General features: G+C 54.4%; 54 protein-coding genes (2 of these 54 cut by a window edge). 18 read left to right on the forward strand and 36 right to left on the reverse strand.

Annotated features, from left to right (window positions below; genetic code table 11):
* The 20 genes from wecB to ACTRWH_RS15490 all read right to left on the reverse strand — a co-directional run.
* A protein-coding gene (gene wecB, locus ACTRWH_RS15395) for a non-hydrolyzing UDP-N-acetylglucosamine 2-epimerase (protein WP_462826571.1) crosses the window boundary here: on the reverse strand, positions 1-232 show its start. The gene continues 839 nt to the left of window position 1, outside the view; the window shows 232 of its 1071 coding nt (coding positions 1-232); it begins with the start codon at positions 230-232; its stop codon lies beyond the left edge, outside the window.
* 17 nt (positions 233-249) lie between these two features.
* Positions 250-1599, reverse strand: coding sequence for a polysaccharide deacetylase family protein (locus tag ACTRWH_RS15400; RefSeq protein WP_041332451.1), 1350 nt, complete (start codon positions 1597-1599; stop codon positions 250-252).
* Between the two features lie 136 nt (positions 1600-1735).
* A complete protein-coding gene (locus ACTRWH_RS15405) occupies positions 1736-2716 on the reverse strand; it encodes a GNAT family N-acetyltransferase (RefSeq protein WP_041332450.1) in 981 nt (326 codons plus the stop codon).
* A gap of 112 nt (positions 2717-2828) precedes the next feature.
* A complete protein-coding gene (locus tag ACTRWH_RS15410) occupies positions 2829-4001 on the reverse strand; it encodes a DegT/DnrJ/EryC1/StrS family aminotransferase (RefSeq protein ID WP_462826572.1) in 1173 nt (390 codons plus the stop codon).
* Positions 3985-4950 carry a sulfotransferase gene (locus ACTRWH_RS15415; RefSeq protein ID WP_462826573.1) on the reverse strand — a complete coding sequence of 322 codons (966 nt, stop codon included), beginning with the start codon at positions 4948-4950 and terminating at the stop codon, positions 3985-3987. Before ACTRWH_RS15415 ends, ACTRWH_RS15410 begins: the two co-directional genes overlap by 17 nt.
* A 10-nt stretch (positions 4951-4960) precedes the next feature.
* Positions 4961-6196 carry a polysaccharide pyruvyl transferase family protein gene (locus tag ACTRWH_RS15420; protein ID WP_462826574.1) on the reverse strand — a complete coding sequence of 412 codons (1236 nt, stop codon included), beginning with the start codon at positions 6194-6196 and terminating at the stop codon, positions 4961-4963.
* A gap of 86 nt (positions 6197-6282) precedes the next feature.
* Complete coding sequence (locus ACTRWH_RS15425; RefSeq protein ID WP_082040478.1) at positions 6283-6822, reverse strand: acyltransferase; 540 nt, start codon at positions 6820-6822, stop codon at positions 6283-6285.
* A 12-nt stretch (positions 6823-6834) separates the two neighbouring features.
* On the reverse strand, positions 6835-8301 hold the full coding sequence (locus tag ACTRWH_RS15430; protein ID WP_462826575.1) for an oligosaccharide flippase family protein: 1467 nt from the start codon (positions 8299-8301) through the stop codon (positions 6835-6837).
* 25 nt (positions 8302-8326) lie between these two features.
* Positions 8327-9475, reverse strand: coding sequence for an aminotransferase class V-fold PLP-dependent enzyme (locus ACTRWH_RS15435; RefSeq protein WP_462826576.1), 1149 nt, complete (start codon positions 9473-9475; stop codon positions 8327-8329).
* Positions 9463-10044 (reverse strand): acyltransferase, encoded by a 582-nt coding sequence (locus ACTRWH_RS15440; protein ID WP_041332447.1) that lies wholly within the window; start codon positions 10042-10044, stop codon positions 9463-9465. Before ACTRWH_RS15440 ends, ACTRWH_RS15435 begins: the two co-directional genes overlap by 13 nt.
* Positions 10045-10046: 2 nt before the next feature.
* The gene (locus ACTRWH_RS15445) at positions 10047-10994 is read right to left on the reverse strand and encodes a Gfo/Idh/MocA family protein (RefSeq protein WP_041332446.1); all 948 of its coding nucleotides are present in this window, start codon (positions 10992-10994) and stop codon (positions 10047-10049) included.
* Between the two features lie 10 nt (positions 10995-11004).
* The gene (locus tag ACTRWH_RS15450) at positions 11005-11979 is read right to left on the reverse strand and encodes a Wzz/FepE/Etk N-terminal domain-containing protein (RefSeq protein WP_462826577.1); all 975 of its coding nucleotides are present in this window, start codon (positions 11977-11979) and stop codon (positions 11005-11007) included.
* On the reverse strand, positions 11979-14582 hold the full coding sequence (locus tag ACTRWH_RS15455; RefSeq protein WP_462826578.1) for an SLBB domain-containing protein: 2604 nt from the start codon (positions 14580-14582) through the stop codon (positions 11979-11981). The genes ACTRWH_RS15450 and ACTRWH_RS15455 overlap by 1 nt, the downstream gene beginning before the upstream one ends.
* Positions 14583-14599: 17 nt before the next feature.
* Positions 14600-16093 carry a capsule assembly Wzi family protein gene (locus ACTRWH_RS15460; protein WP_462826579.1) on the reverse strand — a complete coding sequence of 498 codons (1494 nt, stop codon included), beginning with the start codon at positions 16091-16093 and terminating at the stop codon, positions 14600-14602.
* A gap of 212 nt (positions 16094-16305) precedes the next feature.
* A complete protein-coding gene (locus ACTRWH_RS15465; protein ID WP_462826580.1) occupies positions 16306-17067 on the reverse strand; it encodes a Wzz/FepE/Etk N-terminal domain-containing protein in 762 nt (253 codons plus the stop codon).
* Positions 17068-17180: 113 nt separating this feature from the next.
* On the reverse strand, positions 17181-17672 hold the full coding sequence (rfaH, locus tag ACTRWH_RS15470) for a transcription/translation regulatory transformer protein RfaH (protein WP_462826581.1): 492 nt from the start codon (positions 17670-17672) through the stop codon (positions 17181-17183).
* Positions 17669-18436 (reverse strand): 3'(2'),5'-bisphosphate nucleotidase CysQ, encoded by a 768-nt coding sequence (cysQ, locus tag ACTRWH_RS15475; RefSeq protein ID WP_041332443.1) that lies wholly within the window; start codon positions 18434-18436, stop codon positions 17669-17671. The genes rfaH and cysQ overlap by 4 nt, the downstream gene beginning before the upstream one ends.
* A gap of 281 nt (positions 18437-18717) precedes the next feature.
* Positions 18718-19161: a pilin gene (locus ACTRWH_RS15480; protein ID WP_041332442.1), complete on the reverse strand. Its 444-nt coding sequence runs from the start codon at positions 19159-19161 to the stop codon at positions 18718-18720.
* A gap of 30 nt (positions 19162-19191) precedes the next feature.
* Entirely contained in the window at positions 19192-20745 is a 1554-nt protein-coding gene (locus ACTRWH_RS15485) for an O-antigen ligase family protein (RefSeq protein WP_462826582.1), read from the reverse strand.
* A gap of 113 nt (positions 20746-20858) precedes the next feature.
* Positions 20859-21362: a pilin gene (locus ACTRWH_RS15490; protein ID WP_041332440.1), complete on the reverse strand. Its 504-nt coding sequence runs from the start codon at positions 21360-21362 to the stop codon at positions 20859-20861.
* Positions 21363-21745: 383 nt separating this feature from the next.
* Between ACTRWH_RS15490 and pilB the strand changes: the two genes are divergently transcribed.
* The 11 genes from pilB (at position 21746) to ACTRWH_RS15545 (ending at position 34565) form a co-directional block, all read left to right on the forward strand.
* A complete protein-coding gene (pilB, locus tag ACTRWH_RS15495; protein ID WP_075196489.1) occupies positions 21746-23461 on the forward strand; it encodes a type IV-A pilus assembly ATPase PilB in 1716 nt (571 codons plus the stop codon).
* A gap of 2 nt (positions 23462-23463) precedes the next feature.
* Positions 23464-24684 (forward strand): type II secretion system F family protein, encoded by a 1221-nt coding sequence (locus ACTRWH_RS15500; RefSeq protein WP_075196490.1) that lies wholly within the window; start codon positions 23464-23466, stop codon positions 24682-24684.
* A gap of 85 nt (positions 24685-24769) precedes the next feature.
* The gene (locus tag ACTRWH_RS15505; RefSeq protein ID WP_462826583.1) at positions 24770-25645 is read left to right on the forward strand and encodes a prepilin peptidase; all 876 of its coding nucleotides are present in this window, start codon (positions 24770-24772) and stop codon (positions 25643-25645) included.
* Positions 25646-26248, forward strand: a complete 603-nt coding sequence (gene coaE / locus ACTRWH_RS15510) for a dephospho-CoA kinase (protein ID WP_075196492.1) — start codon at positions 25646-25648, stop codon at positions 26246-26248.
* 5 nt (positions 26249-26253) lie between these two features.
* Complete coding sequence (tsaA, locus tag ACTRWH_RS15515) at positions 26254-27000, forward strand: tRNA (N6-threonylcarbamoyladenosine(37)-N6)-methyltransferase TrmO (protein ID WP_036209925.1); 747 nt, start codon at positions 26254-26256, stop codon at positions 26998-27000.
* A 32-nt stretch (positions 27001-27032) separates the two neighbouring features.
* Positions 27033-29393: a hybrid sensor histidine kinase/response regulator gene (locus ACTRWH_RS15520; RefSeq protein WP_227544155.1), complete on the forward strand. Its 2361-nt coding sequence runs from the start codon at positions 27033-27035 to the stop codon at positions 29391-29393.
* Positions 29394-29413: 20 nt separating this feature from the next.
* Positions 29414-29602, forward strand: coding sequence for a DNA gyrase inhibitor YacG (yacG, locus tag ACTRWH_RS15525; RefSeq protein ID WP_036209919.1), 189 nt, complete (start codon positions 29414-29416; stop codon positions 29600-29602).
* 101 nt (positions 29603-29703) lie between these two features.
* On the forward strand, positions 29704-30258 hold the full coding sequence (locus tag ACTRWH_RS15530; protein ID WP_036209917.1) for a YfaZ family outer membrane protein: 555 nt from the start codon (positions 29704-29706) through the stop codon (positions 30256-30258).
* Between the two features lie 154 nt (positions 30259-30412).
* Positions 30413-32614, forward strand: coding sequence for a hypothetical protein (locus ACTRWH_RS15535; protein ID WP_228209852.1), 2202 nt, complete (start codon positions 30413-30415; stop codon positions 32612-32614).
* 78 nt (positions 32615-32692) lie between these two features.
* The gene (locus ACTRWH_RS15540) at positions 32693-33619 is read left to right on the forward strand and encodes a glucosaminidase domain-containing protein (RefSeq protein WP_036209916.1); all 927 of its coding nucleotides are present in this window, start codon (positions 32693-32695) and stop codon (positions 33617-33619) included.
* 49 nt (positions 33620-33668) lie between these two features.
* Positions 33669-34565 carry an acyltransferase gene (locus ACTRWH_RS15545; protein ID WP_036209915.1) on the forward strand — a complete coding sequence of 299 codons (897 nt, stop codon included), beginning with the start codon at positions 33669-33671 and terminating at the stop codon, positions 34563-34565.
* A gap of 17 nt (positions 34566-34582) precedes the next feature.
* On the opposite strand, the gene ACTRWH_RS15550 is transcribed toward ACTRWH_RS15545, so the two are convergent.
* From ACTRWH_RS15550 to zapE, 5 genes are all read right to left on the reverse strand, one after another.
* The gene (locus ACTRWH_RS15550) at positions 34583-37279 is read right to left on the reverse strand and encodes a LuxR C-terminal-related transcriptional regulator (protein ID WP_462826584.1); all 2697 of its coding nucleotides are present in this window, start codon (positions 37277-37279) and stop codon (positions 34583-34585) included.
* Between the two features lie 289 nt (positions 37280-37568).
* Entirely contained in the window at positions 37569-38930 is a 1362-nt protein-coding gene (locus ACTRWH_RS15555; protein WP_462826585.1) for a DUF1329 domain-containing protein, read from the reverse strand.
* A 33-nt stretch (positions 38931-38963) separates the two neighbouring features.
* Positions 38964-40853 carry a DUF1302 domain-containing protein gene (locus ACTRWH_RS15560; protein ID WP_151982653.1) on the reverse strand — a complete coding sequence of 630 codons (1890 nt, stop codon included), beginning with the start codon at positions 40851-40853 and terminating at the stop codon, positions 38964-38966.
* Between the two features lie 227 nt (positions 40854-41080).
* Positions 41081-42265, reverse strand: coding sequence for a thiolase family protein (locus ACTRWH_RS15565; RefSeq protein ID WP_136633035.1), 1185 nt, complete (start codon positions 42263-42265; stop codon positions 41081-41083).
* Positions 42266-42330: 65 nt separating this feature from the next.
* Positions 42331-43428 (reverse strand): cell division protein ZapE, encoded by a 1098-nt coding sequence (gene zapE / locus ACTRWH_RS15570; RefSeq protein ID WP_164732151.1) that lies wholly within the window; start codon positions 43426-43428, stop codon positions 42331-42333.
* A 264-nt stretch (positions 43429-43692) separates the two neighbouring features.
* Between zapE and ACTRWH_RS15575 the strand changes: the two genes are divergently transcribed.
* Positions 43693-44130 (forward strand): Z-ring associated ZapG family protein, encoded by a 438-nt coding sequence (locus ACTRWH_RS15575; RefSeq protein ID WP_007155665.1) that lies wholly within the window; start codon positions 43693-43695, stop codon positions 44128-44130.
* Positions 44131-44133: 3 nt separating this feature from the next.
* Here the strand turns inward: ACTRWH_RS15575 and ACTRWH_RS15580 are convergent, their stop codons facing one another.
* From ACTRWH_RS15580 to ACTRWH_RS15630, 11 genes are all read right to left on the reverse strand, one after another.
* On the reverse strand, positions 44134-44877 hold the full coding sequence (locus ACTRWH_RS15580; protein ID WP_036209901.1) for a Nif3-like dinuclear metal center hexameric protein: 744 nt from the start codon (positions 44875-44877) through the stop codon (positions 44134-44136).
* Between the two features lie 34 nt (positions 44878-44911).
* Positions 44912-45967: a histidinol-phosphate transaminase gene (hisC, locus tag ACTRWH_RS15585; RefSeq protein WP_075196501.1), complete on the reverse strand. Its 1056-nt coding sequence runs from the start codon at positions 45965-45967 to the stop codon at positions 44912-44914.
* Entirely contained in the window at positions 45960-47282 is a 1323-nt protein-coding gene (gene hisD, locus ACTRWH_RS15590; protein ID WP_213479559.1) for a histidinol dehydrogenase, read from the reverse strand. Before hisD ends, hisC begins: the two co-directional genes overlap by 8 nt.
* 171 nt (positions 47283-47453) lie before the next feature.
* Positions 47454-48101, reverse strand: coding sequence for an ATP phosphoribosyltransferase (gene hisG / locus ACTRWH_RS15595; RefSeq protein ID WP_091641007.1), 648 nt, complete (start codon positions 48099-48101; stop codon positions 47454-47456).
* 22 nt (positions 48102-48123) lie between these two features.
* Positions 48124-49386 (reverse strand): UDP-N-acetylglucosamine 1-carboxyvinyltransferase, encoded by a 1263-nt coding sequence (murA, locus tag ACTRWH_RS15600; protein WP_036209888.1) that lies wholly within the window; start codon positions 49384-49386, stop codon positions 48124-48126.
* A 27-nt stretch (positions 49387-49413) separates the two neighbouring features.
* Positions 49414-49656, reverse strand: a complete 243-nt coding sequence (locus tag ACTRWH_RS15605; RefSeq protein ID WP_036209886.1) for a BolA family protein — start codon at positions 49654-49656, stop codon at positions 49414-49416.
* Between the two features lie 60 nt (positions 49657-49716).
* The gene (locus ACTRWH_RS15610) at positions 49717-50058 is read right to left on the reverse strand and encodes an STAS domain-containing protein (protein ID WP_036209883.1); all 342 of its coding nucleotides are present in this window, start codon (positions 50056-50058) and stop codon (positions 49717-49719) included.
* Positions 50055-50708 carry an MlaC/ttg2D family ABC transporter substrate-binding protein gene (locus ACTRWH_RS15615; RefSeq protein ID WP_036210348.1) on the reverse strand — a complete coding sequence of 218 codons (654 nt, stop codon included), beginning with the start codon at positions 50706-50708 and terminating at the stop codon, positions 50055-50057. The genes ACTRWH_RS15610 and ACTRWH_RS15615 overlap by 4 nt, the downstream gene beginning before the upstream one ends.
* A 26-nt stretch (positions 50709-50734) precedes the next feature.
* Positions 50735-51190: an outer membrane lipid asymmetry maintenance protein MlaD gene (gene mlaD, locus ACTRWH_RS15620; protein ID WP_007155310.1), complete on the reverse strand. Its 456-nt coding sequence runs from the start codon at positions 51188-51190 to the stop codon at positions 50735-50737.
* 38 nt (positions 51191-51228) lie between these two features.
* Positions 51229-52008, reverse strand: a complete 780-nt coding sequence (gene mlaE / locus ACTRWH_RS15625; RefSeq protein WP_178380808.1) for a lipid asymmetry maintenance ABC transporter permease subunit MlaE — start codon at positions 52006-52008, stop codon at positions 51229-51231.
* Positions 52008-52820 (reverse strand): ATP-binding cassette domain-containing protein, encoded by an 813-nt coding sequence (locus ACTRWH_RS15630; protein ID WP_036209875.1) that lies wholly within the window; start codon positions 52818-52820, stop codon positions 52008-52010. Before ACTRWH_RS15630 ends, mlaE begins: the two co-directional genes overlap by 1 nt.
* 226 nt (positions 52821-53046) lie before the next feature.
* Between ACTRWH_RS15630 and ACTRWH_RS15635 the strand changes: the two genes are divergently transcribed.
* The 6 genes from ACTRWH_RS15635 to ACTRWH_RS15660 form a co-directional block, all read left to right on the forward strand.
* The gene (locus ACTRWH_RS15635) at positions 53047-54027 is read left to right on the forward strand and encodes a KpsF/GutQ family sugar-phosphate isomerase (RefSeq protein ID WP_036209873.1); all 981 of its coding nucleotides are present in this window, start codon (positions 53047-53049) and stop codon (positions 54025-54027) included.
* Positions 54027-54584 (forward strand): KdsC family phosphatase, encoded by a 558-nt coding sequence (locus ACTRWH_RS15640; protein ID WP_036209871.1) that lies wholly within the window; start codon positions 54027-54029, stop codon positions 54582-54584. Before ACTRWH_RS15635 ends, ACTRWH_RS15640 begins: the two co-directional genes overlap by 1 nt.
* The gene (gene lptC, locus ACTRWH_RS15645) at positions 54585-55175 is read left to right on the forward strand and encodes an LPS export ABC transporter periplasmic protein LptC (protein ID WP_075196505.1); all 591 of its coding nucleotides are present in this window, start codon (positions 54585-54587) and stop codon (positions 55173-55175) included.
* Between the two features lie 82 nt (positions 55176-55257).
* Positions 55258-55791 (forward strand): lipopolysaccharide transport periplasmic protein LptA, encoded by a 534-nt coding sequence (gene lptA, locus ACTRWH_RS15650; protein ID WP_075196506.1) that lies wholly within the window; start codon positions 55258-55260, stop codon positions 55789-55791.
* On the forward strand, positions 55769-56494 hold the full coding sequence (gene lptB, locus ACTRWH_RS15655; protein WP_075196507.1) for an LPS export ABC transporter ATP-binding protein: 726 nt from the start codon (positions 55769-55771) through the stop codon (positions 56492-56494). The genes lptA and lptB overlap by 23 nt, the downstream gene beginning before the upstream one ends.
* A gap of 152 nt (positions 56495-56646) precedes the next feature.
* On the forward strand, positions 56647-57671 hold the 5' portion of the coding sequence (locus ACTRWH_RS15660) for an RNA polymerase factor sigma-54 (protein WP_075196569.1). Its footprint extends 502 nt past the window's final position; 1025 of the gene's 1527 nt are visible here — the first part of the coding sequence; it begins with the start codon at positions 56647-56649; the stop codon falls past the right edge of the window.

Below are 57671 nucleotides of genomic sequence, written 5' to 3' on the forward strand. Positions count from 1 at the left end.
CGATCATACGCCCGGTATTTTGCCCGTGTGTACCCCCGCCAACACCTAGGTTGTAATCGGGCTTGGGAATATTCAACTCTTCAAAAAAGACATCGGACATATTGGAATCGTAGTGCTGACCTGTGTGTACTATGGTTTCATGCACGCCTGGACAATGCTCACTGAAAGCACGGGACACAACTGCAGCTTTTATAAACTGAGGGCGAGCGCCGATAATGGTCATTACTTTCATAGGACCTTTATTCCTCATCAATTGTTACTTATCAAACGGCGATAGATATTGAAATCTTCCGTTGTGTTGAAAAAGGAGTTGTGCCACAAAAGGGTGAATAGCCCACCCACCGCCCTGCATTTGTTCTTAAGTTCATTGAATTTGAGAAATGCTGCTTCTGTTGAACCCAGCCCAAGATATCGTTCCGCAATCACGGTGCAATCCATTGCCACTAATGGGCGAATTCGCAAAGGAAGAGCTTGGTCGGTTGTGACGTCAAACGCGGGATACTCAAAGCAGGTTCCACAGCGAAAGCCAGGTCGGTCCGCATAGCTAAGTGTACTGTCGTAAGACAATCCAGCGTCAGCCCAAGCTTTAGGTGTTATAGCCTGATCCCAGCGTAAAAAATGCATGCGCCCCCCCCATACACGTTGATCGATACCTTCTTCGTCACAGACTCTTTTCAACCTCTGTGCCTCCTTTCGGATTTCATCAGGGCAATTGAAGGTGTTGTAACTGGGATGGAGCCCAATCTCATGTCCACGTGAGTGAATCTGCCTCATCAGAGCCCGTATTTGAGGCATTTCAGGGTCGTACTGTGCATCTTTAGCAGTTTCTGTGCGGCCACAGATGAAATAGAAGGCACTGGTGAGTCCATTCTTTTCGGACTGCCTCATTAGCCAGTCGAAAGTGTTGACTGGGTCACATGGATGGATTTCCCGCCGGCTGTTCAACCACATCCAAGATCCCATCAGAGCGGACCTGAGATCCTTTCTGACAATTATATCGCCACCTACAGTACGAAGCAGGCGCCGTGGCTTCTGAAATGCATAACGGGCCGGGCTATCTACATCATGGGAAACCTTCACCTCAAAGTTATGCTTTTTGAGTTCGAGTTGTGGCCACACACGCTGAATGATCTGTCCCAGTATATTTAGCCATTCATCAACTATTGGACGCTCGAGATAGTCATGCTGGAAGGCGTGGGATGAGGTCGCCGGGAAACGGTAGTGGTTGTCGAGATCTTTTCTCCCTATTTCTTCTTTGCGGGTGAGCATCCAGTAGGTCAGGCCAATTATGTCAAAGTGAACCCTTGCTTCCCTATGGGAATAGTCTACTAGCGGCAAAGAGAGCTTATGACTGCCTGGTGCAGGAATCTTCGAATCAATGCATACAACAAAGCCCTCGGATTCTGCATCCCAGTGATCAACTGGAAAACCTGAACTAGACTGATGAAACATCGGCTCAAGTCGATCAAAAATTACTCGCCCCAAACGTTCTGGCATATTTAAAACCAATGAATCTTCTGCCTCTTTTAGAGAAAATTGGGCACCAAAGCGCTCGAAAAATAATGTCTCTAACCAAAGGAGTGCGTTTTCCGTATACATTAGTAGACTAACCTACGCTGCTTTGAATGCTTACTCTTGTGGGGCATCGGAGTCCAATTGAAATGCTTAGTTTTCACAGACGACGTAAAAACCTGAACCATTGAATTTGATTATGCACTAAGGACCAACATTGGATTTACGGCGCTTTGCGAAGAATCTCGCGCATACAAAACCCGGCCTGGAGAAATCTAGAATCTGTGCGCTCTACGCTAAAGTAAGGTACCTGCATAGCGCCAAATGCCCTAAAGAAGCGCTCAACAGGCTCTAACATGGAACCTTCAAAGTCATAACGTATTGCGTACTTTGATGCTTCTTGAATCGCCGACCAGACACAAAGACTACCTGCACCGCTTTGTCGAAGGTCGGGATCATATCCATTCAGCAATTGATACGCAGTGTCGCCCTCCCAAACAATGTAAGTTCCGGCATGAAGCTTTCCCTCTGCATCCTCGCCTAAGATAATCGCTCTTTTATTTACTGCGGCGGCAGACTGATCAAGGCTGTGAAGAAACTGCTCGGAATACGGAAGTGGTTTACCCTGTCGTTCAAAGGTCTTGCGCAATACTGGAATGAGTTCCCCAATATCTTCACTAATTCGAGTGCGAACCCCGAACCTTGTTTCGGCTTTTCGAATATTCCCGCGAATATCCCTCTGCAACCCAGACCAAAGCTCCTCACTATTTGAGATGTCGGGCAAAACATAGGTGTACCGCGTACTCTGCTTATATCCACGCCAATGAAAGGGCAACCAGTTCGAACGCGCACTATCCCAGCTCTGTCGATACCAGTCGAACGGCGGTAACCCGTCGGCGAGAGCACCGAGAATATCTTTCTCCATCGCCAGTGCATTGGCATATTTGGCGTTACTCGGGCGCACCCAGGGACCAAGGGTCTGAGTCAATCGTGGTTGAGTTAGTAATTTTTTACCCCAGAACTTAGACCAAACATAAGGAAGCGAGCCGACGATCTCATCATTTTTCAGTGCTAACACGGCACTCCAATTCTGTGGGCCGGCAACTGCATCAAGCCACCATGCCTGAGAAAACAGGGGAATCGTTAAACACTCTGAACACAGAGCTCGGTACCGGTCGCTGGAATCCAAAACATTTAGATCCATGGACCACCCCTCCTATATTTCTCTGCGGTGGGAGTTTCGCTATAAAGCATCCGATACAATGATGCCAATAATCGATTCCTAGCAACCCGTTCTTCGCTTATAACCAACCTGCTCACAAATGCTCCCTAATGACCGAAATTATGTTCTCAATTTCGCTAACTTTCATTTTCTGGTGAATAGGTATATCCATCCAGCAACTCGTTACCTGATTTGCGTTTGGGGCCGACTGAGGCGTATTACCGGTGATCAATTCGGGCCAGTTAAAATTACCAGCTCGAATCCCCCTTTTACACAATGCAATTGAAATCGAATTTAGCTGTGCAGGTCCACCGACAAATACTTTTTGTTTCAACCAAGCTGGTTGGATATCTTGCTGCATAACTGGCCAGCTAACAAGCGAGCATTTCGAAGAAAAAATCTCAGCATTTGCATTCCGTATAGAACGGATTTTAGGATATCTCTCGAGACATAGGATGCCAAGTTCGGCTCGTATCGAACCAATTGATGTGCTCACATCATAAGTAGGCGCGCGACTAAATCTGTAATAAGCCCGTCGAAAAATCGATGACATACCTTTCTTGGTTTTATTTATTCTTGATCGACGTAAATTCATCGATTTCATAAAATTAATAAGCAAATCATATTCATATGAAGGATCTATAGTTGGTAAGGCCTGAGGAGCATTTCCATTTTCTTGAAACATGTCCTGAGAATTAATAATAGCTATACCGCCCCACCCTAGAGAAATTGGCTTGTCATAGCTAAAACTGAATATGGCGGCATCCCCCCAGGTTCCCACTTGCCGTCCATCTATATAACCACCCAACGTCTGAGCGCAGTCTTCAATAAGTAGTATTCCCTTAGCATTGCAGAAGTCACGCGCTTTCCTCAGATCAACTGGAACACCATAAAGATGGGTCACTATCAATACGCCAACCTGATCAGTAATCGAATCTAAGACTATATCCCAATTAAATCTTCCAGGCTGAAATTCGAAATCATATGTTTGGACCTCGCAATTTGCAGCTTCAATTGCCTCTTTCACTCGTACACAGTTGAGAGCAGGTACCATTACTACAGGTCGCCTATCCTTTCTAGCTTTCAATAACCCCTCTAGCGCAGCCTTTCCACTTGGTGCTACCTGTAATCTACTTTCATGAACACCAAGAAATTTTCCAAATGCACAGAGGAAATTTTCAACTGATGTATCACTGGCATTTTCACGTGCAGTATCCACATCGCTTAATGACCAGAACTCTTCAACAGTGTCACGATTTTCGAACATAGTTTTTCAAACTTTCAAATAGCTCTGGATCAATACGTACTTTTTCACGCCGCCTAAATGGTTCAGGAGCAGAAAATCGCCTCGCAACTTTACATCTATTCGCTTGAAAAAACTCATCTAACCTATTCATTTCTTTTTCGGGATTCACACAGAGTTCTTCATAGCTCAGTCTGAAACAACATTTAGGATCAACACCGCTGATAGCTAAATCTTTATCGATCGTCGAGTAAATATGCCGTATCTGCTCTACGACTTGTTGATGCGCTGGTAGTTTTTCAAGCTCCGTGACTGCAGGTGGCTCCATAGACCACCACTTTTCATAGTCATCGTAAACTCTTTTTCTCACCTCAAGTAGCGAATGTGCATTGTCCAGTTCATCCCTTACCATTATTATAAAAAGTGATTCGGGAATGTATTTAGTGATTGGCTGAATACGCAGAGCTGCATGTGGGTTTTTAAAAAGAACGGGCTTTCCAAATGCTCTTATCAATGATGCGACGGATCCACGGAAACACTCCATATTACGATTACTTACGCCTCCTAGATCAACATACCGTGGCTGACGCCTGAAAAAACGATACCACCACTGCCCACACTCTGATGGATCATAGGGCCTGTCTGTCCTTCCATGGACGGAGTGATAACTAGATCTCGGTCGATCGTGAATGGGATGGAAAACCATTTCTGCTAAAGCAGGAGCACCAAAATATTTGCCATGGAAGTTGCTTAGGTAACCGACGTCAAACACATCAGTGATCACTTGCATCGCCAGTGTGGTACCGGACCTTGGAGCACCGAGAAAAAAGATCGGAGGATGCGCCAGCAAATCTTTAGGCTTTCTATACAGAAGAGCTTCTAGTTGCGCAAGTACTGGACCGCCGAAAATTCGAGACAGTTTATTTATCAACTTTTCTACGAATAATATAGATTTAGAGATATAAAATAACATAAAAAGTCTACTACAATCGGGTCTTTCTGACAGTTGATTTGAGGCCGCGTTTTAAAACTCTCAAAGCTCGATTAATTTGACGCGATTGGCCAGACTTATTCTCTGACTTCAAATATGATGCGGTTTTTAATATTTCGTTATCATTTTGCAATTCTGTTTTAAAATTCCAAAATGGCCCAACCGAACTATCATATACTTTACTATTGTTGGCAATGTTATTCTGATTCAAGAATTCAGACCACCTCCCCCAACAGACGTTCTGCCTTTCATTGAAACCTTCAAAGTCTGCATTCATAAATGCAGACAGGGAACCTTCCTTTCGAATTTGCTCGCCAGATGCACTCGGAATCTTGAAGTAATCTACAATTTCACGAGTTCTTATATCCCAAGACGATAGTACCGTAGGCACGCCCTGTGTAAGACCGCATATCGCCGCATGTAACCTTCCGGACAAAAGAGCCTTCTGGTTCCCAATCTCTTGATACCAAGCTTGGTACGACTCAGGAAAAAAGCCACCGCTCGAAACTGCATACTCTAACTTGCTTTGAGCTTCATTTTTTGAAATACCTAGATGCTCACTGATATTTCTACTTAGCCGGGCACTTTTGTTCTCTAAGAATAGCTCCTCATCCATAACATCCTGCCCAATTAACCTGTGATCACAGAGCTCATCTAATAAATTAACCGCAATACTCCAGTGAAATGGAACTGCAATATCCCTTGGGGATTCAATTCCTGACGGCTGGATTTCACCCGCAAAGTTCGAATACATAGTAGGGCAGCCAATTGGAACGACGTTTTCTATCCCTTGGCGGTGCAAGTAGAGTGCGGACGCAGCACCTCTAACACCAATCCAATTATTATCGACGGAACACAGCTCTAGTAGTTCTCTTACGCTCCCATGAACGTTATTACTTCCATCCTGGCCTGCGTCTAGCCCTCCAGACAGGAAAACCGTTCTAAGGTCAACACTTTTTAAAAATTTTACCAGCTGACTAACATTTCGATTCGGACCAAAATGGCTGGCAAGTGAGACTATACAAACATCATAGTTGTTCCTGATTTTAGTCACATCAAATTCTGAAGCTATGTCAAGATAGTCAGCACCAAATATTGAAATAATAGAGCGTGTTATAAATGACGCTCCCATATTAGTTGACCGCATCGACGCCTGATAGTCAGACACCGCCGTGCGAACTGATGACGAATAATATTCTGGGGTCAGGCCAACTACCAGTACTTTCATATTGACATCCAAAACTTCTACCTCAGTTTGTAAAATACCTATTAGATTCTTAGATCTAGGCGCAGATCAATTAGATCCAATTTATATCAGCTAACGCCACCGTATGGCTCCAGTTTCTTAACTACCCTTGCTGGCACGCCCGCCAGAACCTGATCACCTTCAGGAAATGACTTGGCAACCACTGCACCAGCAGCCACCACAGTATGCTCTCCTATGTGCACGCCGGGCAGTATTGTACAGTTCGCTCCTAGCCAGGAATTTTTATTGATCACAACTGGACCGTCAGATATATAGTTATGAAAATTATTTACATCATGGTTCATTGAAATTATAGAAACTCGAGGTCCAATCCATACATTACGGCCTAGAATAATTCCATTTCTACCGTCAATATGGCAAGAGAGAGAAAGTCCTGGCGTTCTTGTTCCTCTTTGGATATTTTCAGGCTTTATCACTCTTGAGGTAGGATGTACCGGCCAAGGTACTGTTCCATTTATCCTAAGTATTTTCTGAAGAAACCAATGCTTCAAGACTATCTTGGCAGAATGCTCATTCCCACTTTTCATGTATATAGGCCACAAAATAAGGAGAGCACTTTCTATTATATTTTTAAAAAACCTAATCACAATTCCACACTCTCATTTCAGGACCAACTTTAAGGGCGGGACGACCGACATTAGAACTGACAAAACAAAAAGAACTATTTTTATGTAGAGATAATTTTCAGATGGATCTAGCATGTAAAAACCAAATAAAGCTGGAAGAGCACATAGTATCGAGTACGGTAAATATTTAACAAGTGGAATCCATAACTTCTGCGCATCTTCATCCACTAAATCTAGAATCTTCCAAAACCGGCAACAGTAGACCACCGATCTACCAAATGTGAGAATGGCCACTATGGTGATGATGTCATTAAACCACCAACCACCAATAATTATGGAAGCAGCAGTAGTTAGAAGAAAAGCCAACTGGAATATAAGAGCATAGCCATGACGCTCAAGTATTAAGAAAACTCTTCCTGGAGGCGTAGTAACAAATTGAAAAAACACTCCAAACGACATCCAACTTGCCAATTCACCAGACCGCACCCAATTCTCACCAAACACCACGCTGAACACTTCTGGCGCTGAAATAATCAATACCATCGCAATAGGTAGACTAGCAGCCACCATTTTGTAATAGATATCTACAACGAGAGAACCTAACGTTCCCTGTAGCTTCGCTTCTACGGCTTCACTATAAAAAACATCCCCCATTGATTTGCTAATAACTCCAATAGGTAATGACAGAACCCGATGTGTAAGAGCGTATAAACCTGCTGCTACTGGCCCGATAATTATGGCAATCAACAGGGGTGGCAACTGGGCCCCTCCTGCACTTGACAACCCACTCCAAGTCGATACCAACGGAAAAGACCGGTAATCTTTGAGGGACGCTTTGATTCCGGAAACTCGAACTTGTGCGAAACGCCTCCTATCCCTGATTAACATGGCCCCTAGCTTGTACAAACCTGCTGCCTGTCCCACGACCCTACCTATCAACAATGCAGTAGGCCCGAGAGTATACCCACCAATCTGTATGCCAACCGTTCCCAAGCTTTGAGTTAATTTGGTTTGAGCGATAGCACCAAACGCTCTTTTACGAATGGCCCAGTAGTTTAGAACCTCGTAAGTGCCCACAAGCAAAAGGCCTAGCGGCAACAACCAAAGATAACCTGCCAACAAAGGGATATTAAGAGCTGATGCGATGGTTTGACTTAACGGAATAACCACAGCAGCCGTAAGCGAAGCTATACATACCACTACAGCCAAACTAAGCACAGTAACGTTTGCAGCCTCCTCGTCGGTCTTAGGAAGAGGAATAGCAAGTTGGTATCGCAGGCTAGCAACGATACTAAGGATACTGAGTAAAGAGGCAAACACGGCGAGCACACCGAAATCTTCAGGGCTATATAGCCGTGTAAGGATCGGGGAAGCTGCTACTATAATTGCCTGCCCCGCCACAGCACCGCCAGCGAGGAGGCTAGCGCTACGAGCGAAGCGACTCTTTGGCAGTATCCGCTGAACGATAGCCTTTAGCTTTTTAGTAGCCAAAGGAGACACAAAGGCAAGAAAGCAAAGACATGAATTACCGAACCCCTAGAGCCTTGGCAACCCGTATCTGCTCGCGCTCGCTCAATTTAGGATGCATTGGAAGGCTCATTACCCGAGCGCTAGCAGCCTCACAATTTGGGTAATCGCGTGGGTCAATTGTCAAATCCGCAAAGGCGGGCTGGCGGTACAACGGTAAAGGGTAGTGCACAGCCGTAGGGATCCCTGCTTCTTTCAGGGCTGTTTGAACTTCATCGCGCTCCAAGACTTCTATCGTGTACTGCGCCCAAACACTGGTGCAACCCGGTGCAACTTCAGGAATTGCCACCAAAGCTGGCACTGGAGAGCCCCGACTAGAGCTATCACTGCTTAAGTCAGAGTGGCTCCGAGTTCCCACATTAAGCAGTTCAGTGTATCGCTGAGCCACCATTTGCCGCTCACGAACCTCATTCGGGAATAAATCAAATTTGGCAAGCAATACAGCAGCCTGAAGTGTATCGAGTCGGCTATTTACCCCTACACGCACATGATGGTAGCGCCTGTCCTGGCCATGGCGTGCAATCTGACGCAGCACGATTGCCAACTCCTCGTCATTAGTAAAAATGGCACCACCATCTCCATAACAACCCAGCGGTTTACTGGGAAAAAAACTGGTACAACCAATAGTGCTGAGATTACAGGACTTCTTACCTTTATAGGTGGCGCCGAAACTCTGAGCACCATCCTCAATAACCGGGATACCGTGCTTTCGAGCAACGGCATTAATAGCGTCGAAATCAGCGCATTGTCCATAAAGAGATACAGGAATTATCGCTTTGGTACGCTGCGTTATCGCTGCCTCCAGTTTATCTGGGTTCAGGTTGTAGGTGTTTGGGTCAATGTCTACGCACACTGGCTTGGCACCCAGCACGGCAGGGGTTTCGGCTGTTGCGATGTAACTGAAGCCCGGCACAATCACCTCGTCTCCATGACCAACACCTACGGCCATCTGGGCAATCTGAAGGGCATCAGTACCATTAGCAACTGTTATACAATACTTCGAGCCTGTATAGACTGCCAATCGCTCTTCTAGTTCGTGAACTTCAGGCCCGAGTATGTACTTACCATGGGCCAGCACCCTCTGAATATTGGCGTCGATCTTTTCTTTAATAAGGGCCTGCTGCGCTGCAAGGTCTATGAATTGCATTTTGTTACCTGACCTTTGTTCAATCTGTATATACAACCCGTGTGAGGACACTGGACTTCGCCCCACCCCTCAATTGGCAAATCAAGCTGCTCGCCAAACTCGCTCATCCAACCAATCTGCTTAGCAGGAACACCAACCATCAATGCGTAGGCAGGTACAGGTCTGTTAATGACTGCACCAGCACCTACAAAGGCATACTTACCAATGGTCACGCCACAAACAATGGTGCAGTTTGCTCCCAGCGTTGCGCCTCTTTTTACTATGGTGTCCCGGTATTCCTCTTTGCGCTCAATAAGCGACCGAGGATTATACACATTAGTGAAAACCATACTGGGACCACAGAACACCCCCTCCTCCAAGTGAACGTTGTCGTAGACGGACACGTTGTTCTGGATTTTGCAGTTATCACCAATGGTGACCCTATTTCCAACAAATACGCCCTGCCCCATGGAAACGTTTTTTCCGATTCTGGCACCACCGCAGACATGCACGAAGTGCCAAACTCGGGAGCCGTCACCTATCTGGGCACCGTCATCAACAATGGCGCTGGGATGGATTGTAACTGACATGGTCATACCTTCAGGAACGGATGATAATCGCCTTTCAGACCGACTGGCGTTACATTTCGGATACTAGCGACCGTTTCAATGGCAACACGGTTCTCCTCTAGACCGAAACCGCGACCGGCAAGAATTTCTTCATAACTGCGGGTATGTAGATCTGCGAAACCACCGGAGAACTCCAGCTCTTCACCATCTACAGTAATGGACCGATAGGTTCTTTGGCCCCGGGCTTTCGCGCTATCCGGCACATATTTGAAATCCACGGACAAGAACCATCGAACCCGGGCGCTCTCATATTCGAGGTAACCGGCCGACATGGTTTCACTACTGTGGTGAACTACGTTCTCCTGTAGCTCTCCAAAAATAAAGTGCAGCATGTCATAAAAATGAACACCGATATTCGTCGCGATACCGCCCGACTTCTTTTCATCACCCTTCCAGGACTGCATGTACCAATGTCCGCGTGAGGTGATGTAAGTGAGGTCCACTTCGTGTTTAGCGCTAGCCCGCTCATTTCGAACTTTTTCTCGTAATGCGATGATTGAAGGGTGAACGCGTAGCTGGAGAATCGTGTTAACCGTTTTGCCTGTGTCTTTCTCAATATCCTGAAGGCCATCAATATTCCAAGGATTCAGTACCAACGGTTTCTCACAGATTGCGTTAGCACCGGACCGAAGAGCAAAGCGCATATGGGAGTCGTGAAGGTAATTGGGGGAGCAGATTGACATGAAATCGACAGCCTCACCGCCGTTTAGTCTGCGGAGCTTATCAATGTGACGATCAAACCGTTCAAACTCCGTGAAGAAATCAGCATCCGGGAAAAAGCTGTCGATGATGCCGACGGAGTCATTTTTATCCATGGCCGCCACCAATTCATTACCAGTGTCTTTGATGGCTTTCATGTGTCGCGGTGCTATATAACCTGCCGCACCAATTAATGCGAATTTCTGAGGCATAGTTGCTCCTTTAGCCTGCTTTTCCGTTGCTAGCAGAAAGCTGTGGTATATCGTCTTGCTTCCCATTTCTGATAAATGCACGAATAAGAACCACAAATACCCCTAGAATTCCACCGAGCATTGTGGCAAGAACTGCAATCAACGCACGTTTTGGTGCGCTTTTCTCTTGGGGCACTACGGCGGGGTCTATAGTTTTGAACACATACTCGCGTTGAGCATTTGCAAGCATAACGGTGCGAGTTTCACTTTCAATGAGTTGGTAAAAGACTTGCTGCATTCCTGCGATGTTTGTTTCGTTCAGCTTGGTTTCCAGATACTGAATACTAGCCTCGGCTTCCTCAATATCTTCGTCGCGCATATGTTCGTTTATATCGCGAATCAGCCATTCTGCCCACTGTTGAGCAGCTACCGGAGACTGGCTTCTTACGCTCAAGGTTACCATTCCGTTATCTTTGTTTTCGCTAACGCTCAGGTGCTCTACTCTGAACTTCTCCACCAAGTCCCAATCCGTAGGCTCGAAGCTATTGCCTTCCTCAGATGTGCGCCACTCTGTTGCGTCCGGATTGTAAACTTCGCGGTTATAATTCCAGTGGCTTTCGCGAACGTTCCAACCCTTGGTTCCAAACAGTTGAACTGCGAGTCCATGGCGGCCGATAAAGTCAGAGAGAAAAGCGCGAGATTGAAGTACTTCCTTGGCAATAACAGTATTGCTGGTGCCATCCTGACCGATATTCACACCCGCAAGGCTTGCCAACCCTCCCAATTGGCCACCGAGGCGGACTCTACCGCTGCCCTCTGTCGGAGCCAGCAATGCGCTTGCCTGAAAGATATTTGGCTTGGAAAGAGCGTAGGCAACGCCACCTACTGCAAAGATGACTGTTATTAGAATGATGAACCATTTACCTGCCCAGATGGCGACAAACAGCTCCCGCAAGTCGATTTCATTATCTACAAATGAGCTTGGCTGCTCTGACGCCTGAGTCATTAAAGATTCCCCACAGCTGCTGCACCCAGAGCCATCTGGTAAACAATCTGGCTCACGTTACTCCAAAGCTCCAACTGATTCAGCCTGTCCACATCAATGGGCACGATAATGGTATCCCCCGGTGCCAATTGCTGGCTGCGCCCGCCAAACCAGCGACTTTTCTCTGGTAGCATTACGGAACCGTCTGCCTTCACCACATACACTCTTTCCTCATCCGCCTGGCGGGTTGGGCCGCCACTGCGCTCCAGATAGTCATCCACGGTCAAACCTTCGCTGTGCAGGTGACTGGTGGGGAACTGGACTTCGCCAAATACGCTGACGGCTTGTGGGATGGTTGGTACTGTTAATGTGTCGCCATCCTGAAGGCGGATGGGCTGATAGTCGTCGCTGCCCACAACCGCTGCTAGGTTGATCACCATTCGCCCGACGGGGCGGGAATCCTGCACGTCTTCAAGCAGGTCCTGAACCTGTTGGGTGCGCTCCGCATTTTGCCCGCCAAAATCATCGCCTTCCAGTTGTATACCTATCAAGTCACCCTGCAATCGCTCTTCGGCTTCACGCAGGCGCTGAGCTTCGAGTTGGCGGAGTTTTTCTCGGGTGAATATGGCGCCTTCCGGGAAGGCGTTATCGGTGAGGCCTCCAGCGCGTTCGATCACGTCGCGGAGTGTTTCGCCATTGCGAATAGTGTACTGGCCGGGGTAGCGGACTTCGCCATCCAGTTCAATGGTTTTGGCCTGCGCAAATTCCGGTATGGATTTGATCAGCAGGCGGTCCCGGCTTTTTAGCGCGGCGGAGGCCTGGCCTTTCATGACCGCCTCCAGGTTCAGGCTTATGATCCTGGTTTCACCCGTGCCCTCTTCGTCCACTCCGAAACGGGCCAGCTCAGCGGTATAAAGGGAAGCTGAGTCTTTCAGGCCACCGGCTACGTAGATCGCATCTGAAACCTGCCGTGAGGCTGGTAACGGGTATTCGCCGGGGTAGCGTACCGGCCCTGTCACCTGGATGGTCTGTTGAGGCGCACCTGGCTTGGCCTGGGCTTTCAGCCGTTGCAGCACCGGTGCAAACAGGGCTTCGCGGCTGAAGCGGCTATAGTCCACTTCATTGCCTTCTTCGCTGTTGGTGCCACTAAGGTTATTCGCACGGGTGCTTGCGCCGTTATCCGAAGCAGAGCGCTTGGTCATCGTGTCGCTCTGGTCCTGGCTTTTTGCGCTTACCTTGCCTTCATCCGCAAAAATCAGGAACTGGTCTTTTTCCTGCAGAAGAATATCGTTCTCGCCACCGGGGTTATCCAGGGCTTCGCGCAGGCGCAGATTGAGGACGGATACGGTGTCAGTCTCGGGGTCGGTACGTACAATGGCTGCGTAGCGCTTGTCCGCTTCCCGTAGTAGGTCGTTGTCCAGGGACTGAATAACGGAGCTCACCCGCATACCCGGCACCCAGGCGTAACGACCGGGGCGGGTGGCCGCGCCCTTCACTTCCACGTATTGGCCGGTGATGTCGGAGATGGAGGCCACTTCTATACGGTCACCGGGCTTAACCTTTGCCTGTCTGCCTTTTGGTGTGGTGAGGTTAGCTTCGGCGATGATGCGCAGGAAGTCGTCGTTATTGCGCTCGATGCGGACCAGTTGCGGATAGGCCTGAGGGGTCAGGCCGCCGGCCAGGTTTACCAGCTCCTGCAGGTTGGTGTCGTTTTTCAGTTCATAGAGCGCGGGGCGGTAGACTTCGCCGTCTATACCTACTCGGTCGCCCACCGGTGGGATAAAAATTACATCGCCGGGTTGCAGACGGTTGTCGTCAGAGGTGTCACCCGCCAGCAACAGGTCGTAAAGATCCAGTTCGCCGACCAGCTTGCCGTCCCGCTTGTGCTGAATTTTACGCAGGGAGCCGGTACGTTTAATGCCGCCAGACACATAGAGAGCGTTGGTGATGGTGGAGAGGGAACTGACCGTGTAAGAACCGGCATTTCTGGCCTCGCCCAGCACAAACACTCGCATGCTGCGCAGTTCACCCAGGGAAACGCTGGCCTGAACACCGATGTACTGCTCGGAGACTCGCCTCTTAATCTGCTGCCTGGCTTGATCAAACGTCAGGCCCGCAACGGCTTGGGGGCCTGACTGCGGAAAGCTGATGGTACCGTCCCGGGATACGGGCAGCTCCAGTTGCTGGTTTTCCTTGCCCCAGAGCTGAACCCGCAGGACGTCGCCAGGGCCCAAAGTATAATCGTTGGGAATAGGAATTTCTGTAACCGGTGCAAAGGTTGTGGGGCTTCCAACAAACAGGTCGTAGCCATAAGGCTTCAGGCCGCCGTTCTTGCGGTCCTTTTCTTCGTTGTCGTCCTGCTCTTGCCGGGCACGCTCCCTTTCTTCATCGGAGATGGCGTCAACCGGCTCTACCACGTTTACATTTTGTGGCCGCTGCTTCTGCTGGCTCGCCGAGCCAGCAATGGAATCCAGATCCACCCCATATTGGCGGGCCAGCGCTTCCTGCTGGGCCCGTGGCATGCTCTTGAACTGTTCAATCTGGGACTGGCTTATGGATTGAGCGGCGGTGGTTACTGGCAATACAAGCGCCAGTGACAGCAGAAGTCGTTTAGTCAGGTTCACTTAGTCAAATCCGTTTTTTAGAAGCGGTAACGCCAGGCGGCGCCGACAGACCATTGGTCCTTTTCGCCGCCCAGGAGTTCTATTTTTTTGTCGGTGGCCTGGGCGGTTAGGTCCAGCCAGCCGTTGAGAAAGTGTGTGCCGTAACCCACGGAGGCGATGGCAGCTTTCTGATCGCCTTCTGGCACATTATAGAAAATATCGTCGTCCGGGATGACGGTGCGATTGGCACCGTCTTTGTTGAGATCCAGATAACCCAGGGATGCGGACAGGTTACGGCCATCGGGGAAGAAGTTAAATACGCCCAAAGTCAGGGTTTCCGCGTCGCCGTCGAAGGTTGAGGCCATATTGCGGCCCTTGTGCCGGTAGCCACTGCGGTAACGGGAATGGTCGTATGTGATATTGGGCATGGCATTACCCAGAAAGTCATCGGCCAACGTGTTGGCGTATTCTACAAACCATTGCTGGTCACTCTCGAATAACTGAGTGGTCCAATCCGTGCCCAGTAACCAGGATTTTCGAGCCGGAAAGGCACCGGCCTCGTCTTCGCCCATCATCTGGCCATAGACACCCATGGCCTGGTCGCCAATGGCAAAACCGTAGCGGGCGTCAATACTAGCCAATTGGTTTCCGGGGTCGTTCTCTTCCAGTTGACCATTGTCGCGGCCGATCAGGGCGTTCCAGATGGTGGAGGCGCCTTCCGGCCGACCTTCGCCGCCGAACATGATGGCGCGGGAGAAGCCAATATCCAGGCCGTCGATAGGCCTTACCGTCAGGCGCATGCCGATCATCTTGGCTTCCGGCACCGCGCGCTCGCTTTCCAGTTGGCCAGCGAAGGTGGTGAACTGCCAGGGGCCAATCCATTTCAACCAGCTGGTTTCCGGCTCCGCGGCGTCCTTACGGTTCAGCCATACCGCCGGCATGGGGCGGGCGTTGTTGGAAAGGATCAAGCTACTTTGCCAACCTGGCCCCCACCAACGGTCGATGGCGCCAGCGCCAAACACCCAGTTACCGGCGGTTGCGGCCAGATAGGAACCATCCAGACGAAATGTATCGTCGTCTTCCGGGTTGGCTGCCAGGCCTGGTTTTATGCCGAAGGCCCAGGATTCGCCCTGCCATTGCACATTGAGGCTGGTCTCGGCTGATTCGCGTGGGCCAGGCTGAAAGCCTCTCACAAAGGTCGGTTCGCTGGTGGCGCCCAGTTCGTATTCCGCGCGCCAGCTCTGTTTGCCCTGCTCGTCCATCTCGAACTTCAGGTAGGCCAGCGGGCCGCCGATGGCAGGAGCATCGCTGCCGGTTTCCTGGCCAAGGCCGCTGTGCACGGTGCCCATCATTACCGGCCAGGTGGAGGTTGTGCGGTTCAGGTGCCCCCGGTCCGCCAGTTTTTGCAGGGCGAAGCGGGCACGGTTGTCGCCAGGCTCCAGCCAGGGTGCCGAGAAGGCCGCAGAAGAATACGTGGCGGCAATCAGGCACGCTACCGCCCCACCGACCAGGGTCCAGTGTTTTGAGGTCATATACCGACAACTTTCTGAGAAATGACAGGAAAAAACGAACAATACGGAGGGAACAACCTAATCCCAACTGTATCCCTGTCGGTTGATGAAGCTTCTGTGTCAAAAGCGTGACGATTTTACGGCATCTCATATGACACGCAAGTGACAATACCCCTGACATGCCCCTTGTCAGGTGCGCTGAAGTGAAGAATTGTCAAAGGCTCATAATTTGATCACTCGCCAGCAAGCTGATTTCTAACCAGGCCAATAAACTCAGCGAGAAACGCAATAAATACTCCCGCCATCAACCCTAGCATTATTGATAGCACGACAATCAGGCTTCTCGACGTGCCCGCATTTTCACCGCTTTGCCTGCTAACGACCAGAGCCTCAAATGGTGACAACGATTGCAGATCCGATTCCAGTGCAAGCTGCTTTTCTACAGCGGACGCAATTGCATCGCCGGTGTTCTCCCCTTCTTCGAGCATTTTTATGGTCGAATCCAGGGACGCAATCTGCTTTTCAAGACTCTTGCGCAGCCTAGACAATGCCTGCTCTTGTTCAGAGCTTAGCCGCTCGATCAGCTTCCGATGATTCTTCTCTATAAGCTCTGCCAAGGGGGGCGAGGCTTCGGAAACGATTCTAATAAGTCCGGTATCCTTCGGGTTACTGGCCGTTAGTTTGAAAGGCAGGTTCCTGCTATTTTCTGCGCGATAGGTGGCCTGCAGATCCGGCACCCAGAGGCTGTCCAGTTCGGCGATGATGGTAGCGGGCTCTTCGACGTATGTTCCATTCGCCTTTTCAGCCAATTTCATGAGGGTGACGTATTCGTATTTTTCCGGCACGAACAATGCGTAGACCACACCAACAAGAGAGACCACCAAAAAAATGACGTAGAACACCCGCCGGCGTCTGAGAAATGTCGTTGCCAGATCAACCAGGCTGATTTCGTCGTCGTATTGGGGACGCGAAGGCCCCTGGGGGGGTTCTACCATTTCATAACCATCGTTTGTTAAGAGTTAGTGACATTATGACCGTTTGCAGGACGAAAAGAAGTGAACAAAAGTTCCTTTTGGGCTTGGGATATGGTTTGCTGGATTACGCTTCGCTAATCCGGCTTACTGCGGTGGAGGGTGGATAGAGGGACTATGACGGTTTGTTGCTTCTGCATAAAGCTGATCAAGACGATGGCGCGCTCTTCGCCGTCGTAGGCCTGAAATATAGCGCTGATGCCTTTGAAGGGCCCGTCTTCCAGATCAACGGCCTGACCGGGTTTGATGCCGCCCTGCTCCGCCACGGTATGCAGGCTGTCTTTAATGTGCAGGATGACGTCATCCGGAATGGCGGCCGGTTTATTAGCGAAGCTGACAATCCGCAGGATTCCGCGCGTGGAGCGTAGCTTGGCCCACATGGGGTCCGTTTGCTCCAGGTTCACGAACAGGTAGCCGGGGAACAGGGGTTCCAGCTTTTTGGTGCGCTTGCCGGCCTTGATTTTTTCCACCGTGATTTTCGGGTAGAAGCAGGCGATGTCCTGATTTTGCAAATGAGTCAGGGCACGGTCGCCCTGACTGGGCTTGTGTTGCAGGGCGTACCAGGTCATTTGTGCCAGTTGCCAGCGGCAATGAAATGAGGGTTGAGCACATCTTCCTTGCCGTACTGCAAAGGCTTGCCTTCCAGCGTTTCCACCTTACCTCCAGCGGCCGAGAGCACAGCGTGGGCTGCACCGGTATCCCACTCGCAAGTTGGCCCCAGCCTCGGGTAAATGTCCGCATGGCCTTCGGCGATTTTGCAGAACTTAAGGGAACTGCCTGCCTGCACCAATTCGTGGGCGCCAAGCTTGTTGATGAAGGCTTTGGTTTCTTCGTTCAGGTGGTTCTTGCTGGCAACAACGCGCTTGGCCTCACCAGGCTCGACCACACTGATCCGCCGGGTGCGACCGGTGCGATCGCGCTTATAGGCGCCCTCGCCTTTCAGGCCCCAGTAGGCTTCTTTCAACGCAGGCGCGGTTACGACCCCGAGAATGGGTTCGCCGTTTTCGATCAATGCGATGTTAACGGTGAATTCACCGGTGCGTTGGGTGAAGTCCTTGGTGCCATCAATCGGGTCAATCAGCCAGAAGCGTCGCCACTGTTTGCGCTCGCTCCAGGGGATCTCTGCACCCTCTTCTGAAAGCACGGGGATGTCGTGGCTGAGGTGCCGCAGGCCTGCCACAATCACCCGATGGCTGGCGACGTCTGCCGCAGTAATCGGCGACTCGTCCGCCTTAAAATCGACCTTGAAGTCCGTCATGTAGATGCTGAGCACTTTTTCGCTGGCGGCGTCTGCGATTTTCAGGACATCGGGGAGGATGGAGCTGTAGTGCATGAGGGTCGGCTTCCTGCGTCAGGTCAATTACGTTTGCGCTATTATGGGCGATAGTGACGCAACACATCAAAACTAATGCGGAGGCACCTTTCATTGAAGGTTCGAGGGAAATACTGGGGTGGAGGGGTATTAGCTGATAATAACTCTCTCGATCTGCATAAAGTCTATACGTCACTCACACCCACGGAGAAGCAGTTGCGAGCAACGTCAATAGAAAGCAAATCTGTAAGACTTCTTGGTTGGGGCACCGAAGTCAGGTGCTAGTTTGAAGCGGCCAAGACTTAAATGACTGCACAGCCTGACGGACTATAGCGGTCACTCCATCCAGGGGCGCCACTTGTGTCGACAATACAGCTCCAACTCCCCGTAACGGAGCGCTCCAGCCTTAAGACGACACCTGTCAGACTCCCGTGCGCATTGCCCCCCATGGTCACCTCAAGGTGACCAGAACCGTCAGGATTCAGCACAGCGATATCGATAGCGGCTGTACCCGTTGTTAACGGTGAGGGGGAATAACCAATATCAGAATTAACCAATGCTCCGCTCTGGGACAAGCGTTCCTCTACAGCAGTTTTGTAAGCCGACAACTCTCCAAGCGCTTGATTTACCTGAGACTGCATAACATATCCCTGGTAGCTTGGTATGGCAATTGCCGCAATAATTCCGACGATCGCCACAACAATCATGAGCTCAATCAAGGTAAATCCGCTGTTTTTTCCAATCATATTACGTATTCCAGAAATCGAGACATACTTTCATTGAGCAAAACCCGGACCAACCTCACCAGGTGTTGGGCGCGGGAAAAATCCATGTAGCCAGAAGCGCGGCAAAAGAGGAGCATTCTGGCCTTCAACATAAACCCTCAAGTCTTCCGTCATCGCTTCGTGATAGCGCCAAACCTCCTGAATCCACAAAATACCGAAAAATAATATGAAAGGTGCAAGCAGCATACCCGGGCGGACCCAACGTTTTACCTCCCCGCTAATAGTTTTCGAGTTCGAATCAGTCGTGACCATTGGTAGCGATAAAGCCCAAAAAATAGCCAGCACCAGCAAGGCTACAGACATTGTGGCAGGAACAAGAAAGACTGCAGAAACTCCAGCGTGAGCAAGACCTGCTGCACTTGAAGCAGTAAAAGCGACTACCAACGATGCATTCCCCTGCATGCTCGATACCATCAGCCTGCGCAGCGAAAGAAGCCTTTTCACCGCTACGCTTATGAGAACTGCGACCAAGCCCATCAGCGCCCAGCCATACTCTGCCGCCCACATCAGATACATATTGTGAGGATGCCCAAAAGTCTGCGCAGACAAATAGTTACTGGTAAGAGTCGTGTGAGTTAGCCATGACTGCGCCCCCATTCCCAACGGAAAGTTCTGCAAACTCATCTCCCAGGCTTCCATCCAAAGCGGCAAACGCCCGGAATCACTAGAATGAAGACCACGAATCATCGTTTTGTCGAAAACCAGTTCTGGCACAGCCCAGGAAAGCACACACCACAGAAGTCCACCTAGCAAAACGAACTTCAACGAAGCGACTAGCCAGGGAATTGCCATTCGGCCGAAAAAGACCAGCACTATCAATGCTGCAACAACCAGACTGATCATCGAGCCCCTCGACGTCGTGAGGAACACCACCCACCACCAGATACCTGCTGTGAAATAGACTGCTACTTGCCAAAGCGAGCGATTCTTGAATGACCCGTAGAGCAATGCCAGCGGAAACAACGGCAGAAACCACGTAGCAAGGTGCCCCCAATAACGCATGTTGACGAACCCCCAGGGAATGACGTCAACAAGGTTCGAAAAATTGTCAGTAATGGCAAACGCGTAGGCTGTGAGAGTCATCGCCGCGTAGAAGAAGCAACCAACCAGAATCACACCAACCAACGCAACGGCAGCTCTTTCTGTACACCCCCTTTCACGAATCTTCCAACCCATAATCGGAAACGCCAGAAAGAAAAAGCCGTACATTCCCGGCTCGACCCAGCGATACTCACTGGCAACAAAAGGAACTGCCAAAACAAGAAAACCTGCAGCAACGACAAACGCGGGCCAGCTATCAATCCATAAACGTCGCCTCAGCCCTCCAACTGGCATCAACAAGACAGAAGACGTCACAAAGACAAGAAGAAATACCTGGAAAAAACGTTGGTCAGCAAAGTTGCCAAAGTAGACCGGAAGGAAATCAATGAACAGGGAAACGAGAATAACGCACAGAAAAACAGGAAACAGAAAGAGATGAAGAAAAAGACTGGAATGACCAAACATCAAAGGATCTTCATGAGTGCCGCCTGCGTTCTTCGCCACAACACATCCTCAAAATCACTATTAATCAGAATAGTAAAAACCCCACCGAACGGCGGGGTTTTTGAACTCCTTAACCAGCCAACCTCGAGAGGCCGGCCGGTCAAAGCTAACTATTAAGAGTGTTCACAGCTAGCAGGAGCGTATGAGTCTTTCCAACCCTGTGCAGCAGTACCGCCAGTCATGGAGCAAGAGTATGCACCGGCAAGGCTGCGACTAATAGTGATTACAACGCCACGAACAGAGCCGGAAGCGTCTTCACCCAGGCGCACAGACCAAGTCATGTTCGGCAGGTCGCCATTTTCCACATCAAGACCTGCTGCATCGCCGTAGGCATCGTCAACCAGGTTAGAACCGGTCCAACCGATATTGATTTGACGCGGATCCTGGGCCAAATCATCTGCAGTCGCAACAACTTCACCGCCGCTGTTAAAAATGCTTTCAGCGCTGGATTTCAGAGCATTGATCTCACCAACAACCCGTGAAACCTGTGAGCGGGCGGTGTAGTCCTGATACTGGGGGATAGCTACAGCTGCCAGGATACCGATGATCGCAACTACGATCATCAGTTCGATCAGTGTGAAACCTTTTTGGGCGTGATTCATTTGAATGTTCTTCATTAGTCGACCTCTGTATTTGTCGTTAATCCACTCGATACGGCCCGGGCCCGGCGGAGTCGCACCCCGTGACCGGTATCTAGAGCCTGGGTTTTGTTAAGCATTGCTCGTGCCAACTAAAGTCAACCGCCGACAAACGCCTTATTATCAGCACTTTATAAAACATTGTGAAATTCATCGCATCGACAAAAGAAGTCGACCCTATGCCCTCACACGTCACTGGGTGACAATTATTGTCAGATGACACATCCGTAAGCACCAGGTTTTCCGGGCACAAGACCACTTCATTGCCCGCACGCCTTTCCAAACCGTTGCCAGCCATCTAAACTCACTCCATTAGACCAACATCCGTTTCAGACACTTAGGCTGCGTTTTTTACACAATTTATGTCTACCAATAAAAGCAATGTAACGCTTACGGGCCTGGCGAGACGCTTCGTCGATGACGGGCTTATTGATGAATCCACTGCGAAAGATGCCTTTCTCCAAGCATCCCACAACCGCATTCCACTCATTACCTACTTGGTACAGAACAACCTGGCGAACAGCGGAGGGCTCGCCTTCTCCGCTGCGATGGAGTTCGGCGTTTCGGTTCTGGATCTCAACGCCTTTATGCCGGAGATGATGCCCGATAAGGTCGTAGATGAAAAACTGATACGAAAACACAACGCCCTGCCGCTCTATAAGCGTGGGAACCGGCTGTTCATTGCGGTCTCCGACCCGACCAACATCCAGGCGTTGGACGAGATCAAATTCAATACCGGTTTGAGTACAGACGCCATCCTGGTTGACGACGCCAAGCTCCGGGAAGCCATCGACAAGTATCTTGAGTCCCACGATACGTCGATGGGTGATCTGGATGATGCCGACCTTGAAGGCGTTGAAACCGAAGGCGGTGACCAGGAAGACGATGCCGTTGTCGCGACCAGCGATGTCGACGATGCCCCCATCGTAAAGTACGTGAACAAGATGCTTCTTGACGCCATTCGCGGGGGGGCCTCGGACGTTCACTTTGAACCCTATGAGAAAACCTATCGGGTTCGATACCGCACCGACGGCATTCTGAAAGAAATGTCGCGGCCCTCCATCAAGTTGGCCCCCAAGATTTCTGCCCGGGTAAAAATCATGGCGCAGCTGGATATCTCAGAGCGCCGGGTCCCCCAGGACGGCCGGATCAAGATGAAGCTGTCCAAGACCAAGGCCATCGACTTCCGGGTCAACACTCTCCCTACCCTTTGGGGAGAAAAAATCGTTCTGCGGATTCTCGACCCAAGTCAGGCAAAGCTCGGCATTGATGTCCTGGGGTATGAGGAAGAACAGAAACAACTGTACCTGGACGCCCTTGAGCAGCCACAGGGAATGATACTGGTGACGGGGCCCACCGGCTCAGGCAAAACGGTTTCCCTTTATACCGGCCTGAACATACTGAACACACCAGAAAGAAACATTTCCACGGCCGAAGACCCCGCGGAAATCAACCTGGAAGGCATCAACCAGGTCAACGTCAACACCAGGGTAGGCCTCGGCTTTGCGGAGGCATTGAGAGCCTTCCTGCGTCAGGACCCGGACATCATCATGGTTGGTGAGATCCGAGACCTGGAAACGGCGAACATCGCTATCAAAGCGGCGCAAACAGGGCATCTGGTGCTCTCGACCCTGCACACCAACAGCGCGGCGGAAACGCTAACTCGTATGATGAACATGGGGGTCCCCTCCTTCAACATCGCCACGTCGGTGAGCCTGATTATCGCCCAGCGCCTGGGCCGCCGGCTTTGTAACTCTTGTAGACAACCTGCCGACATCCCCAAAGACGTGCTTTTAGCGGAGGGGTTCACACAGGAACAAATTGATACAGGGTTCACGTTGTACCGTCCCAAGGGCTGTGATAAATGCAATGGTGGATATAAAGGCCGCGTCGGGATTTACGAGGTGGTCAAGATTACCGAGGAGCTGGCGAACATGATTATGGAAGAAGCCAGTTCGATTAAAATTGCAAAGCAGGCACAGGCCGAAGGCTTCCCGAACTTGCGGCAGTCTGCCCTCAAAAAAGTCATTGAGGGCGTGACCAGTCTAGAGGAAGCCAACCGCGTGACGAAGGATTAAGCATGGCAGAGAAAGCAGAGAAACTTCAGGCGTTCGTCTGGGAAGGCAAAGACCGCAAGGGCAACAAAACCAAGGGCGAGGTGTCTGGCACCAACCTGGCTTTGGTGAAGGCCCAGTTGCGTAAGCAGGGCATTATTCCAGACAAGGTGAAAAAGAAACCAAAACCCCTGTTTGGCGGCAGCAAAAAGATCACGCCTTTCGACATCGCCATGCTTACCCGCCAGCTCGCCACCATGATGAAGGCCGGCGTACCATTGGTTCAGAGTTTCGACATTGTGGCTGACGGCCTTGAGAACAGGGGCCTTCAAGAGCTGGTTACCAACATCCGCAACGATATTTCCTCGGGCACCAGTTTCGCCGGCGCCCTGCGGAAGTATCCCAGGCATTTTGACGACCTGTACTGCAACCTCGTGGATTCCGGCGAAAAGGCCGGTGCACTGGAAAGCATGCTGGACCGCATCGCCACATATCTTGAGAAAACTGAAATTCTTAAGAAAAAAGTAAAGAAAGCGATGACCTACCCTGCTGCTATTGTTGTGGTCGCTGTCGTCGTAACGGCCATCCTGCTGGTAAAAGTGGTACCCCAGTTCGAAAGCTTGTTTAAGGGCTTTGGTGCAGACCTGCCAGTATTTACGCAGATGGTGGTCCGGTTGTCGGAATGGCTTCAGACTTGGTGGTTTGTGGTTTTACTCGGCATTGTCGGAACTATCTTTCTATTCAAGGAAGCTATTCGACGATCTCAGAAATTCTCCGATCTCGTCGATAAATATGTGCTGAAACTGCCCGTTGTGGGCGAAATCCTGGACAAGTCGGCCGTTGCCAAGTTTGGGCGCGTACTTTCCACGACCTTTGCGGCTGGTGTTCCGCTCGTTGATGCGCTCGACTCCGTTGCCGGCGCGACCGGCAACGCCGTTTATCGGGATGCTATCCAGCGAATAAAAAACGATGTTTCGAGCGGTACCCAATTACAGGCCACCATGCGCCAACAGGATGTGTTCCCGGTTATGGCAGTGCAATTGACTGCCATTGGTGAAGAATCCGGTAACCTGGATGAAATGCTGGAGAAAGTCGCCGTCCATTACGAAGCGGTGGTGGATGACATGGTCGACAACCTCACAGCCCTGCTGGAGCCGATCATCATGGCGGTACTGGGCGTACTCGTAGGCGGCTTGATCATCGCTATGTACCTGCCGATCTTCCAGATGGGTCAGGTGGTTGGCTGATCACGCCCTTCCTTTCACCAACCCCTCTCCCCACCCCTCTTCCGCAATGGGAGGGGGGCTTTGATGGCACAGATTGAGAGTTTTGATGATTTCCCTTGATACGTTCCTGGCCACGCCCTGGCTTCTCTATACCGCAGTCATTTTTTTCTCCCTCTGCATCGGTAGCTTCCTGAATGTGGTGATCCTTCGCCTGCCGAAGATGATGCAGCAGGACTGGCGCTGCCAATGCGAAGAGTTCCTGGAGCTATCGGACGATCAGCGCGAGAAGGGTGAGCCGATCACGCTCTCCAAACCTGCCTCCACCTGCCCTTCTTGCGGCCACAGCATTCGCGCCTGGGAAAACGTCCCGGTCATCAGCTACCTGGTTTTGGGCGGCAAGTGCGCGTCCTGCAAGACGGGCATTTCACCGCGATACCCAATCATTGAGGCAATTACCGCGCTGTTTTCGGTGGTGACCATTCTGGTCATGGGGCCGTCTGAAGCTGCGCTTTGGTCGCTGTTGCTGGTTTGGGTGCTGATCGCGCTGACGGTAATCGATTTCGACACCCAGCTGCTGCCAGACAGCATGACGCTGCCCCTCATGTGGCTGGGGCTAATCCTGAATTACTTCGGCGTGCTGACGGATTTCAGCAGTGCCTTCTGGGGCGCGGTGGCAGGCTATCTGTCGCTGTGGTCGGTGTACTGGCTGTTCAAGTTGGTAACCGGCAAGGAGGGCATGGGCCACGGCGATTTCAAGTTATTGGCGGCGCTGGGCGCCTGGCTGGGCTGGGAATTGCTGCCGGCGGTGATTTTGTTGTCGTCTTTGGTCGGTGCCGTTGTGGGGATTAGTTTGATGGTGTTCCGCAAGCACGGCCGCGAAGTGCCAATTCCGTTCGGGCCCTATTTGGCGGCAGCGGGTTTGCTGTGCCTTTGGTTTGGTTCGGAAATTCAGGCGGCGTGGTATGCCTATCTGGGGGTCTGAATGGCAGTCGTAGGCCTTACCGGCGGAATCGGTTCTGGCAAATCCACGGTTGCACGGCTGTTCGGAGCACTGGGTGTGCACTGGGTGGATGCGGATGATGTTGCCCGCGAAGTCGTCGAACCCGGCACACCTGCCCTTGAAAAGATTGCGGAGCATTTTGGGCAAGAGATCCTGCTGCCGGATGGCAGCCTGGACCGTGCGGCGCTGAGGAGAATCGTATTCGATGCGCCGGAGGAGCGCGCTTGGCTCGAGGAGCTGTTGCACCCGGTGATCCGTGAGGAGCTGATGCGGCAACTGCGTCCGGATAACTATTCCCTACCCTATGTGCTTCTGGTGTCGCCTTTGTTGTTGGAAACCGACCAGCATGAACTGGTCGATAAAATCGTCGTGGTGGATGTGCCGGTCGATGTGCAGATCAAAAGAACCATGGCCAGGGACACCGACGACAGAGCACAGGTAGAGCGAATCATTGCCGCCCAGATGGCCCGTGAGAAGCGACTCCAGAAAGCCGATGACGTGGTGGACAACAACCTGGCTATGATGGATGTTGAGCGTCAGGTTGAACAGTTACACCAGACGTTCCTGGCAGCCTTTGGGCGCTAGTGTCTATGAGCCGACATCCCTCCCGCCCCGCCGTTGATGCCTTGACGCTGACCCCCATCGCCATTACCCGCTCCTGCTTCCGGGACAAGTTTGGTGTACCCCGACAACCAGGACTGACCCGCTTTGCCCACGCTGACCTGATCATCCAATCGCCCTTCGATCGCGAGGATGCGTTCCGAGGGTTGGAGACGGCCAGTCACCTGTGGCTGACGTTCCAGTTCCATGAGGCGGTACGGGCGGAATGGCGGCCGGTGGTTCGGCCACCCCGGCTGGGAGGCAACAAAAAGATAGGTGTGTTCGCCAGCCGGTCACCTTTCCGCCCCAACAGTCTGGGGCTGTCAGTCGTGAGAAACGAAGGACTGACGCGGGACGCGGGCGGTCGCCTGGTGTTGCGGATTGGGGACCACGATCTTATCGACGGCACCCCCATCCTGGACATCAAGCCCTATCTGCCATTTGCAGATTCAGTCCCGGAAGCCACCCTGGGTTGGGCGGAGTCCGCACCGACCGATCGTCTACCGGTAGTGTTCCTGAATGAGGCTGACCAACAGCTCGCAGCCTTGCCAGCGGATCAGTATCCGGATTTCCGAGACTTGATAGAAGATGTGGTGAGCTACGACCCTCGCCCATCGTTCCGGCGTGGCCGGGATGAAGAACGGATATACGGAGCGCATTTGTACGATCTGAACGTGCGCTTCCGCTTTGTCCATGATGAATCACAGGAACGTGTCGAAGTGCTAACGGTCTGTTAAACTGCAGATCGGTTGATTTTTCGACACAGGGAATGCGTGCCTTGCCTCCGATCCGGTTATTCAGACGAATAGGTGTACGGCCACTGGCTGCCAGGCTGCTGGTATATGTTCTGTTGTTCAGCCTGATCCTGTCGCTGGCTGCCACCGGCGTTCAGATGATTGGCGAGTTTGAGCGCAGAACCGAAGAGTTGCGCAGCACCCAGGAACGCGCTGCGGAACTGGTTGCCGGCAGTATGAGCAACAACCTCTGGTTGATGAACTATAGCGAGGTTGCCAACAGCCTGGATGACATGCGCGCCATTCCGGTTATCCAGCATGCCCGGGTGATCACAGCCGCTGGCGAGGAGTTCAACACGGGTACCTATCCGGATGGCCGGGTGATCAGCCAATCCTTCCCCCTGGTGTTCAATCGCGCGTCCTTCAATAGCCCGGAAGCCATGGGCACCTTGACTGTGACGTCGTCTGTGGAAACCGTCTACAACGAATTAATGGACCGGGCACTGCTCACACTGCTGTTCCAGTCGATGATCGTGATGTTGGGTACTCTCGGGCTTCTGGTCATTGTTCGGCTCACCCTTTCCCGTCATCTGGAATCGATTGCCGACTACGCCGCCCGGCTTAACCTGGACGCATTGATTGAACCGCTGAGGCTTCGACGCAAGCCCCCAAAGCGGGGTGACGAACTGAGTGAGCTGGAACAGGCGCTGAACACCATGCGCCTGCAGCTGCTGGAAGACACCCGCTCCCTGCGCCAGACCTCCATCCAATCCCAGGATGAACGAGATCAAGCCGTGCGGGCAAACCATGCCAAGAATCAGTTCCTGGCCAACGTCAGCCATGAGTTGCGCATTCCGCTGCAATCGGTGCTGGGCTACGCTAATCTCCTGTCAGATACCCCCCTCGATCAGGACCAGCGGGAATATGTCCACACCCTGCTCAACGCTTCGGAGGGATTGTCGGCCATTATCAATGACCTGCTGGACATCTCCAGTATGGAAGCCGGCAAGCTGGTGCTGGATGACATTCCCTTTGACCTTCGCGACACCCTGAATGATCTGGTGCATATGCTGGGTGCACGGGCTCGGGAAAAGGGTCTGGCGCTGGAACTGCGAATTGACGAGAACCTGCCCTGGGCCCTGAAAGGGGATCCGGTACGGCTGAGGCAGATTCTGCTCAACATGACATCCAACGCCATCAAGTTTACCGACTCCGGGCACGTGCTGATCAGCATCGAGGTGCTGGGTCGGCGGGATAACAACGTACGACTTCGGGTGGCGGTTGAAGACACGGGCGTGGGGATCAACCCCGAGGATATACCGCTGGTGTACGAGCCCTACGTTCAGCTCGGTCAGCGTTTTCAGCGACAATTGCCGGGTGCAGGCCTGGGCCTGACCATTTGTCGCCAGCTGGTTCAGTTGATGGACGGCTCACTGGACCTTGAGAGTAAACCCGGCGAGGGCTCCACCTTCTGGATGGAGCTCAGCCTGCAGGTTGCGCCAGAGAGCGCCGCCCGCGGTCGACCGGATACCAGCATGATCCGCGGGCGGCACATTCTGGTGGTGGACTCCTATGAACTGTCCCGCAAGATCACCCTGGAAATGCTTTCGCGCCACGAGTTGGATATCGAAGCAGTGAAATCCGCCGGAGAGGCACTGACCTCATTGCGGTTGGCCTCGGACAACCACAAGCCCTTTGATGCCTTGGTGCTGGACGGGTTTGTACCGGATATGGACAGTGACCTGTTGTGCCGACAGATCCGTAGCAACCCGGAATGGGGCCATACACGGCTATTGATTCTGTCGTCCAACCCCCAGCGGGGGGATGCAGAGCACTTCCGGCAGGCCGGCGCCGATGCCTTCCTGAGCAAGTCCCTGCGGGAATCGTGCCTGACCCCTATCCTGCACCAACTGTTTTCGGATTCCGTCCGTAACGAACGTCGCTTCCTGACCCGGTTTTCCCTGCAAGCCGTCAGTGACAATACCCGCCGCCAGGAATTACCCTGCGGCCGCATGAAAGTTCTGTTGGTGGAAGATAACCCGGTCAACCGCACCCTCACCCGCCGGCTGCTGGAAAAGTTAGGCTGTGATGTGATGACGGCGAATGACGGCGAAGCCGCCTCCAGTCTCTGGCAATGGCACCCCTTTGATTTGATTTTCATGGATTGTGTGATGCCCCGGGTGGATGGTTTCGAGGCCACTCGCCGCCTGCGCCAATGGGAGAAGGACCACAACCGTAATCGGGTACCTGTGGTGGCGCTGACTGCAAGCGCTATGGAAAAGGATGAAGAGCGCTGCCGCGAGGCAGGCATGGACTCGTTTGTTGCAAAGCCGGTCAATATTGAAATGTTGCGGGCGGTTCTGGAACAATACTGCCAAGCCTCCGCATCCACCTGAATACCCGACACAAGGCCACCATGAACGTAGAATGTCCCACCTGTAAAAAGTCCGCGGAATGGAATGAGAATAACCCGTTTCGCCCTTTCTGCTCCGAACGCTGTAAACTGATTGATCTGGGCGCCTGGGCCAATGAGGAATATCGTGTTCCCGCAGAAAATGCATCCCCCGACGATCTGGATCAGGGCGGCGACACAACCACCCATTGATCGCCCGCATTAACCCGCCCTTAACCCGTTTTAAGTTGAGCCACTTGGGCCGGACCGTTAACATTCCGGCGGTTACATTCAAACATTAAGAAGGTCGAAGAATGAAAGCGTCCCGAATTCCCCTTATCGTTCTGTCACTTGCGGCAGCACCTGTATACGCCTCCGATGTGGACCTGAGCCTGACCAACGACTCGGTCAAGGGCCAGGTCAACTTCTTCGGCACCAATTCCGACATCCAGGTCGGCACCGGCTATACCTATCACGAAGGCAGCCGTCACATCGGCAACGTGGATTTCCACGCCCAGGGCCGCACCGCCATTGGCAACCTGCCCACCACAGCGGGCATTGGTGTTCGCGCCTTCGGATGGGATGATGATCGGCTGGACGGCGGCGCCGTGGCCCTCGGCGGCTTTGCCACCGTGAATGTACCCAACGTACCCGGGTTGTCATTCACCGGCGGGCTTCACTACGCGCCCAGCATCCTTGCCTTTGGCGATTCCGATGACCTCACCAGCCTTGAGCTTCGCGGCAGCTACCGTGTTATCCGCAACGCTGAGGTGTTTGCCGGTTACCGCTACCTGAATACCGACTTTGACGGTCGTGGTGACTTGAACCTGGATGAAGGCGTGATGGCCGGTATGAAGATCTTCTTCTGATCAGGTCCTGATTCCGCAGAGTAACCCTGCCCGCCTCTACCAGGGCGGGGTTACCGCTCCCCATTTCGTGCCCTTCCTCACTCTTTGTGCCTTGCCAACTTGATAGACTTCTGGCTCACGCTTCTGGAACGTTTTATCTGGCATGGACAACCCTATGTTTCACCTAGCTGCACGGACCTTCACCGCTGTATTCACTCTTTCCACTGTTACGTTGATGATCGGCTGTGACGGTAGTGGCGACGCGAACGACGACGTGGCAGGCCGGGGAAACAGCTTCCCGCCGACAAAAAACGCGATCGATGACTTCACGCCCGGCTCAACCGGCGATTCCAACAATGCGTCCGGCCTGGCCAAAGATGAAGTGCGGATTACCATGGAGGTGCCGGAATCCGTTGCACCAGGTGGTGAGTTGACGCGCCGCAACCTAAGGATTGTGGAGCCCGACACCATTCGGGTTTACCTGACCGATCAGACCCTCCGCGAGCTCGGCTCCGTAGAGACTCGGTCCCGCCGGGAAGACAGCGGGCGAACCGTCATCCGTTTTGAGAACGGACGACCGATAGGACCCAATGTCGTTATCGAAGCCACTTATGGCAACAGCCGCATGCGATCACTGGCGGCCGATGAAGACCGGGACGTGAAAGTAAACCCGTTTTCGGAGTACCTCGTGACCAACTCGCTGGACCTCTACAGCTCCGGCGAGTTCTCTCAGATCATGGACTGTGTGAACGACGTCAATGGCTCACTGTGCTTGAACAAGTACGTCTGGCCCACGCTCGCCGATCAGGTCCATGATTTTGAAATCAATATCCCCGGCAATCTGGATGTCGACGGAGCACTCGACCTGCTAGAGGAACGGGGAGATTTCGCCCGATATGTGGACGCTATGGCCGATTATGCACTATTGGGAGAAAGCTCCTCCGGCAAGATAGAAGCCAGCGCCGCGAATTACCATTCAGTGTTCTGGGGCGTCGAATTGGGGCAAACGTTTCTCGAGTCCAGCATTGCCGGCTCCGGCCAATGGGGCGTACGGATCGCCCGCGAGGAAACCACAACCGACCAGAACGGTACCGGCTATGTTTACCCGGGCATGACGTTAACCTCCCTCGACGCCTTCAATATTCGAGTCACCAACCTGGCCAGCGATATCCCCTATGATCGCCGGGCCCTGATACATGCCGATGGCAACGAGTTCTTCGACCGCCCGGCCTGGGACCTGAATACCCACTCATCCTCGCCTGGCGCAGCCACCGTGGAGGACGAAACCCGCCTGCTGGCCGGCCGCGCCCTTTACCAGAGCATCACCGGCCGTGGTAGCTCCCGGATCATCGGCTGGACCCGCAACCCCTATTTCATGAGCGCATACGTCGGTGGCGGCACCGAACAGCCCGATCGAGTCCTTAGTGGGTATTTCAGCGCCGGGAAAGCGATTGAACTTCGCTCGGAGAGCGGTGAATTGAAGCGCGAGCGGACACTGGAAGATCACTACCTGTCCGTGTTTGAACTGAACCTGCTCAGGAAAGAAGGATTCGAGCGCCAGAAACTGGATGGCCGCAACTACAACGTGGCTTACCTGTCCACCCGCATGGGCGATGAAAACCAGCCCTTCGTGGTAGAAGCCGGCGTGGGAAACTGGCAGATCAGTGGCCCATCCGTCACCCAGACCATGGCGACCACCTCCCTGCGCAGGGACAACACGGGGAACGTCACTGTGTCCGTGCCGGCAGACAACCCCGGCCAGCGGGACGCCAACTGGGTCATCAGTGAGCGTCAGTCCCGGGTTTACGACCCAAACAGTGGAAACCGTATCGTCAGTAACGGGCGCCTGAATCTGGACCGCGACAGTGCCTCCGGCCTGGATGAGAAGCCGGACATCGCCGTCGGCGCATCAACGCCGAACGGTTCGCTGATGGCCTTCAACCTGGACACCAACGCCATTGGTGATGGAATTCTGGTGGCTGCCGAGCAGGCCAATTCCTCTCCACCCAGCCAGGGGCGCTACCGCCTTCAGGGCGTGGGGGTGGGAATGGAGCAGGCCAGCAACCGGCTGATGCATTTCGATAACGCCCTGCTGGTGATTGAATCTTCCGGCAGCGCCCGTCTGGAGGGCCGGACACTCGAGGTTGTCCATCAAGTCAATGCCGAATCGGTCTCCACTCCGCAGGCACAGTCACCCGGAACGGTATCCCTGGCGTACACGGCCAGCAACACCGGGGCTACAACGTTTAGTGCGGGCAGCCTGACGCTGGACGGCTTTTTCACCAGCGATCAGGATCAGTTTTTCCTGCAACTCAGGCAGACAGAGGGCCAGGAAGAGGTACTGGGGTTGCTCATGGCGACACGCCTGCCAGATTAGCGGGCAGCAAACCACTCGGGCGACGTTGGCGTATAACCTGTTATAATTGCTGTCATATCGATTGTAACGAGAGGTTTTATGTCTTCTGGTATCCGGGCACTGTGGTTGATAGTTCCGCTGATGGTTTTTGGTTTGTGGGGCATACTGCACACTCCTGACCCAGACCACGACCGCGACGCCGAGGACTCGGATGTCGCCCTGGCCAAACTGCCTTCACTCCCTGGCTGGTCACGAGCGGACTTGCCGGATTTCTCTGCCTACCGTGATACCACCGAGAAGAAAGCCGCGTTTTTCTCGTTCCTGTATCCACGTATCGTGCTGGCAAACTCCCGTATTCTGATCGAGCGTGATTACCTCGACAGCCTGGCCGGCAAGGACGAACTCAGCAAATCGGAACTTTCCTGGTTGAAAAGCCAGGCCGAGCGCTTGAGGGTTGATGAAGAACCCGGCAGCGAAACCATGTTCCGACGCCTGAAAAACCGCCTCGATGTGATTCCACCCTCGCTGGTGCTGGCTCAGGCCGCCAATGAATCCGCTTGGGGCACCTCCCGTTTTGCACGTAGAGGCAACAACCTGTTCGGACAATGGTGTTTCTCGCAGGGCTGCGGTCTGGTGCCCCGGGGACGAGTTGAGGGTGCCAGTCATGAAGTGGCAAGCTTCTCCTCGCCTTACCGATCTGTGCGTTCGTACATTCAGAACCTGAATCGCCATCCAACCTACCAGTTGCTCAGGGACATTCGCCTGAAAGCCCGTAATCGTGATGATATCGCCAGTGGTCCAAGCCTTGCTGCCGGTTTGCTGGGGTATTCCGAGCGCGGTGAAGATTATGTGGAGGAGATTAGAAACATGATCCGCCACAACAACCTGGATTATTATGATGACGACTTCCAGGCTATTGTTCAGGGGGCTAACTCCCAGGAACTCTTGGAGTTGGCTGCGGCAAAACAGGAGCAGGCACTGTTGCCCGGTGCCACCACCGCTGACGAAACCAGTAGCGAAGGCTGACACCGCCATCACACAACCAAGCTAAATCGTATTCCGGAGACATCGGTCAATGTCCAGGTTCTTGCCCGCACCCGTCAAAGGCGTGCTCGCAGTGCTTTGTATTGTTCTTAACACCCTTTGGCTATTCCCGATCCTGATGGTGTTTGCCGTGATCAAGTTGTTGATCCCGACGCCTTCGGTTCGCAAAGGCTGCACCATCGTTCTGAACCGCATCGCGTGGTTCTGGATTGGCTTCAACAATGTGCTGGCTGACGTACTTCACAACATCGAGTGGGATGTCCGCGGCGCTGAGGGCCTGAGCCGCGAACACTGGTACTTCGTCACCTGCAACCATCAGAGCTGGGCCGACATTCCCGCCATCCAGCACGTATTGAACAGCCGCATCCCGCTATTGAAATTTTTCCTCAAACAGCAATTGATCTGGGTACCCTTGCTGGGCGTGGCCTGGTGGGCGCTGGACTTCCCCTTCATGCGACGCCACACCAAGGAGCAGATAGCCCGGCGTCCGGAATTGAAGGGCAAGGACGTGGAAGCCACTCGAGCCGCCTGTGAGAAGTTCCGGTATACACCGGTGACCATTTTCAACTTCATGGAAGGTACACGGCTCACACCGGCCAAACACCAGAGTCAGAATTCGCCCCACAAACACCTGCTAAGGCCTCGCGCAGGCGGTACGGCCTTTGTACTGGAAGCCATGGGCGAGTCCCTGCACACCATGCTGGATGTGACCATCGTATATCCGGACGGCAAGTCCGGCATTTGGGATTACCTGTGCGGGCGGATCCAACGGATTGTGGTTGATATTCGAACGCGAGAAATTCCACACCGTTTCCTGGGCATGGACTACGAAAACAACCGTGAAATACGGGCGGACTTCCAGCGTTGGGTAAGCCAGGTATGGGAAGAAAAGGACGCTCTTATAGACGAGCTGAAGCAGACTGGCTGAACGTTACAGAGCTTTCACTATAGCAACCCCAGTTCACGGGCGCGGACGATGGCCTGCGTGCGTGACTTCACCTCGAGCTTGGCGTTGATACGACGAGCATGGGTTTTGACCGTGTGCAACGAGATGTGAAGGCGGTCGGCAATGTCCTGGTTCGACAACCCCTGGGCAATCAACTCAAGCACTCCCTGCTCCCGGTCGCTGATAGGCTCAGCCAGAGACGCGTGCTCTTTCATGTCGGTGAGACCGTAAAGCCTCCCTATTGCGTCGACAAATGGCGCATCCGGCAGCTGGGTCCAGGTTTTCTCAAGCAGTTCCTGAAGCTCTCCCCTCAGCTCCGCGAAGGGGCTGATGTAGTGCTCTTCTCCTGCCATGGCTATAGTGGCAGTCAGTATTTTCTGGGCAGCGGAAGGGCCTTTCTGGCGCCAGCTAAGGACACTTTCCAGCAGCCTGGAATATAAATCCAAACCGAAAGGCAATGTCTCCCCACCGTTGTCCCGAATGCTCCGGACGGTTTCAGCAGCCTTGATGTCATCACCCCGCGCCAGTTCGATCCTCGCCTGCAGGCATTGCAGCATGCCAGGCATCATCGGGAACATTTCCGGCACGCAATTCACTTCCCGCCATGGTTTGAGCCGTTCCATAGCCTGTGCCGCCGTGTCCGTCTGACCCAGCGCCAGCCAGCCGCTGATTTTCAGAGCCTCAAGCACAGGCACATAGACGGACTCGTCGACCTGCCACGACTGCATAGTTCGCTCGGCACGACCAATCCAGGCAAACGCATCGTCCATCCGATTCTGGGTGCGGCAAATCAACACCCTCAGCGCCATGGCCAGCAGCAACCCAAGATCGCGGGTTTGCTCTGCATGGCGAACACAGGTCACCAACAGCCGGTCTGCTTCCGCCTGTCGTCCCTGGTGCCAAAGCACCATCACCAGATTTAGCTGTAGGCGTGTTTCGCCAACACGTGCGGGCCGCGATGACTCGTTCATGGCGGTATCCAGACCAGTGCGCAGCAGTTGCTCTGCGTGTTTCAACGACCCCTTGCCAAGCTCGATCCGTGCGTGGGCATAGACTGCCAGAACTTCCGAACCAGCGTCTCCAGCCTCTCGAGCCAGCCTTGCGGCAATGCGATTGGCCTCCCGGGCATCGCCAAACCTGCCAGCGGCGCATAGCGCACTGGAACGAACCAGCTGCGTCACCAGCTGGCCCTGAGTAGACAACTCCTCCGCCTGCAGGGCTCTGTCTGCGACCATCAGGGCCTCATCAACACTGCCCTCGCCGCGGAGAATAAAGGCCCTGAGCGCATCGACCCGGCCAGCAAGTTCGGGACGCTCGCCATTATCGAGATCGTTGATCAACATTCTTGCCTGCCTGAACTGACCACCGATGGCATGGACCCAACCGTAGACAATCTTCAGACGCGCGCTTTTCTCCAGCAGCCCCGACGGCAACGACCGGCGAAGCCGAAGCAATGACGCGGTATCCTGGCCAATCAACAAAGCCTCTGAGCCTTCGGAGGCTATCCGGACTGATTCCTCAAGACTGCCGCTGACCAGCGCATAACGCAGCGCCTCGGGAAACTGATGACGGTCACTAAACCAGCGGCTGGCTTTCAGGGCACGCTCCTGCGACTCATCGAGGGCCGGCGTCTGTAACCAGTCGTGCAGCAAAGGGTTCAGGCGGAACCAGCGCCCACGCCCCGGCAATGGACGCAGCGGGATACCACTTTCCGAAGCTGCAGAGGGTCGAAAGGCATGATCACACCCAGCATCAGCCAATGACAGGAACAGTTCGTCCGAGACGATCTCCATTTCCGCCATGATTCTCAGAGAACGCTGTTGGCCAGGCGTTAAATGAATCAGCACAGCGTCCCTGAGAAAACGCTCAACACTGAAGGTTTCCTGTATCGGCAATCGGGATTCCGGCGCGGAGTCCAGTTCCCGCTGGTACAACCCCAAAGGCGTAATCCATCCCTCAGTCAACGAAAACAGATGCTCCACAGCAACCGTGGTCAGTTGATTACGGTCGATCGCAGCGCAGAAGAACTCGAACGTTTCCAGCCGTGTCAGTTCAAGGGAATCCGCGCCGATTCTATTGAATCGGCCTTCCAGTTCGAATGTGTGGGTCTCAAATGGCAGCGGCTTTCTGGACACCATCACCAGCGCCAGACCAGAAGGGATGTTCTCAACCAGCTGCTGAAGCAGGGCGATGGCTGCCGGATTGGCGACGGTGCCAACGTTATCAATCACGAGCACACTGTCGCGGTCCGAGTCGCTCCAGTGAGCATCGGACAATAGTAGGGCAAGCGCATCCGTATTGCTGGAAGCTTTCTGTTGCCCTGACGGTCGCGAGGTGGCACCGGGCGGTGTCAACGCGATTTCAAGCAAGGCCAACAGTCGCCCGGCATCATTTTCCTGCCCGGTCAAAGCCAGCCATCGGAGGGTGTCGGGGCTACGGGAGGTTTCACGGAACGCCGCACTCAGGGCATGAGTTTTGCCATAACCGGAAGGCGCCTCAAGCAACAGAACCGAGCCCGGTGTTATTGCCGCGGTCAGTTTTTCGGTTAGCGCTGGCCTTTTAAGGTAATTCGGAACGGGCTCCGGCATCCGTACTCGCTGGCGCAACAAATCCCTGATCAACTCGCCACGATGAGTACCGCCTAATGTTGACTGGAACTCATCGTTGGCCGCACGGCCATCATCGAATGGTTTCACTCTTTGCCCCGTTGAAAGCCCGGAATCTATGAGCCCGATGGGCCCTTATCCGGCAAATGTGATCTCTGCTTTGTCGTTGCTGCGGCGCCCTGCATCGGGTACGCCTTTAGTATTAGTAGGGAGAGGTTAAACCAAATCAGGGGTAGGCTGCAAAAATTTGACGGGAAGATAACGAAATACCGGCAAATTCCCAACATTCGAGGAAATTCAAGGACTTTAACAAAAAAGCGGCGGACCCAAGGGTCCACCGCTTTCCAGTCAGCCGGGATTGCTCCCGGATAACGGTGACTTACCGCGTACCTGCACGACGCAGAGCAGCGGGTGTGTAGTCACGTGACATGCGATCAACCCCAAACTCGTAAGGGTTGGATTCTTCGTTGGTCAAACCCAGAACCAGATACCGTCCAGACAGCAGGTCGTACAGGGTTTCAATGGCGTACCAGGGAACGATCTGATCGTAGAACTGCATGCTGTGCGCTTCTGCCACACGCCACAGTTCTCCACGACCATCGTAATGATCGATTACCGCCGCCTGCCAGGAGTCTTCATCGATATAGAAGTCACGCTGGGCGTAGATATGACGCTCACCGTCCTTCAGTGTGGCACGCACGTGCCAGACACGGTGCAGCTCATAGCGGGTCAGATTCTGGTTGATATGGCCGGCCTTGATGATTTCGTCATAGTCCAGGCTTCGGTCGACCAGCTTGTAGGAGTTGTACGGAATGTACATTTCCTTCTTGCCAACCAGCTCCCAGCTGTAACGGTCAGGCGCGCCGTTGAACATATCAAAGTTGTCGGAGGTACGCATGCCGTCCGCAGCGGTACCCGGGCCGTCATAGGCAACCTGCGGGGCGCGGCGTACACGACGCTGACCGGCGTTGTATACCCATGCGCGACGCGGTTCCTCAACCTGGTCGATGGTTTCGTGAACCAGCAGTACGTTACCAGCAAGGCGGGCCGGGGCGGTGATGGCCTGCTTGAAGTAGAACAGTACGTTCGGGTCCTGCCCCGCCTCATAGTCTTCCAGATAGGTTTTCCACGTCAGTTCGTCCTGGAATTTCACAACGCTGAAGGCGCCGTCTTCTGTCGGAGTCACCTGCCCTACGTTGCGTTGAACGGAACCACCGCGATAGCGGGTGATGTGGTTCCAGATAACTTCCAGGCCATTCTGTGGAATCGGAAATGGCGTAGCCGTCTGGTAGTTACCCAGGCCATTACCATTCTTGATCAATTCCACACTCGTTGCGTTGTCAACGGTATCCTTCATGACCTGTTCCGGGTATGCAGCGGAACGGTGTGTCTCGTATACCGGCATCACGTATTCGTCATAACGCTTGATCATTGCGACCTGCCCCGGGGACAAGTTTTCCGCATACTGGTCAACGTTGCTCTGGTTGATAGTGAACTTTGGCTCCTCGTTCGGGAACGGGTTCACGTAGATACCATCGTTTTTGTACCCGGCAGGAGGTGTCGTCAGACCTCCATCCCAGGCCGGAATAGCGCCCCCGTTACCCGCTTTCTCAGCACCCATTGGCGTGAGCGAGTCACCGAGCTTGGCCGCTTCCTGTGCGGAAACCGCGCCAAAGGCGTTACCCGCAATCAACGTTGCGGACAGAATGCCAGTGACCAGTAGCTTCTTGTTCAGTTTCATTTAAATTACCTCGTTAAACGAATTCAGGCCGAATCAGAATGAGTAGGAAACGCTCGCACTCACGAAATCACGGTCGGTCAACTCGTTATACGGCTTGCCACCGAAAAAGTTTGTGTAACCGATATTACCGGTTATACGGTTTTGGTATACACCCTGAAGTGACAGGCCGATAGCCTTGTTGCCTTCGTTGAAGTTACCACCAGGCTGCGGCGCATAACCCTGAACGTCATGGCTCCAGGCCAACTGCGGCGACAGGTTGATACCAGCGATTGCGTTCGGGTAGTCCCAAACCAAGCGCGTGCGGTAGCCCCAGGAGAAGGATGTGGTAAAGCCTTCATTAGTACAGTAGCTGGCATTGATGTTGGCACCTGCCTCACAGAAATCACCCGTGAAGTTGGAACCTTCCACCGGCAATGTACCGATACCAAAGGTACCTGAGCGACCGTAACGGGCTTCATCCTCGTCCGGAAGATCGTGAACGTAGGTGGCACCAAATTCCGTGATCAGGGAAAGGCGACTTGCCCCCATGACCTGGTCGAAGAACTTGATCAATGTGAACTGCGCCTGGGAAACGTTGAATCGGTCGTAACCGTCAACAGGCTTTCCTGCCAGGTTGGCTCCTCCGGATTCCTCAAGCCGCTGCTTTTCAAGCTTGCTTAGAATTTCCCCGTTCGGACCACGCTGCTGCAAACCACCATAGATCAGCTCAAACGCGTTCCACTGGAGCGGAACGTTATCACGGAAGCTGTACTCAGCACCCAGTGACCAACCACCCGGGGTGGTGGTGTTGATACTGATACCATAGAGATTGATGTTTTCGGGATACTCAATGAAGTAGCTCGGAAACGTGGAGTTCGGTTCGTTCGGATCGTTCTGTTGGCTGCCGCTGGGTGAAGACGGGTTGTTCACCAAGCCACTGACATACGGCAGACGGCTGTTGTACTTGATGTAGTAGAAACCAAGCTCTGAGTCGTTCAGGGCTGGCACATACCAGCGCAGCGCGACACCAAACTGGTCTTTGGAGTCCGCCTCACGGTCCGCCAGACGAGGAGCAATGAACCCCTGCGCCGCCGCTTGGGAATCAGGCAACTGACCGGCCAACAAAACCGGGCCACAGCCGTCAGCGGCAAAGTCGTTTGTCGAGAAGAATGTGCCACAATCATCTGGGCGAACCGGCTCCCAGTCAGCTTGCACAAACGCTTCAACAGTCACGTTTTCCGTAATACCCGCCGAGGCATAGAACATTTCAACAGGCAACAGCGCGTCTTTTAGTTCGGAGCCTGGTGCCCGGAAGGCAGGTACGTCGACCGGGTTAATGGTATTGATACCGCCCTGGATGAACGTACTTTCACCCCAGCTCAACACCTGCTTGCCGTAACGGAGACTGACCGGAACATTACCAAAGTACCAGTCCGAGAATACGTAGGCGTCAAGGATTTCACCGCCAGAGGCATTATCTTTGGCTTCGTCGTTCAGTTCACGGCGCTGACCGACGGGGTCCACGGCCCGGTTCTCATCTTTCAGTTCGAAGTCATACCAGTACCGACCACGCACAAAACCACCAACGCGAGTCAGCGTGTCGCTGTCTACGTTGTAGTTGAGGAACAGCTCGCTGTTGCCTTTGACGATTTTGGAGTAGGTATCCCCTTTCTCGAAGTTGAGGTTACCGTCATCATAGTTGTTGGTGGACGCACCAACAGTGGTGTTTGCAAACTGTGGCCCCAAGTTACCCTGGGCAATCAACCTTCGGTCCTGTGACTCGGTACGCCAGCCAATGCCCGCCGACAGCGTCGTATTGAAAGAGGCTTCCACATCCCCCACGTAAAATGAATAGGCAGCTGCCTGCCCGGATACTCCGGCTGCAACCGCTACGGCCAGCGGCAACTTGGTCCACTGCTGCCATTGATGTGTTTTTCTTGTCATTGGAAGGCTACTCCATTGTTGTTCTGAGTCGCTGCTCTGATTATTGGTGTTCACGATGTTTGGAGGCTTCATGCACAGTGCTCGTGATGTTGGCACTATAGCTAACGCCATCGAACGCTTTGATCAGTCAAAAGTATGATTTTACGATTACGCCCCTCTCTGCGGCAGACTTCCCTCGCACTGACTCACTATAGTCAACAAATTTGGATGCAACCAGCCGGCACAAATCACAGCAATTCAATAGCCATCGCCGTTGCTTCGCCACCACCAATACACAGTGCTGCAACGCCCTTCTTCTTGCCGTAGTGCTTGAGGGAGTGCATTAGCGTCACCAGCAGGCGGGAGCCGGTGGAGCCCACCGGATGGCCCTGGGCGCAGGCGCCGCCGTGGATATTAACCTTCTCCGGGTCCAGGCCGAGTTCGCGGATGGGCATCATCGCCACCATGGCGAAGGCTTCGTTGATCTCAAACAGGTCCACGTCGTCTTTTGTCCAGCCGGTTTTGGCGAAAAGGGTTTCGATGGCACCCACCGGAGCACAGGTAAATTCCGACGGATGCTGGGACTGGGTGCTATGGGCAACAATCCGTGCCAAGGGTTTAAGGCCGCGCTTTTCGGCTTCGGATTCACGCATCAACACCAGTGCAGAGGCTCCATCCGATATTGACGAGGCATTGGCCGCGGTGACCGTGCCGTCTTTGGCAAAGGCCGGGCGCAGGCTCGGGATCTTTTCGATGTTGGCGTTGTGGGGTTGCTCGTCGTCCTCAACCACTACCTCGCCTTTGCGGGTTTTGACGGTAACCGGGATGATTTCATCTTTCAGCAGCCCTTCTTCAATGGCTCTCTTGGCCCGGGTCAGGGAGGTAATCGCGTATTCGTCCATCTCTTCCCGGGTGTAGCCTTTCTTGTCGGCCATTTCCTGAGCGAAAGCCCCCATCAGCCGACCGGTTTCCGCGTCTTCAAGGCCGTCCAGGAACATATGGTCCTGAGGCGCCTGGCCAGGCCCCATGCGGTAACCACTGCGAACACCCTGAAGAATGTACGGTGCATTGGACATGCTCTCCATACCACCGGCAACCATAATATCGTTGGTGCCGGCCTTGATCACATCGTGGGCAAACATGGCGGCTTTCATGCCCGAACCGCAAAGCTTATTGATCGTAGTGGCACCAGTGCTGTCCGGTAGCCCTGCCTGGCGCATTGCCTGGCGAGCCGGCCCTTGCTTGAGCCCTGCCGGCAGGACATTGCCCATGATCACTTCCTGCACGTCTGCCGGCTGCAAGCCGGCACGGCGGATAGCTTCGGCAATACTGATAGCGCCCAGCTCCGGCGCGGAAACCGCGGCTAGACTGCCCTGGAATCCGCCCATGGGGGTGCGCACACCGCTGACGATGACGACGTTGTCTGTGCTCATTGCTTGATCTCTCTATAGTTTGGGTAGTTCGTTATCAGATTGGACTTCGTTTAGTCCGACGCCTATCAGGCCTTGTGAGGTGCCTCGAGGTATTCCCTGGATTGCATTTCCAGCAACCGGGACTCCGTGCGCTCAAACTCAAACCCTAGCCGCCCGCCGGCATACAGGTCCGTAATCGAAGCTTCTGCGGAAATGATCACCTTGACGTTGCGATCGTAAAATTCGTCAATCATGTTTATGAATCGCCGAGCCTGATCGTCCTTGTCTTTTCCCAGCACCGGGACATTGCTGATAATCACTGCATGGAACTCCCGCGCCAGCTCGATGTAGTCGTTCTGGCTGCGCGGGCCATCGCACAGAGTCTTGAAATCAAACCAGACCACGTCATCGGCGTGGCTGAGGGCAGTCAGCTTTCGGCCGTTGATATCCAACTCCAGGCTGTGGCTGCCCGCCTCAAGCGCAAGCCCGTCGTAACTTTTCTGAAGGCTCTTGTCGGCATCCTCATCCAGGGGAAAGTGGTACAGCTCAGCCTGTTCCAGGGTTCTCAGGCGATAATCCACACCGCCATCCACATTCACCACCTCGGTGTGTTTCTTGACCAGCGCGATGGCGGGCAGGAAGCGGGCACGCTGCAGGCCATCCTTGTAAAGCCCGTCAGGCAGGATATTGGAGGTACAAACCAAGGTCACACCACGGCTGAACAGACCATCCATCAACGTTGCCAGTATCATGGCGTCACCGATGTCAGAGACAAAAAATTCGTCAAAGCAAATCACCCGGGTTTCGTCCGCAAACATTTTCGCCACGATATCCAACGGGTTTTTCTCGCCTTTCAGGCTTTTCAGTTCCTTGTGAACACGCTGCATAAACCGGTGGAAGTGCACCCGCATCTTGCGATCAAAGGGCAGAGCTTCATAGAACGTATCCATGAGGTAAGTTTTACCGCGACCCACGCCGCCCCAGAAATACAAACCCTTCACCGGATCTTCTTTGCCCTTCTTGAACTTGAGGCGAAGTTTGACCATCGGTTTGTCACGCTCCCTTTCCGCCGCCACCAGTTTGTCGTAAAGTGACTGCAAACGGCGGACCGCATCTTCCTGGGCCGGGTCTTTGTGAAACTCGGGCCGCTCAAGGTCCTGCTGGTATCGTTCCCATGGGGTCATATGGGTAGTGGTCATACGGATTCGCTTTTGGGGTGTCATTAAGGCGTTTCCCGAAGTATGGTCATTCATAACGGCGGCGTATTGTGGCCGATTTTGGCTTTTTTCGCCACGTTCAACACCCTGAGAAACCGCTGCAACAGCGGGGGCGAGCCAGACATACGACGCAATACGACGATTGGCGCACGAGGCAATCGTGCGTGAACGGGCCTTGGGACGGTATACTTCGGGAAGGAATTCCTATTCATTAAAAGGATCATACAGCTTATGACAAACCTGATTCTGGCAGCCATCGCCGCATTGATTGTCGGCATTGTCATCGGAGTACTGGTTGGCCGGTCTGGTCAGGGCTCTACGCTGCGGCAGCGCCGGGCTGAACAGCAGATCGAGGAGCTGAGAAACGAGTACACACGCTATCAGGCGCAAGTGAACGAGCATTTTATGGAATCTGCGCATCTGCTGCGCCGCTTCAACGACACCTACCGGGACGTAAATCAGCACATGGCGCGGGGCGCTAACCGCCTGTGCAACGACGAAGACTGGCTGTTGGAGCTCGAGAAAGAGAACGCCAAGGCGCGTCTGGAAGGCGCCGCCAGCAAGGATGATGCAGAGCCACCCCGGGACTACGCCCCCAAGAGCGACCCCCAGGAGAAAGGCACCCTCGCCGAAGACTTTGGCCTGGCCGAAAAGCAGCAGAAAGCCTGACGCTTACACCGGGTTATCGCAGTCGATAAACCGGTGACTTACCCCAAATGCTTGCTCCAGGGCCCGCCCCAGGGCCTGAACGCCATACCGCTCAGTGGCGTGATGGCCAGCTGCGTAGTAATGAATACCGCATTCCCGGGCAGTATGGGTAGTGGGTTCTGAAATCTCGCCACTGATGTAAGCATCCAGCCCGGCTTCCAAGGCGCTGCCAATGAACCCCTGAGCTGCACCGGTACACCAGCCGACCCGGGAAATCTCTGCGGAGCCGTCCCCGACCCAAAGCGGAGCACGGGCCAGACGCTCTCCGATCAACTCCGCGAACGCCCGGGGCGCCATCGGGGCGCTCAGTTCGCCCTGCCACACAAGTCCGCCCAGTGGCCGGGGATTGAGAATACCCAACACGTCGGCCAACTGCCGATTGTTGCCATACTCAGGGTGATCGTCCAACGGCAGGTGGTAAGCAACCAGATTGATATCGTGCTCCAGCAGGCGCTTGATCCTGTCCCGTTTCATGCCACGGATGGCCTGATCCTCACCTTTCCAGAAATACCCGTGATGCACCAGAATCATGTCGGCATCGGCTTCGATCGCCGCGTCCACGAGCGCCCGGGAAGCCGTGACGCCACTTACTATGGTACGGACCTCTTCAGTGCCCTCGACCTGCAGGCCATTAGGGCAATAGTCCTTGAAGTCTTGCGGGGCCAACCAGTCGTTCAGTGTGCGGAGTATCTCATTGCGTGAAGCCATGCTGCCTCCGTGGGTTTGCCTTGAATGTCTCGTGTTACACCAACGGTTTAAGGCACTCGACCAGTCGCTTGTTCTGGTCCGCCGTGCCGATGGTGATGCGCAGGAAGTCCGAGATGCGGGGCTTATTGAAGTGACGCACGATAACCCCCTTCTCCCGAAGCCCCTTCGCCAACGCCTCACCGGCATGATCCGGGTGGCGCGCAAGAATAAAGTTGGCCTTTGAGGGCAATACATCGAACCCCAAGGCTTCCAGTTTCGAGGTAACCCACCCTCGCTCGCCAATGACGCCTTCGCAGGTGGCTCGAAACCAGTCTTCATCCTCGAATGCTGCAATGGCGCCGACCTGAGCCAGGCGGTCAATAGGATAAGAGTTAAAGCTGTTCTTGACGCGGTTCAGGGCTTCGATGACCTCCGGGCTGCCGATGGCGAAACCGACGCGCAACCCGGCCAGGGAACGGGCCTTGGACAGCGTTTGGCAGACCAGCAGATTGGGATATTTCCCCACCAGCTTGATCGCACTCTCGCCGCCGAAATCCACATAGGCTTCATCCACAACCACGACCCGGTCGGGATTGGCGGCGACGATAGCCTCAACCTTATCCAGCGCCAGGTAACGCCCAGTGGGCGCATTGGGATTGGGGAAGATGATGCCGCCGTTCGGCTGCTTATAGTCCTTGGGATCAATCTCAAAGCTGTCGGTCAGCGGTACGGTCTTGCCTTCGATGTTGTAGAGGCCGCAATACACCGGATAAAAACTGTAGGTGATATCGGGGTACAACACGGGCTCACCGTGCTGGAACAGACCATAAAAGATGTGTGCCAGCACTTCGTCGGAACCGTTACCGAGGAAAACCTGCTCGCCCTGCACGCCATAGTAATTCGCGATGGTGCTTTTCAGAGCTTCACTTTCGGGGTCCGGATAAAGCCGAAGGCTGTCATTCAGTTCCGTGTTGATCGCCTCGATCACCTTCGGAGACGGGCCGAAAGGGTTTTCGTTGGTATTCAGTTTCACGAGGTTGGCCATTTTCGGCTGCTCCCCCGGTACATAGGGGACCAACTCTTTGACCCGTGAACTCCAGAACTTACTCATCTGACTGGCCCTCCCGAACCCGATACTCTGCAGAACGGGCGTGAGCCGTTAACCCTTCTCCACGCGCCAGAACAGAGGCAACTCGCCCCATCTTGTCGGCACCGGCTGCAGAAAAACCAATCAGGGACGACCGTTTCTGGAAGTCATAAACCCCCAGAGGAGAGGAGAAACGCGCCGTCCCGGACGTCGGCAACACATGGTTCGGCCCGGCGCAATAATCGCCCAGCGCCTCCGCCGTATAGCGCCCCATAAAGATGGCACCGGCATGGCGAATCTCGTCCACCAGATTTTCCGGATCTTCCACCGAAAGCTCCAGGTGCTCCGGCGCAATACGATTGGAAACGCGAGCCGCTTCCGACAAGTCGGCCACGTGAATCAGTGCAGCTCGATCCGTCATCGAGGTAGCGATGATGTCGGCCCGCTCCATGGTCGGCAGCAGCTTGTTGATGCTGGCTTCCACGGCATCCAGGAAATCGGCATCGGGACTGATAAGAATGGACTGAGCCTGCTCATCGTGCTCGGCCTGAGAGAACAAATCCATGGCAATCCAGTCTGGGTCAGTCTCGCCGTCACAAATCACCAGAATCTCCGAAGGACCGGCAATCATGTCGATACCAACGGTTCCGAACACCTCTCGCTTGGCGGTAGCGACAAAAATATTGCCCGGCCCAACAATCTTATCGACGGCAGGAATGGTCTGTGTGCCGTAGGCCAAGGCACCCACCGCCTGGGCACCGCCCACACAGAACACACGATCCACACCGGCAATCGCCGCAGCGGCGAGAACCATATCGTTCACCACACCATCCGGCGTAGGAACCACCATGATCACCTCGCCCACGCCCGCGACCTTAGCCGGGATGGCGTTCATTAGCACGGAGGAGGGATAGGCAGCCTTGCCACCGGGCACATACAGCCCTGCCCGATCCAGCGGCGTGACCTTCTGACCGAGTACAGTGCCGTCATCGTCTTTATACTGCCAGGACGTCTGATTCTGGCGCTCGTGATAGTCACGCACCCGCTCGGCGGCCTTCTCAAGGGCAACACGCTGCCCCTGGGGAATAGCCTCCAGCGCCTGCAGCAACCGCTCCTGCCCCATTTCCAGCTCAGCAACAGTGCCAACCTTCAAGCGATCAAACTTCTCGGTAAACTCCAGAACCGCAGCATCCCCACGGGTTTTCACCTCATGCAGGATATGACGAACCGACTCATTCACCTGATGATCCACACTGTCTTCCCACGCCAATAGCTTGGCCAGCGCACTGTCAAAGTCACTGTCGGAAGCGTTCAATCGTCTGATGCTGATATCGGTCATCACTAAATCCTGTTTCGGATTGTTTACTCTTTGTGTTTAAGGCAACGCCTTGGCATGGGAAGTGATCAGGGACGGCTTTCCAAAACTGTACGGAGCCATGGATGGCGAAGTCCAAGCGTCACATGGACGTGCCGAAGGAGCGTGTTTTGGAAAGCCGTCCCTGAGTGCTTCTTACTCTGAAGCTCGCCTTTTTTCAACGGCGATCGACATTTTCTCAATTATGGGATTAATGCCCCGGTGTTTCATCTTCATCGAGGCACGGTTAACCACAAGGCGAGAACTGATGTTTTCAATCAGCTCGCGAGCCTCAAGACCATTCGCTTTCAAGGTATTGCCGGTATCAACGATATCGACAATCTCGTCGGCGAGCCCGAGAATCGGAGCAAGCTCCATCGCACCATAGAGCTTGATGATATCGGCCTGCCGCCCCTGGGCCGCGTAATAGCGCCGAGCCAAGTTTACGAACTTGGTCGCCACACGCAAACGGCCCTCTGGCGCTTTGCAGTCTTTCTTCCCGGCCGTCATCAACCGACACCGGGAAATATTCAGGTCCAGCGGCTCATACAGCCCCTCACCGCCGTGCTCCATCAGCACATCCTTACCGGTTACCCCCAGATCCGCTCCACCGTATTGCACATAGGTGGGCACGTCGGTGGCCCGAAGGATCAAAACCCGTACGTTCGGGTCCGTGGTGGGAAACACCAGTTTCCGGGACTTCTTAACATCGTCGACCAGCTCGATACCCGCTTCTCTTAACAGCGGCAGGGTCTCGTCGAGGATTCGCCCCTTCGACAGCGCGATGGTGATGGAATCGGTCATGCGTCTTTCCGGTTCAATGTGTTCAGGCTGGCAGGCGGCGGATACTGGCACCCAACAGCTGCAATTTTTCTTCGATACACTCGTAGCCACGGTCGATGTGGTAGATGCGATCAACGATGGTGTCTCCATCCGCCACCAGCCCGGCAATGACCAGGCTCGCGGACGCCCGCAGGTCCGTTGCCATCACCGGGGCACCGGTGAGGTGATCCACGCCCTTGATGATCGCCGCGTTGCCCTCAAGAGTAATGTCCGCACCCATGCGGATCAGTTCCTGCAGGTGCATGAACCGGTTCTCGAAAACCGTTTCCACGATGGTGCCAGTGCCTTCGGATACCGCGTTCATCGCCGCAAACTGCGCTTGCATATCGGTCGGAAACGCAGGGTATGGCGCTGTGCGTAGGCTAACCGCTTTTGGCTGATTGCCTTTCATATCCAGCGAAATCCAGTCCTTGCCCGTATCAATGTGGGCACCGGCCTCTTCCAGCTTCAGCAGGACCGCTTCCAGCAGATCCTCGCGGGTATCCTTGAGCTTGACCCGGCCACGGGTAGCTGCTGCTGCAACCAGGTAGGTGCCGGTTTCGACGCGATCCGGCAGCACATCGTAGTGACAGCCATGCAAACGCTCGACACCGTTGATCTCAATCGTTGCGGAGCCATGACCCTTGATGTCAGCACCCATGGCGATCAGGCATTCAGCGAGATCCACCACTTCCGGTTCCCGGGCAGCGTTTTCCAGGATGGTTTTACCATCGGCCAACGCGGCAGCCATCATCAGGTTTTCCGTACCGGTGACGGTCACCGTGTCCAGGAAGATGTGCGCGCCTTTCAGGCGGCCATTGGTCTTTGCCTTGATATAACCGTTTTCGACCTTGATGTCGGCGCCCATCTGTTCCAGGCCATGAATGTGCAGGTTCACCGGCCGGCTACCGATGGCACAGCCACCCGGCAGGGACACTTCCGCTTCACCAAAGTGCGCTACCAACGGCCCTAACACCAGGATCGAGGCCCGCATGGTTTTCACCAGCTCGTAGGGCGCATGGAACTGCTTGATGGTGTTGGCGTGAACTTCGACGCTCATTTTTTCGTCGATCATCAGTTCCACACCCATGCGGCCCAGCAGCTCGATCATCGTGGTGATGTCGTTCAGGTGCGGCAGGTTGCCCACGGTCACCGGCTCATCCGCCAACAGGGTGGCAGCCAGAATCGGTAGGGCGGCGTTCTTGGCGCCGGAAATCCGGATTTCGCCATCGAGAGGCTTGCGGCCTCTGATCAGAAGTTTGTCCACAATGGTGTCCTGTAGTTTGCGGGCGTGTCAGCCCTGGCGCGCGGCCCATTCAGCCGGTGTAAAGGCCTTGGGGTGCAGGGCATGAATGGTACCGTCCAGAATGTGCTGGAACAGCGCCTTGTTGATCAGTTGCTGCCGTTTGATGGTTGGCAAACCCTCGAATACATCGCCCACTACAACAACAAGATAGTGATTGCCATCGACCTGCACTTCGACCTCACAGCCGGGCAGCGCCTCTTTAACCAACTCGGCAACTTCGGTGGCTTCCATAAATAATCCTCGGGCGTTTTTAAATCAGGGGCGAGATTGTAACCAATTATGGCATTCGGGTCAGCTATGGTGCAGGTTTTCAGAAGAGGACTGGGCGGAAAAACCCGGCAAATGGCGATCAAGGCCGCTCAGGGCCGCCAAAGAGTTCAGCCGTTCACTTACGCCGGTAAATCGCAGAGCCTGACTGCGGGCAACTGCAAGGCGGTGCCAACACAGCAGCAGAGACAGCACCACGCTGTGCGCGGTGCCCATGGCGGACAGGTCCACCTGTAAATCCGCCTTGCTCGCCCGTATCCACTTCTCGCCTTCCTGCCTGACAGAAATCACGGTGAGCGGATCAACCGCGCCGCTCACCAATAGCGTGTCGCCATCAAGAGTCACCACGGGCCGGCTCGCATTCATGATTTGTCGACTTCACCTTCGAGATTCAGCGATTCCACTGCATCGCCCCAGTCGTTGATAACAGCCTGGACCTTGCCGCCGCTCTTCTCCATCTCCTGGCTGAAACGATCACGGAAAGCCAGCCCGATGTTCACACCTTCGACGATCACGTTTTCCATCATCCAGCGACCTTCATCCGTTTCGTACATGGAATAAGTCACAGGGTAGCGGTTGCCAGAGGCACTGATCACCTCCATACGCACAGACGCCCGACCGTCGTCATTCGGGTTGATCGTGGCTTCCTTTACCTCGATGGTAAAATCGTCAGCACTCACCAGAGCCTGAGCGTAACTGTCGAAAAGACTGCGCTTGAACTTCTCAACAAACTCGTCGCGCTGCTCCGGTGATGCCTGCCTTGCATAGCGACCCATGACCCGGGCGGCAATTCGGCGAAAGTCGACGAAGTTCTTCAGCTCCTGATCCATGCTCCGATAAAACGCCTGTGGATTCTGCTCGTACAGGCCCTTTTCCTGATGGAGCTTGTCGACCAGGCGCTGGGTATTTTTATCCACATACGTGCGGAGGTCCTCCTCTGGTCCGGCGTGGGCCGGTGCTGCCAGCGCCACCATCAGCAACGCAACAATCATCAGGCTATGTCTGATCAGAACCATGGTTTTCTCCCGTGAACCACTTTCTTTCATTGTGACTGCCCGGAGGCAAAGTTGGATATGAGCCGCTCAAGATTCATGGCGGATTGTGTGGAATAGAAGGTATCCCCGTCCCCCAGGGACTCCATATCACCGCCCACCGATATATCAATGTACTGTTCACCAAGCAGCCCGGATGTACGTATTACTGCTGAGCTGTCCGCCGGAATATTATCCACACTGGCATTAACATCAATGGTCACGCGGGCCTGGTAGGTTTCCCGATTCAGGGTTATCTCCCGGATCTTGCCGACCGTGACACCAGCCATGGACACTTTTGCCCGGGGCGTCAGCCCGCCAGCGTCGTTAAAATTGGCGTAGAGCGTGTACGAACTTTCCGGGGCCTTCGGTGTCAGCCCGCTGACCTGCAACGCCAGGAACATTATGGCGGCGATGCCTGCGATCATGAACAGCCCCACAATCACTTCTGTTGTTCTCTGTGCCATTCCGGCCCCCTGTTTCCTGACGTTTCAGTATACCGCGGTCAGAAGTCACCAAACATGACGGCGGTAAGCACAAAATCCAGCCCGAGTACGGCCAGCGACGAATACACCACGGTTTTCGTGGTTGCGGCACTGATACCAGCTGAGGTGGGCACACAGTCGTAACCCTGATAGACCGCAATCCAGGTACAGACGAACCCGAACACGAGGCTCTTGACGACACCGTTCAGAACATCGGCGGTGAAGCTTACGGAAGACTGCATGTTGCCCCAGAAAGAGCCTTCAAACACGCCCAGCCACTCCACACCCACGAGCATGCCGCCCCAGATACCAACCACCGAGAACACCGCAGCCAGCACGGGCACTGAGATAAAGCCCGCCCACAACCGCGGGGCAATCACCCGACGCAGCGGATCAACACCCATCATTTCCATGCTGGAAAGCTGCTCGGTGGCTTTCATCAACCCGATTTCCGCCGTTAGTGCGGAACCCGCACGGCCGGCAAACAACAGCGCAGTCACTACGGGGCCCAATTCCCGCACCAGAGTCAGGGCAATCATCTGACCGATCGCGGCCTCAGACCCGTAGTCACTGAGAATGGTGTATCCCTGCAACCCCAGAACCATCCCGATAAACAGGCCGGACACCACAATGATGGCCAGGGACAGAACTCCGACCGAGTAAAGTTGCTTCAGCAACAGCGGAAAACCAACCGAGGGCCGCGGAACACCTGCCAGGGCACCGACAAGGAAACGCCCGGAGCGGCCCAGCGATGCAATCACGTTCATCCCCAATCGGCCAAAAGCCGCCAGCCGGTCCATCAATCCCCCCTCCCGGCAACACTCCAGTCCTGAGCCGCATCGGCAGCCGGATAGTGGAACGGCACCGGACCATCCGGATGACCACGCAGGAACTGCTGAACCTGCTCCGATGGGTGCGCCCTCAATTCCTCGGGCGTGCCGTCGCCGATAATACGACCGTCCGCAACGATACAGGCGTAGTGGCAGATACTCAGGGACTCCGGCACATCATGGGATACCAGCACACTGGTCAGGCCCATGGAGCTGTTGAGATCCCGGATCAGCTTCACCAGCACACCCATGGCAATCGGATCCTGGCCGGTAAAGGGCTCGTCGTACATGATCAGCTCAGGGTCCAGCGCGATGCTGCGGGCCAGGGCCACGCGCCGGGTCATACCACCTGACAGCTCTGCCGGCATCAGATCCCGGGCTCCGCGAAGCCCCACAGCTTCGAGCTTCATTAGAACGATGTCGCGGATCATGTCCTCCGGCAAGGTGGTATGAACCCTGAGCGGGAACGCCACGTTTTCAAAGACACTGAGATCCGTGAACAGCGCTCCACTCTGGAACAGCATCCCCATCTTTTCCCGCAGACGGTAAAGCGCCTTGCGCTTGAGCTGAGGAACGTTCTCCCCCGCTACGAATATGCTGCCCGAATCTGGTTTCAGCTGGCCGCCGATCAGCCGCAACAAGGTAGTCTTGCCAGTGCCACTCGGCCCCATGATGGCGGTAATCTTGCCGCGGGGAATGTCCAGGCTGACGCCATCAAAGATACGACGATTCCCGCGACTGAAAACCACGTCTCTCAATTCAATGTAGGGGGATGTGTCCATACCTGCTTCCAAAACCGCCTGAGTGTCGGTGAACCCGCATTCCCAGCCTTTAATGAGTGCGCTACATTATGTCAACCTGCCGTGAACCTCAATCCATCCTTCACAAAATGAACTGATGTCAATGATCAGTTTTGCTGAACGTCTTGTCATGAAGGGCAGCCAAAGCCCTTGAAGTGATATACTTTTGTCACGACGAAAGCATCAACATTTCGAACCCGGAAGCCAGATGAACACCGAAACCAGCCAGACCTTCAAAGAATCCGCCCTCCGAGCCATCGAGATCGAGCGTGAGGCCATTCACGCTCTGACCGACCGGATTGATGACCGTTTCGTCCGCGCCTGCGAAGTAATCATGGCGTGCAAGGGGCGTGTTGTCGTGACCGGCATGGGCAAATCCGGCCATATCGGCAACAAGATCGCTGCCACCCTCGCCAGCACCGGAACGCCCTCGTTCTTCGTACACCCGGGCGAGGCCAGCCACGGTGACCTGGGCATGATCACCAGTCAGGACGTGGTCCTGGGCATTTCCAACAGCGGCAACACCAGCGAAGTGCTGACCATTTTGCCGTTAATAAAGCGCATGGGAGCCCCGCTGATCAGCATGACAGGCAACGAGAACTCCACCCTGGCTCGGGAGGCCGTTGCCAACCTGGATATCAGTGTCGCCCAGGAGGCCTGTCCTCTTGGCCTGGCCCCCACCTCCAGCACCACGGCCACTTTGGTGATGGGCGATGCCCTGGCCGTGGCACTGCTTGAAGCCCGGGGGTTCAGCACCGAAGACTTTGCGCTCTCACACCCCGGTGGCAGTCTGGGCCGCAGGTTGCTGCTGCGTGTCAGCGATATTATGCACACTGGGGACCAGATCCCCCGAGTGCAGGAAGACACCACCCTCAGCGGCGCATTGCTGGAGATTTCCCGCAAGGGGCTGGGTATGACGACGGTCATTAATGCCGAGGGCGACCTGGTCGGTGTATTTACAGACGGCGACCTGCGCCGCACCCTGGACCGCTCCGTGGACATTCACAACACGCCGATTGCCGAGGCCATGACCCGCAACGGTCGTGTGATCCACGATGACCAACTGGCCGCCGAGGCACTGAACATGATGGAAGAGCTGAAGATCAACGCCCTGCCCGTCATCAATCGTGACGGCAAACTGACCGGCGCTATCAACATGCACGACCTGTTGCGGGCGGGAGTGATCTGATGGCCGACACTCTGCGCCCTCAATGGCCAGCGGAGCTGATTGAAAAAGCCGCTGCCATTCGCCTGCTGGCCCTGGATGTGGACGGCATCATGACCGACGGCACGCTGCTGTTCAGCGCTTCAGGCGATGAAATGAAAGGGTTCAACATTCTCGACGGCCTGGGCATCAAACAGGTTATGGCTGCTGGCATCAACGTTGCCGTCATTACCGGACGGCGCTCGCCGCTGACAGAGAAACGCATGAATGACCTCGGCATCCCACACCTGATGCAAGGCCGAGAGGACAAGAAAATCGCCCTGCGGGAACTGGCGGCAAGGCTGGAGATCGCGCCACACCAGATTGCCTACATGGGTGATGACCTGCCGGACCTGCCCGCAATCCGTTACGCCGGACTGGGCATAACAGTACCCAACGGCTACTGGCTGGTGCGCCAGCACGCGGATTTTTGCACGTCGGCCGCAGGGGGTAGCGGCGCGGTCCGTGAAGCCTGCGAACTGCTGCTCTGCGCCTGCGGGCAGCTCAACGCAAGCCTGCAACCCTACCTGGAGCAGGACTGAATGGCCGCTGAAGCCCTCTTTACCCGGCCCTGGGTACGAACCCTAGGGCTGGCTGTCACGATAGTGGCACTGTTTTTCCTGCTCTGGCAAAGTGACGAGTCATCAGAGCCGGTGGATGCCGCCGCGCTGAGAGGCGAATCGGAACCAGACGGTTTCGTGGTCAATGGTCGCTATCTGTCTTTCGACGAGACCGGGCGGCTTACCGCACACTTCGAAAGCCCACGTATCGAGCAATTCGAGGCCCGCAACGAAACCATTATGGAATCGCCGAATGCGACGCTCTACGGCGACCCCGGCAACGCACCCTGGCAAGTCCAGGCCAACAAAGGCCAATTCATGGAAGCTGACGACCTGGTCCACTTGACGGGGGATGTTCGGGTGTCCCAGCAAGCCCAAGGTGGGCGCCCCCTGACATTAACCACGTCAACGCTGACACTGGATAACACAGAGCGTACTGTTTACACAGACGCCCCGGTGGAACTGACCGACTCGTTCAGCCTGACCCGCGCAACCGGCATGAAGGCATGGATTGATGACCGAATCCTCGAACTCGACTCTGACGTGGAAGGACGCTATGAGACCGGCAAGTAAATTCATGCCCAACCCTCACCGCAATAGGCACCAACCGGTGGCATCGCGCCCGGCAGTCTCAGCGATTGTCCTGGCGCTGACAATGACCGTGGGCATGCCGTTCGCCGCGGCCTTTGATCTTGAGTCTGACCAACCCATCAGGGTCAATGCCGACAACGCGCGGCTCGACGAAGGCCAGGGCATTGCAACCTATACCGGCTCGGTTGAAATGAGCCAGGGCGATGCCAACCTTATGGCGGACAAAGTTGTACTCCACCGGGATGAGAATGGCGTCAGCCGCATTGAAGCCACCGGTACCCCGGCACGCTACCGCCAGCCTGCCATGGAAGGCCAGGGCGAAACCGACGCCCGTGCGCTAACGATCACCTGGTCCGCCTCCGACAACCGGGTTACCTTTCAGCGCGAAGCTGTGATCGAACAGGGCGGCAACCTGTTCCGGGGCGACGTCATTCATTATGACAGCGCCGAACGCGTGGTGACCGCAGAAGGCTCTGCTGACCAGGGCGATGGCAGCGGTCGCGTCGAAATGGTCATCCAGCCGCGCGGCAACGCCGGTAGCAATCCAGATAACAACCCTAACGGACAGGATATCGATGGCAGTTCTCAGGGCCAGTAACCTCGCAAAAAGCTACAAACAGAAGAAGGTCGTCATCGACGTTTCCCTGGAAATTCGCAGTGGCGAGATCGTCGGCTTACTCGGCCCCAATGGCGCGGGCAAAACGACGTGTTTCTACATGATTGTTGGCCTGGTTCCCGCCGACAACGGTCGAATCACCATCGACAATCAGGACATAACGCCGCTGCCCATGCATGGTCGTGCCCGCAAGGGAATCGGGTACCTGCCCCAGGAAGCATCCGTGTTCCGCAAGCTTACCGTACGCGACAACATACTGGCGATCCTGGAAACCCGCCGCGAACTCAAACGCGCTGACCGGGAGGCCAAGTTAGAGGAACTGCTTGAAGAGTTTCACATTACCCACATCCGCGATAGCGTCGGCATGGCCCTGTCAGGCGGCGAGCGACGACGGGTGGAAATTGCCCGGGCGCTGGCGATGGAGCCGGCGTTCATCCTGCTGGACGAACCCTTCGCCGGAGTCGACCCGATCTCCGTGAGCGACATCAAGCAAATCATCCGACACTTGCGGGACAAGGGCATCGGCGTACTGATCACCGACCACAACGTGCGGGAAACCCTCGACATCTGCGAGAATGCCTACATTGTCAGCGGCGGCCACATCATTGCCTCTGGTAATTCGGACGATATACTGGCCAACCAGCAGGTCAAGGAAGTGTATCTGGGCAACGAGTTTCGCCTGTAGTACACTCGGCAAAGAACTTGCTTGGTGCGGCAAGTAGCCAGCATACAAAGAGTTTTTGTGCAACCCCGGCTCCAGAAAGCGCCCTGATGACGTAAAGAGAGAGCCTGAGTGACGGAAGAGAGAGACCGAGTGACGGATCCTGAACCATGGTTATGAAAGCCTCACTACAGTTAAAGCTGGGCCAAAGCCTGACCATGACGCCCCAGCTGCAACAGGCTATCAGGCTTCTGCAGCTCTCCACCCTGGACCTCCAGCAGGAAATCCAGCAGGCATTGGAATCCAACCCAATGCTGGAAACCTCCGAAGACGACGACAACCAGAATCCGGAATCAACGGACAGTGACAACGAGTCGTCTGAAACGGCGTCAACCGAGGAATCCAACACCGCTTCAGACACCGCTACTGAGTGGGACGAATCCGAAAACGGACCTGACTGGTCATCAGAAACGGACAGTCCCGACACCATTCCCGACGATCTTCCCGTCGACACCGCCTGGGATGACATTTACCAGTCAGCCCCCGCGTCAGCAGCCCGTAACGACGACGAAAACGACCACGACTTCGAAACCCGTAACTCCCCCACCGAAACGCTCCAGGACCACCTGGAATGGCAACTGAACCTGACGCCCATGAGCGAGCGGGATCAGGCCATCGCCCATGCCCTGATGGATGCGGTTGATAACCATGGCTACCTGACCTCTCCGCTTGAAGAAATTCATTCAGGCATGGTGGACGAATCCGACGAAGACCCGCTGGAACTGGACGAAGTGGAAGCCGTTCTTCATCGCCTGCAGCACTTCGATCCACCCGGCGTGTTCGCCCGTAATCTGCAGGAATGCCTGCTGATCCAGCTGAATCAGCTGCCCCCGGAAACACCCTGGCTGGCTCAGGCGCGACTGGTGATTACCCACTACATAAACCTGCTGGGTAACCGTGATTACGCCCAGCTGTTACGCCGCAGCCGCCTGAAAGAAGAGCAGCTACGGGACGTTCTGGCACTTATTACCGGGTTAAACCCCCGTCCCGGCGACACCCTGGATCAGGCCGAGCCAGACTACGTCATCCCGGATGTGATCGTGCGCAAGCACAATGAACGCTGGCGCGTGGAACTGAATCCTGAAATTGCACCGCGCATTCGTGTGAATGCAAGCTATGCTTCTCTTATAAAGCGTGCGGA

The sequence above is a fragment of the Marinobacter sp. G5_S1_61_S3 genome (assembly GCF_054968585.1).

Coding starts and splice junctions, on each gene's coding strand:
- hisG (WP_091641007.1), bottom strand. CDS start 48,101: ATGACCGATTCCATCACCATCGCGCTGTCGAAGGGGCGAATCCTCGAC.
- ACTRWH_RS15605 (WP_036209886.1), bottom strand. CDS start 49,656: ATGGAAGCCACCGAAGTTGCCGAGTTGGTTAAAGAGGCGCTGCCCGGC.
- ACTRWH_RS15500 (WP_075196490.1), top strand. CDS start 23,464: ATGGCAGAGAAAGCAGAGAAACTTCAGGCGTTCGTCTGGGAAGGCAAA.
- mlaE (WP_178380808.1), bottom strand. CDS start 52,008: ATGGACCGGCTGGCGGCTTTTGGCCGATTGGGGATGAACGTGATTGCA.
- ACTRWH_RS15540 (WP_036209916.1), top strand. CDS start 32,693: ATGTCTTCTGGTATCCGGGCACTGTGGTTGATAGTTCCGCTGATGGTT.
- ACTRWH_RS15580 (WP_036209901.1), bottom strand. CDS start 44,877: ATGGCTTCACGCAATGAGATACTCCGCACACTGAACGACTGGTTGGCC.
- ACTRWH_RS15545 (WP_036209915.1), top strand. CDS start 33,669: ATGTCCAGGTTCTTGCCCGCACCCGTCAAAGGCGTGCTCGCAGTGCTT.
- ACTRWH_RS15615 (WP_036210348.1), bottom strand. CDS start 50,708: ATGGTTCTGATCAGACATAGCCTGATGATTGTTGCGTTGCTGATGGTG.
- hisC (WP_075196501.1), bottom strand. CDS start 45,967: ATGAGTAAGTTCTGGAGTTCACGGGTCAAAGAGTTGGTCCCCTATGTA.
- coaE (WP_075196492.1), top strand. CDS start 25,646: ATGGCAGTCGTAGGCCTTACCGGCGGAATCGGTTCTGGCAAATCCACG.
- ACTRWH_RS15480 (WP_041332442.1), bottom strand. CDS start 19,161: ATGATTGGAAAAAACAGCGGATTTACCTTGATTGAGCTCATGATTGTT.
- ACTRWH_RS15565 (WP_136633035.1), bottom strand. CDS start 42,265: ATGAGCACAGACAACGTCGTCATCGTCAGCGGTGTGCGCACCCCCATG.
- ACTRWH_RS15505 (WP_462826583.1), top strand. CDS start 24,770: ATGATTTCCCTTGATACGTTCCTGGCCACGCCCTGGCTTCTCTATACC.
- ACTRWH_RS15630 (WP_036209875.1), bottom strand. CDS start 52,820: ATGGACACATCCCCCTACATTGAATTGAGAGACGTGGTTTTCAGTCGC.
- ACTRWH_RS15400 (WP_041332451.1), bottom strand. CDS start 1,599: ATGTATACGGAAAACGCACTCCTTTGGTTAGAGACATTATTTTTCGAG.
- ACTRWH_RS15405 (WP_041332450.1), bottom strand. CDS start 2,716: ATGGATCTAAATGTTTTGGATTCCAGCGACCGGTACCGAGCTCTGTGT.
- ACTRWH_RS15560 (WP_151982653.1), bottom strand. CDS start 40,853: ATGACAAGAAAAACACATCAATGGCAGCAGTGGACCAAGTTGCCGCTG.
- rfaH (WP_462826581.1), bottom strand. CDS start 17,672: ATGACCTGGTACGCCCTGCAACACAAGCCCAGTCAGGGCGACCGTGCC.
- pilB (WP_075196489.1), top strand. CDS start 21,746: ATGTCTACCAATAAAAGCAATGTAACGCTTACGGGCCTGGCGAGACGC.
- tsaA (WP_036209925.1), top strand. CDS start 26,254: ATGAGCCGACATCCCTCCCGCCCCGCCGTTGATGCCTTGACGCTGACC.
- ACTRWH_RS15415 (WP_462826573.1), bottom strand. CDS start 4,950: ATGTTATTTTATATCTCTAAATCTATATTATTCGTAGAAAAGTTGATA.
- ACTRWH_RS15610 (WP_036209883.1), bottom strand. CDS start 50,058: ATGAATGCGAGCCGGCCCGTGGTGACTCTTGATGGCGACACGCTATTG.
- lptB (WP_075196507.1), top strand. CDS start 55,769: ATGGCAGTTCTCAGGGCCAGTAACCTCGCAAAAAGCTACAAACAGAAG.
- ACTRWH_RS15555 (WP_462826585.1), bottom strand. CDS start 38,930: ATGAAACTGAACAAGAAGCTACTGGTCACTGGCATTCTGTCCGCAACG.
- ACTRWH_RS15450 (WP_462826577.1), bottom strand. CDS start 11,979: ATGACTCAGGCGTCAGAGCAGCCAAGCTCATTTGTAGATAATGAAATC.
- cysQ (WP_041332443.1), bottom strand. CDS start 18,436: ATGCACTACAGCTCCATCCTCCCCGATGTCCTGAAAATCGCAGACGCC.
- yacG (WP_036209919.1), top strand. CDS start 29,414: ATGAACGTAGAATGTCCCACCTGTAAAAAGTCCGCGGAATGGAATGAG.
- ACTRWH_RS15640 (WP_036209871.1), top strand. CDS start 54,027: ATGGCCGACACTCTGCGCCCTCAATGGCCAGCGGAGCTGATTGAAAAA.
- ACTRWH_RS15410 (WP_462826572.1), bottom strand. CDS start 4,001: ATGTTCGAAAATCGTGACACTGTTGAAGAGTTCTGGTCATTAAGCGAT.
- ACTRWH_RS15635 (WP_036209873.1), top strand. CDS start 53,047: ATGAACACCGAAACCAGCCAGACCTTCAAAGAATCCGCCCTCCGAGCC.
- lptA (WP_075196506.1), top strand. CDS start 55,258: ATGACCGTGGGCATGCCGTTCGCCGCGGCCTTTGATCTTGAGTCTGAC.
- ACTRWH_RS15440 (WP_041332447.1), bottom strand. CDS start 10,044: ATGTCAGTTACAATCCATCCCAGCGCCATTGTTGATGACGGTGCCCAG.
- zapE (WP_164732151.1), bottom strand. CDS start 43,428: ATGACCCCATGGGAACGATACCAGCAGGACCTTGAGCGGCCCGAGTTT.
- ACTRWH_RS15575 (WP_007155665.1), top strand. CDS start 43,693: ATGACAAACCTGATTCTGGCAGCCATCGCCGCATTGATTGTCGGCATT.
- ACTRWH_RS15445 (WP_041332446.1), bottom strand. CDS start 10,994: ATGCCTCAGAAATTCGCATTAATTGGTGCGGCAGGTTATATAGCACCG.
- hisD (WP_213479559.1), bottom strand. CDS start 47,282: ATGACCGATATCAGCATCAGACGATTGAACGCTTCCGACAGTGACTTT.
- mlaD (WP_007155310.1), bottom strand. CDS start 51,190: ATGGCACAGAGAACAACAGAAGTGATTGTGGGGCTGTTCATGATCGCA.
- ACTRWH_RS15435 (WP_462826576.1), bottom strand. CDS start 9,475: ATGCAATTCATAGACCTTGCAGCGCAGCAGGCCCTTATTAAAGAAAAG.
- ACTRWH_RS15530 (WP_036209917.1), top strand. CDS start 29,704: ATGAAAGCGTCCCGAATTCCCCTTATCGTTCTGTCACTTGCGGCAGCA.
- ACTRWH_RS15535 (WP_228209852.1), top strand. CDS start 30,413: ATGTTTCACCTAGCTGCACGGACCTTCACCGCTGTATTCACTCTTTCC.
- ACTRWH_RS15490 (WP_041332440.1), bottom strand. CDS start 21,362: ATGAAGAACATTCAAATGAATCACGCCCAAAAAGGTTTCACACTGATC.
- lptC (WP_075196505.1), top strand. CDS start 54,585: ATGGCCGCTGAAGCCCTCTTTACCCGGCCCTGGGTACGAACCCTAGGG.
- ACTRWH_RS15520 (WP_227544155.1), top strand. CDS start 27,033: ATGCGTGCCTTGCCTCCGATCCGGTTATTCAGACGAATAGGTGTACGG.
- ACTRWH_RS15465 (WP_462826580.1), bottom strand. CDS start 17,067: ATGGTAGAACCCCCCCAGGGGCCTTCGCGTCCCCAATACGACGACGAA.
- ACTRWH_RS15460 (WP_462826579.1), bottom strand. CDS start 16,093: ATGACCTCAAAACACTGGACCCTGGTCGGTGGGGCGGTAGCGTGCCTG.
- ACTRWH_RS15420 (WP_462826574.1), bottom strand. CDS start 6,196: ATGAAAGTACTGGTAGTTGGCCTGACCCCAGAATATTATTCGTCATCA.